Origin of the sequence: Leucobacter sp. 7(1) (genome assembly GCF_900163635.1) — a bacterium.
Lineage (GTDB): Bacteria > Actinomycetota > Actinomycetes > Actinomycetales > Microbacteriaceae > Leucobacter.
The window spans coordinates 1-57671 of the sequence record NZ_FUID01000066.1; the positions used below are offsets into that span (position 1 = coordinate 1).

At 65.3% G+C, this 57671-nt stretch carries 42 protein-coding genes (1 of these 42 running past the window's edge); 15 read left to right on the plus strand and 27 right to left on the minus strand.

All coding sequences use genetic code 11. The features are described 5' to 3' along the window. The coding region (locus tag FM113_RS12195) for an HNH endonuclease signature motif containing protein (RefSeq protein ID WP_254908996.1) at positions 1-1181 on the plus strand (1181 nt) is incomplete at its 5' end. A gap of 212 nt (positions 1182-1393) precedes the next feature. Here the strand turns inward: FM113_RS12195 and FM113_RS18195 are convergent. Next, a complete protein-coding gene (locus FM113_RS18195) occupies positions 1394-1564 on the minus strand; it encodes a hypothetical protein (RefSeq protein WP_176387205.1) in 171 nt (56 codons plus the stop codon). A 182-nt stretch (positions 1565-1746) separates the two neighbouring features. Between FM113_RS18195 and tagD the strand changes: the two genes are divergently transcribed. Beyond that, positions 1747-2145 carry a glycerol-3-phosphate cytidylyltransferase gene (tagD, locus tag FM113_RS12200; RefSeq protein WP_087015087.1) on the plus strand — a complete coding sequence of 133 codons (399 nt, stop codon included), beginning with the start codon at positions 1747-1749 and terminating at the stop codon, positions 2143-2145. Between the two features lie 71 nt (positions 2146-2216). On the opposite strand, the gene FM113_RS12205 is transcribed toward tagD, so the two are convergent. The 11 genes from FM113_RS12205 to FM113_RS12255 all read right to left on the minus strand — a co-directional run bounded on the left by FM113_RS12205 (position 2217) and on the right by FM113_RS12255 (position 26952). Further along, positions 2217-2969 carry an amino acid ABC transporter ATP-binding protein gene (locus FM113_RS12205; protein WP_176387219.1) on the minus strand — a complete coding sequence of 251 codons (753 nt, stop codon included), beginning with the start codon at positions 2967-2969 and terminating at the stop codon, positions 2217-2219. 35 nt (positions 2970-3004) lie between these two features. Continuing rightward, positions 3005-4006, minus strand: a complete 1002-nt coding sequence (locus tag FM113_RS12210) for an amino acid ABC transporter permease (RefSeq protein WP_087015092.1) — start codon at positions 4004-4006, stop codon at positions 3005-3007. 48 nt (positions 4007-4054) lie between these two features. Then, complete coding sequence (locus FM113_RS12215) at positions 4055-4939, minus strand: ABC transporter substrate-binding protein (protein ID WP_087015095.1); 885 nt, start codon at positions 4937-4939, stop codon at positions 4055-4057. Positions 4940-5119: 180 nt separating this feature from the next. Beyond that, the gene (locus tag FM113_RS12220) at positions 5120-5851 is read right to left on the minus strand and encodes a response regulator transcription factor (protein WP_087015096.1); all 732 of its coding nucleotides are present in this window, start codon (positions 5849-5851) and stop codon (positions 5120-5122) included. After that, entirely contained in the window at positions 5848-8349 is a 2502-nt protein-coding gene (locus FM113_RS12225) for a DUF4118 domain-containing protein (protein ID WP_087015097.1), read from the minus strand. Before FM113_RS12225 ends, FM113_RS12220 begins: the two co-directional genes overlap by 4 nt. Next, a complete protein-coding gene (kdpC, locus tag FM113_RS12230) occupies positions 8346-8966 on the minus strand; it encodes a potassium-transporting ATPase subunit KdpC (RefSeq protein WP_087015098.1) in 621 nt (206 codons plus the stop codon). The genes FM113_RS12225 and kdpC overlap by 4 nt, the downstream gene beginning before the upstream one ends. Positions 8967-9012: 46 nt before the next feature. Beyond that, positions 9013-11193 carry a potassium-transporting ATPase subunit KdpB gene (gene kdpB / locus FM113_RS12235; protein ID WP_087015099.1) on the minus strand — a complete coding sequence of 727 codons (2181 nt, stop codon included), beginning with the start codon at positions 11191-11193 and terminating at the stop codon, positions 9013-9015. A 3-nt stretch (positions 11194-11196) separates the two neighbouring features. Beyond that, the gene (gene kdpA / locus FM113_RS12240) at positions 11197-12870 is read right to left on the minus strand and encodes a potassium-transporting ATPase subunit KdpA (protein ID WP_087015100.1); all 1674 of its coding nucleotides are present in this window, start codon (positions 12868-12870) and stop codon (positions 11197-11199) included. Then, positions 12870-12959 (minus strand): potassium-transporting ATPase subunit F, encoded by a 90-nt coding sequence (locus FM113_RS17950; protein WP_140393359.1) that lies wholly within the window; start codon positions 12957-12959, stop codon positions 12870-12872. The genes kdpA and FM113_RS17950 overlap by 1 nt, the downstream gene beginning before the upstream one ends. A 314-nt stretch (positions 12960-13273) precedes the next feature. Further along, the gene (locus tag FM113_RS12250; protein ID WP_087015102.1) at positions 13274-20761 is read right to left on the minus strand and encodes a DUF5979 domain-containing protein; all 7488 of its coding nucleotides are present in this window, start codon (positions 20759-20761) and stop codon (positions 13274-13276) included. Between the two features lie 224 nt (positions 20762-20985). After that, positions 20986-26952, minus strand: coding sequence for an SdrD B-like domain-containing protein (locus FM113_RS12255; protein ID WP_176387206.1), 5967 nt, complete (start codon positions 26950-26952; stop codon positions 20986-20988). Positions 26953-27418: 466 nt separating this feature from the next. On the opposite strand from FM113_RS12255, the gene FM113_RS12260 reads away from it, so the two are divergent. Beyond that, positions 27419-28375 (plus strand): isoprenylcysteine carboxylmethyltransferase family protein, encoded by a 957-nt coding sequence (locus FM113_RS12260; protein WP_087015104.1) that lies wholly within the window; start codon positions 27419-27421, stop codon positions 28373-28375. A gap of 3 nt (positions 28376-28378) precedes the next feature. Here the strand turns inward: FM113_RS12260 and FM113_RS12265 are convergent, their stop codons facing one another. From FM113_RS12265 to FM113_RS12290, 6 genes are all read right to left on the minus strand, one after another. Further along, on the minus strand, positions 28379-29911 hold the full coding sequence (locus FM113_RS12265; protein ID WP_087015105.1) for an SDR family NAD(P)-dependent oxidoreductase: 1533 nt from the start codon (positions 29909-29911) through the stop codon (positions 28379-28381). Between the two features lie 55 nt (positions 29912-29966). Beyond that, positions 29967-30491: a hypothetical protein gene (locus FM113_RS12270; protein WP_087015106.1), complete on the minus strand. Its 525-nt coding sequence runs from the start codon at positions 30489-30491 to the stop codon at positions 29967-29969. 119 nt (positions 30492-30610) lie between these two features. After that, the gene (locus tag FM113_RS12275) at positions 30611-31318 is read right to left on the minus strand and encodes a PIG-L deacetylase family protein (RefSeq protein WP_254908997.1); all 708 of its coding nucleotides are present in this window, start codon (positions 31316-31318) and stop codon (positions 30611-30613) included. Positions 31319-31452: 134 nt separating this feature from the next. Next, positions 31453-32421 carry a DUF6578 domain-containing protein gene (locus FM113_RS12280; protein WP_140393360.1) on the minus strand — a complete coding sequence of 323 codons (969 nt, stop codon included), beginning with the start codon at positions 32419-32421 and terminating at the stop codon, positions 31453-31455. Positions 32422-32494: 73 nt separating this feature from the next. Then, entirely contained in the window at positions 32495-33922 is a 1428-nt protein-coding gene (locus FM113_RS12285; RefSeq protein WP_087015108.1) for an NAD(P)/FAD-dependent oxidoreductase, read from the minus strand. Between the two features lie 81 nt (positions 33923-34003). Beyond that, positions 34004-35068, minus strand: a complete 1065-nt coding sequence (locus tag FM113_RS12290) for an alcohol dehydrogenase catalytic domain-containing protein (RefSeq protein WP_087015109.1) — start codon at positions 35066-35068, stop codon at positions 34004-34006. Positions 35069-35221: 153 nt separating this feature from the next. Here FM113_RS12290 and FM113_RS12295 point away from each other — a divergent pair, with 153 nt between their 5' ends. Then, entirely contained in the window at positions 35222-36094 is an 873-nt protein-coding gene (locus FM113_RS12295) for a LysR family transcriptional regulator (protein WP_176387207.1), read from the plus strand. 31 nt (positions 36095-36125) lie between these two features. On the opposite strand, the gene FM113_RS12300 is transcribed toward FM113_RS12295, so the two are convergent. From FM113_RS12300 to mdlC, 6 genes are all read right to left on the minus strand, one after another. Next, positions 36126-37055: a ketopantoate reductase family protein gene (locus FM113_RS12300; RefSeq protein WP_087015111.1), complete on the minus strand. Its 930-nt coding sequence runs from the start codon at positions 37053-37055 to the stop codon at positions 36126-36128. Continuing rightward, positions 37052-38554 (minus strand): aldehyde dehydrogenase family protein, encoded by a 1503-nt coding sequence (locus tag FM113_RS12305; protein WP_087015112.1) that lies wholly within the window; start codon positions 38552-38554, stop codon positions 37052-37054. Before FM113_RS12305 ends, FM113_RS12300 begins: the two co-directional genes overlap by 4 nt. Positions 38555-38632: 78 nt before the next feature. Further along, entirely contained in the window at positions 38633-39982 is a 1350-nt protein-coding gene (locus FM113_RS12310; RefSeq protein WP_087015113.1) for a TRAP transporter large permease, read from the minus strand. Next, the gene (locus FM113_RS12315; protein WP_087015114.1) at positions 39979-40530 is read right to left on the minus strand and encodes a TRAP transporter small permease; all 552 of its coding nucleotides are present in this window, start codon (positions 40528-40530) and stop codon (positions 39979-39981) included. The genes FM113_RS12310 and FM113_RS12315 overlap by 4 nt, the downstream gene beginning before the upstream one ends. A gap of 11 nt (positions 40531-40541) precedes the next feature. After that, entirely contained in the window at positions 40542-41666 is a 1125-nt protein-coding gene (gene dctP, locus FM113_RS12320; protein ID WP_176387208.1) for a TRAP transporter substrate-binding protein DctP, read from the minus strand. 40 nt (positions 41667-41706) lie between these two features. Further along, positions 41707-43305 carry a benzoylformate decarboxylase gene (gene mdlC / locus FM113_RS12325; RefSeq protein WP_254908998.1) on the minus strand — a complete coding sequence of 533 codons (1599 nt, stop codon included), beginning with the start codon at positions 43303-43305 and terminating at the stop codon, positions 41707-41709. Positions 43306-43473: 168 nt separating this feature from the next. Between mdlC and FM113_RS12330 the strand changes: the two genes are divergently transcribed. After that, complete coding sequence (locus tag FM113_RS12330; RefSeq protein WP_176387209.1) at positions 43474-44382, plus strand: LysR family transcriptional regulator; 909 nt, start codon at positions 43474-43476, stop codon at positions 44380-44382. A gap of 100 nt (positions 44383-44482) precedes the next feature. Here the strand turns inward: FM113_RS12330 and FM113_RS12335 are convergent, their stop codons facing one another. Beyond that, the gene (locus tag FM113_RS12335) at positions 44483-44881 is read right to left on the minus strand and encodes a RidA family protein (RefSeq protein WP_087015118.1); all 399 of its coding nucleotides are present in this window, start codon (positions 44879-44881) and stop codon (positions 44483-44485) included. 47 nt (positions 44882-44928) lie between these two features. Beyond that, the gene (locus FM113_RS12340) at positions 44929-46377 is read right to left on the minus strand and encodes an FAD-binding oxidoreductase (protein ID WP_176387210.1); all 1449 of its coding nucleotides are present in this window, start codon (positions 46375-46377) and stop codon (positions 44929-44931) included. 122 nt (positions 46378-46499) lie between these two features. On the opposite strand from FM113_RS12340, the gene FM113_RS12345 reads away from it, so the two are divergent. The 10 genes from FM113_RS12345 (at position 46500) to FM113_RS12390 (ending at position 57445) form a co-directional block, all read left to right on the plus strand. Beyond that, complete coding sequence (locus tag FM113_RS12345; protein WP_140393362.1) at positions 46500-48203, plus strand: hypothetical protein; 1704 nt, start codon at positions 46500-46502, stop codon at positions 48201-48203. Beyond that, complete coding sequence (locus tag FM113_RS12350; RefSeq protein ID WP_087015121.1) at positions 48200-48949, plus strand: IclR family transcriptional regulator; 750 nt, start codon at positions 48200-48202, stop codon at positions 48947-48949. Before FM113_RS12345 ends, FM113_RS12350 begins: the two co-directional genes overlap by 4 nt. A gap of 5 nt (positions 48950-48954) precedes the next feature. Continuing rightward, positions 48955-49659, plus strand: a complete 705-nt coding sequence (locus tag FM113_RS12355; RefSeq protein ID WP_087015122.1) for a hypothetical protein — start codon at positions 48955-48957, stop codon at positions 49657-49659. A 27-nt stretch (positions 49660-49686) separates the two neighbouring features. Then, positions 49687-50682 carry a dipeptidase gene (locus FM113_RS12360; RefSeq protein ID WP_087015123.1) on the plus strand — a complete coding sequence of 332 codons (996 nt, stop codon included), beginning with the start codon at positions 49687-49689 and terminating at the stop codon, positions 50680-50682. 5 nt (positions 50683-50687) lie between these two features. Next, positions 50688-51500, plus strand: coding sequence for an ABC transporter ATP-binding protein (locus tag FM113_RS12365; protein WP_087015124.1), 813 nt, complete (start codon positions 50688-50690; stop codon positions 51498-51500). A gap of 15 nt (positions 51501-51515) precedes the next feature. Continuing rightward, positions 51516-52367 carry an ABC transporter permease gene (locus FM113_RS12370; RefSeq protein ID WP_087015125.1) on the plus strand — a complete coding sequence of 284 codons (852 nt, stop codon included), beginning with the start codon at positions 51516-51518 and terminating at the stop codon, positions 52365-52367. Between the two features lie 53 nt (positions 52368-52420). Beyond that, on the plus strand, positions 52421-53524 hold the full coding sequence (locus tag FM113_RS12375; protein ID WP_087015126.1) for an ABC transporter substrate-binding protein: 1104 nt from the start codon (positions 52421-52423) through the stop codon (positions 53522-53524). Between the two features lie 69 nt (positions 53525-53593). Next, positions 53594-55261, plus strand: coding sequence for a thiamine pyrophosphate-dependent enzyme (locus tag FM113_RS12380; protein ID WP_087015127.1), 1668 nt, complete (start codon positions 53594-53596; stop codon positions 55259-55261). Next, a complete protein-coding gene (locus tag FM113_RS12385; protein ID WP_087015128.1) occupies positions 55258-56682 on the plus strand; it encodes an aldehyde dehydrogenase family protein in 1425 nt (474 codons plus the stop codon). The genes FM113_RS12380 and FM113_RS12385 overlap by 4 nt, the downstream gene beginning before the upstream one ends. A gap of 4 nt (positions 56683-56686) precedes the next feature. Beyond that, positions 56687-57445: an SDR family oxidoreductase gene (locus tag FM113_RS12390; protein WP_087015129.1), complete on the plus strand. Its 759-nt coding sequence runs from the start codon at positions 56687-56689 to the stop codon at positions 57443-57445. Positions 57446-57457: 12 nt separating this feature from the next. Here the strand turns inward: FM113_RS12390 and FM113_RS12395 are convergent, their stop codons facing one another. Beyond that, positions 57458-57671: the final stretch of a hypothetical protein gene (locus FM113_RS12395; RefSeq protein ID WP_087015130.1), read on the minus strand. Its footprint extends 221 nt past the window's final position; only the last 214 of its 435 coding nucleotides appear in the window; the start codon falls outside the window, past its right edge; its stop codon occupies positions 57458-57460.

Genomic DNA, 57671 nt, shown 5'->3' on the forward strand with positions numbered 1-57671 from the left:
TTGTCGCGTTCCTCCCCGCGATCGAGGCACACGCGATCTATGACCGGGTGACACGCATCGCGCGGGCCACCATCCAGGAAGAAGCCGCCACCCGCACCGCGAACGCCGCGGGCACCGCGGGCACCGCGGGCAAAGTAGGCACCGGGGGCAAACTAGGCACCGGGCCCGGGACCGGCACCGGGACCGAGACCGAGACCGAGCCTGCCCGCCCGCATCGATCTCGTGACGCGGTCCGCGCGGACGTGCTCCGCGATCTCCTCCTCACCGGCACCACCAACGATGTTCCCGCCGCAGGCCCTAACATCCACGCGAAGGTGCAGGTCATCGTGCCGCTGAGTATGCTCCGCCCCGACACGGATGCCAGGACCACGGCCACAGGCACAGGCACGGCCACAGGCACAGGCACAGCAGCCGCCATGACCCCCGGCACCGGCGCAAACACCACAGGAATGCCACCCCCGACAGACCAGACAGACCAGACAGACCAGACAGAGCGAGCGGGCCCGGCGGAACCCGAAAACTCTGCCAATCCGCCACCCCATGTTGGCAGGCTCGACCCGACAAACCCCTTCGCGGACCTCGGCCGCCGCCCCACCACCCGCCACACCGGGCAGCAAGAGCCCGCCACGCCCATCGGACGCACCGAGCGCACCACCCCCACCGAGCGCACCACACCGCGCCCCGGCCCGGTCGCGGAACTCATCGGCCACGGCCCCATCCCCGGCACCGAAGCCGCCCGCATCGCCCACACCACACCCGTCTGGGAAGGCATCACCACAAGCCCGGACGGAGACGTGCTCTCCGTAGACCGCTATATCCCTACCCCGGAAATGCAGCGCCGCATCACCGCCCGCGACCTCCACTGCAGAGCCCCCGCCTGCAGAGCCCCAGCGCACCGCTGCGACATCGACCACACAATCGCCGCCAGCGACGGCGGACCCACCACGACCACGAACCTCGCACTCCTGTGCCGGGCACACCACACTCTGAAGCACCACAGTGACTGGGCACTCACCCAACTCCCCGGCGGGGTGCTGCGCTGGACAAGCCCCACCGGACGCATCCACATCGACCGACCACCCAGCCGAGTCAGATTCAGCACCGACCCAGCACCACCCCGGCCCCGAAGCGAACGCCCGACACCACCGGTTGAAGACCTCAACGCACCACAACCGTTCTGAGCGGGAAAGACCGAAAGAGCAACGCCGCCGGCCAAAACTTCGGCCCTCAAATCCTCAGCCCCCATCGCCCAGCCCCCGCAGTCTGGGCGGGCGCGCGCGTCACGCGCCGGGACTGGCAGCCTCAGGAAGCACGCACCCTGAAACGCTCAGAGCCACAACGCGTGCGCCGCCTGCCCCGACACCGCGGGCGCGCAGGCTCTACGTCGCCGGTTTCACTCAGCTTCAGCGTCCTCGTGTGCGTGGTCCGGATGGCCTGACTCGGTGTGCGTCGCGGGTCCGAGGTGGGATGCCCCGCCCTCGTCGACCCATTCGTGGCCGTCCTCGGTATTGTGTGCGGGATCGGACTCGTGGTCGCGCACATTTCCCCGTGGTTCGTGATGCATGGCAGCCTCCCCTCCTGGCCACACCGGCACCGGTGCAACCCGTGTGGGCCCACACTACGCCTCCCGCTCGCGCCGCAACACCCCTCCCGCTGTGCATTGCGGCAACTGTGCATTGCGGCAACTGTGCATTGCGGCAACTGTGCATTCCGGCAGCATCCATTGCGAACGCTTAGGATGGAAGGATGAAGCGGATCCTGACCTACGGCACGTTTGATCTCCTCCACTGGGGTCACATCCGGTTGCTCCGACGGGCGCGGGCGCTCGGCGACTACCTGGTTGTCGCCGCGTCCTCCGAGGAATTCAACGCGGGCAAGGGCAAGCAGACGTACCACGACTTTGAGACCCGCAAGAACATGCTCGAAGCCGTCCGCTACGTGGATCTCGTGATTCCAGAGCACACCTGGGATCAGAAGATCAGCGACGTGCAGAAATACGAAATCGACGCCGTGGTGATGGGCGGCGACTGGGAGGGCGACCCTCGGTTCGAGGTGCTACGCGACTACTGCGAGGTCATCTACCTCGATCGCACCGAGGGAGTGTCGACGACGAAGATCAAGAAGGATCTCGGCGTCAACGCCTAATCACCTGACAGACGACAAACGGCCCCGATCCACCCAGTGGATCGGGGCCGTTCGTGCACTCCAGCTTGGCGCTAGAGCACCTTCGAGAGGAACGCCTTCGTGCGTTCCCGCTGCGGGTTGTCGAGCACCTCGGCTGGATCGCCGGCCTCGACGACGACACCGCCGTCCATGAACACCAACTTGTCGGCGACCTTCCGCGCAAAGCCCATCTCGTGCGTGACGACGATCATCGTCATCCCGCTCTCCGCGAGCCCCTGCATCACGTCGAGAACTTCCCCCACGAGTTCCGGATCGAGCGCCGAGGTCGGCTCATCAAACAGCATGAGCTTCGGGTCCATGGCGAGCGCCCGCGCGATCGCGACCCGCTGCTGCTGGCCGCCCGACAGGTGCGCCGGGTAGTAGTCGTGCCTGTCGGCAAGACCCACCCGCGCGAGCAGTTCCATCGCACGCGACTTGAGCGCCGCCTTGCCACCCTTACGCAGCAGCGTGGGGGCGAGCATGACGTTCTCAAGCGCGGTCATGTGCGGGAACAGGTTGAAGCGCTGGAACACCATGCCGATGTCCCGGCGCTGCTTCGCGGCCTCACGCGGATGCATCTCGTAGAGCTTCTCACCCTGCTCGCGGTAGCCCACGATCTCGCCGTCCACGAACAGGCGACCAGCGTTCACAGTCTCCAGGTGGTTGATGCAGCGCAGGAACGTTGACTTCCCCGACCCGGAGGGGCCAACGAGGCAGAGCACCTCGCCCCGCTGCACCTCGAGCGAGATCGACTTCAGCACGAGGTTCGAGCCGAAGGACTTCGAAACGCCCTCGGCGCGCACCATCGGTGTCGCTGTGGCCGTGGCGGTTGCGTTCGCGGTCATGCTGCTCCCCCAGGTCGCTGTGCCCCTGCGGCACCATCGGTGCCCGGATCTTCGACGCCCACCACGCCAATCACGCCGGTGGGAATACTCGGTTTCATGACGTCGGGGCGAGCTCCCACGCCCTTCGCGAAGTGGCGCTCCAGGAAGTACTGTCCCACCATCAGGACGGACGTCACCACCAGGTACCAGATCGATGCCACGATGAGCATCGGCACCGGGTTGTAGGTCACCGCGGCGATGTCCTTCTGCTTCATGAACAGCTCAAGCGTGAACGGCACCGCGTTCACCAGCGAGGTTGTCTTCAGCATCGAGATCACCTCGTTGCCCGTGGGCGGAATGATCACGCGCATCGCCTGCGGCAGCACGACGCGGGTCATTGTGTGCCACCACCCCAGGCCCAGCGCCTCCGCGGCCTCGTCCTGCCCCTTGTCCACGGACAGAAGCCCGGCGCGCACGATCTCCGCCATATAGGCGGCCTCGTTCAGCGCGAGGCCGATGATCGCGAGCGTGAACGCCGTCATGATCGTCTTCGTCTCGAAGGCGAAGATCGGGTCCATGAACGGCAGACCGATGGTGAGCTGCGGGTAGATTACCGCGAACAGGCCCCAGAATGTCAGCTGCACGTAGACCGGGGTGCCTCGGAAGATCCAGAGGTAGACCCAGGCAACAGCTTTCACAACGGGGTTGGGCGAGAGTCGCATCACCGCGAGCGCAACGCCGAGCACGATGGCAATCACCATCGAGTAGACGGTGAGCTGCAGCGTGTAGCCGACTGCCGCGACGATGCGGGTGTCGAACAGGTACTTGCCGACCTCGGGCCAGTTGAAGGCCTCGCGGTTTGCGGCGTCGAAGATAAACAGCGCCGCGAGGGCCAGCAGCACGACCGCGAGGACAATGCGTCCCGGGTGCCTCAGCTTGATGGCCTCGATCGGCTCGGACTCGTAGAACGGCTGGGGCTTCGGGTTCGCGCCCGAAGCCCCGCTCGTGTGTTCAGTCATGGGGAGTGACGTTTCCCTCGGTACTCGGTGGCTTCAGTACTCGGTGTCTTAGGAGCCGGCGTTGATCGTGGCTTCTTCGATTGCCCCGTCCTCGACCCCGGCCTTCGTCAGGATCTCAAGGTAGGTGCCATCGTCCATCAGCGACTGCAGTGCGGCCTGCACAGCCTTCGTGAGGTCCGAGTCCTTCGGCAGTGCGTAGCCGTAGGGTGCCACGTCGAACGTCTCACCGGCGGCCTCGATCTTCTCGCTCTGCGCAGCAATCGCGTCGAGGGTGACGGGTGAGTCGGCGCTGAACGCTTCAGCCTGGCCCAGGACGACGGCGTTCGTGGCCTCAGCCTGACCCTCGAACGGCATGATCTCGATCGCGGGCTTGCCAGCGTCCTCGCAGGCCTGCGACTTTGCCGGGAGCTCGTCGGTGTGCTCGAAGGTGCCCGCCTGCACGGCGACCTTCAGGCCGCACGCGTTGTTCGGGTCGACGGTCTCACCGATGGGGGCAGCCCACAGCACGCCAGCCTCGTAGAAGTTGACGAAGTCGACAGTCTTCTGACGCTCGGCATTGTCTGTGAAGGAGGAGGAGCCCATGTCCATGGCCCCGCCCTGGATGCTCGGGATGATCGTGTCGAACCCGGCTTCTTCCCACTTGGGCTCGAGGCCCAGGCGTGCGCTGACGGCGTTGGCGAGGTCGACGCCCCAACCCACGATGTCACCGGAGGAGTTCTTGTACTCGTTTGGCGGGTACGAGGCGTCGGTGCCGAGCACCAACTCGCCCTTGTCCTTGATCTCGGCGGGGAGCAGCGCCACTGCTGCCTCGTCGACGGTGATCTTCGAGGTGTCGGTGGACTCCTTCTGCGGGCCTTCCTCGTTGGTGACGCACCCCGTAAGGGTGAGGACGGTTGCTGCGGCGAGCGCGGGAAGCGCGTAACGAATCTTCATTGATTTCTCCAATGTGAAGCCGACGGGGCTCCGGGTGGTGCATGTCGCTCTGAGTGTAGTGCCCCGGGGGCAGGGTAGGCCTACAGAGTCTCTACCCCGCTCCATACAGGGGCTGTTACCGGTAACAAAGCGCGCGGAATTGCGCGCCGGATCTCCCCAAACGCGCACATAACATTCCGGTTAAGCGCGCGACGCCACGCCGTCACCGGCGGCCAACTCAAGCCGATACCCCATCCCTGGCTCGGTCAGCAGGAAGCGTGGGGCACCCGCGTCTCGCTCAAGTTTCTTGCGCAGTTGCGACATGTACAGCCGCAAATACCCCGTATCAGTGACGTGCTCCGTCCCCCAGATATGGGTCAGCAGAGTCTGCCGGGTGACGAGCCGCCCGGCGTTGCGGGCGAGCAGGTCGATCATCTGCCACTCGGTCGGGGTGAGCCGAATCTGCCGCCGCCCGCCACCCGCGGTGTCGACAACGCTGCGGGCTGCGAGGTCAACCGTGACCTCGCCGAGCCGCACCACGAGCTCTGCCGGCGCATCCTGCACGGGACCGCGCCGGGGCACTCGCCGGGTCAGGGCGCGGACCCGGGCAAGCAGCTCCTCCACGGAAAACGGCTTCGTCAGATAGTCGTCGGCCCCCGCGTCGAGCGCCTCGACCTTGTCCGCGGTCCCAGCCCGGCCCGAGACGACAAGGATTGGGGCCTCAGACCAGCCCCGCACCGCGTGAATCACCTCAACGCCGTTGAGGTTCGGCATCCCCAGATCGAGGATGAGGAGGTCTGGGTGGTGCGCGATCGCGGCCGTAATCGCTTCGGAGCCGTCGACGGCCGTGATGATCTCGTAGCCCTGCGAGGTCAACGTGATGCGCAAGGCCCGCAGCAGCTGCGGGTCGTCGTCTGCAAGTAGGAGCTTCACGATCCGGTCACCTCCGTGGGGCCGGGTGCCACGCGCAACGAGACCACCATTGTCAGGCCCCCTCCCGGCGTATCCTCGGGTTCCAGTGTGCCACCCATCGCCTCGACGAACCCTTTCGAGAGCGCCAGCCCGAGGCCCAGACCGGTGCTGTTGTCCGTATCGCCCAGCCGCTGGAAGGGCTGGAACACCTCCCCGCGACGATCCGGCGCGATCCCCGGACCGTGATCCACAACCCGCACTTCCACGCGCCCCGCGAAGGTGCTGCTCGCAATCAGCACCGCCGTGCCCGCTGGGGCGAAGCGGCGTGCGTTCGCGAGCAGGTTCACAAGGACACGCTGCAACAGGACCGGATCGGCGAGTGCTTGCCGGTCCTCGTGGGCGAGCGCGAGCGCGACTTCGGCCGGACCGAGCCCCAGCTCATCGAGCGCCGGGCCAACAACGTCGGCGGGATCGAGCGCGACCGGGGCGATCGTCAGCGCATCCGCTTGAAGCCGGGTCACGTCGAGCAGATCGGTCACGAGCGCCGTCAGTGCGCCGAGGCTCTCCTCCGCGGTCTCGAGGAGCGCCCCCCGATCCTCCGCCGACAGGCGGGGGCCCGCGGTGCGCAGTCCCCCAACCGCCGCGGTCGCCGCCGCCAGTGGCCGCCGGAGGTCGTGGCTGAGGGCAGAGAGCAGCGCCCCCCGCACACGATCCGACGCGGCGATCGGCTCGATCTCACTGGCGGTGTCCGCGAGGTGCTGGTGTTCGAGTGCCACGTCGAGCTGGGCGATCAGCACCGCGAGAAGGCGCTGTGCCGCGGCGGGCAGATCTGTGCCGTAGAGTGCCAGCTCCGCGTGCGTACCGACCGGGTGCCTGGCTGCGGCCGCCCCACTGCACTCCCCTGAAACCGCCACCTCCGTGCCGTTTTCGGTGAGCCTGGCCCCGCGCAGCCCGAACGCCTCGCGGACCCGGTCGACGAGCGCCTGCACCGCGTTGTCGCCGCGCAGCACACTTCCTGCCGCGGTCTGGATCAGTTCCGATTCCGCGGCCGCGCGGCGGGCGGCGCGGGCCGTGCGCGCGGCCCGATCCACAACGTAGCTCACGAGCGCCGCGATTGTCATATAGAGCAGCAGGGCGACAACGTGCAGTGGGTCCGTGATCGTGACGGTAAACAACGGGGCAATGAACAAGAAGTCGAGCGTGATTCCCGAGAGCACGGCCGCAAACAGGGCGGGCCACAACCCGCCGACGAGCGCGACCACGACAACGAGCAGCTGATAGCTGAGCACGTCACCCGTGATCGACTCCGGACTGCGCAGGGCGTAGAGCAGCCAGGTGAGCAACGGACCACCCACGAGCGCGATCGCGAGCCCCGCAAGGCGACGCCGGATCGTGAGCCCGCCGCCCAGGCGCGGCAGCGCCCGCGTCCCCCCGGCAGCCGCGGCGTGCGGCACAATGTGCACGTCAATATCCCCGGACTCCCGGATCACGCTCGCACCGATCCCCGGCCCCGTGACCGCGGCGGCGAGGCGACCCCGGCGACTCGCACCGAGCACGAGCTGAGTCGCGTTGTGCGAGCGGGCGAACTCCACGAGCGAGGCCGGTACGTCGCTCCCCAACACCTGGTGGTAGCTGCCGCCCAGTTGCTCGGTGAGGGCGCGCTGCTGGGCGAGCGCGGCCGGGTTGTCGCTGCGCAACCCATCCGGGCTCGTCACGTGCACCGCAACAAGTGCTCCCCCGGCGGCGCGCGCCGCGATCCGGGCCCCGCGCCGCAGCAGCGTTTCGCCTTCGAGCCCCCCGGTAAGCGCGACAACCACGCGCTCCCGCGCCTCCCAGGTGCGGTCGATGCCGTGCTCGCTGCGGTAGCTCGTCAGCGCCTGATCGACCTCGTCCGCGAGCCACAACAGCGCGAGCTCGCGGAGCGCGGTGAGGTTACCGAGGCGGAAATAGTTCGAGAGCGCGGCGTCAATGCGCTCGGCCGGATAGACCACCCCGCCCGCCAGCCGATCGCGCAGCGCCTGCGGGGCAAGATCAATTACCTCGATCTGGTCAGCCTCACGCAGGAAACGATCCGGCACAGTTTCGCGCTGCGGCACCCCCGTGATCTGCTCCACCACGTCGTTCACCGAGGCGATGTGCTGGATATTCAGGGTCGAGAGCACGTCGATTCCGGCGTCGAGGAGCTCGGCCACGTCTTGCCACCGCTTTTCGTTGCGGGACCCGGCCGCGTTGGTGTGCGCCAGCTCGTCGACGAGCGCGAGCTCCGGGTGCCTGGCGAGCACGGCATCGAGGTCCATCTCGTCAAGCGTGACGCCCCGGTGCACGAGGCTGTGGCGCGGGATCTCGGGCAACCCCCGGGCGACCTCCGCGGTCGCTGCCCGCCCGTGGGTCTCCACAATCGCGATCACCACGTCGCCGCCCGCATCCCGCAGCCGGTGCCCCTCCTCGAGCATCGCGTAGGTCTTGCCCACGCCGGGGGCGGCACCGAGCAGCACCCGCAGTCGCCCCCGTGTTGTCATGCCGTGGCCTCCCGTTCGTCAAGATCTAGATTAAGCCGGAGCACATTGATTCGTTCGGAACCGAGGAAGCCGAGGTCGGGCGCCTCGAGGTGCGCAGCGATGATATCGCGCAGTTCCGCCTCCGGGATCCCGCGCTCCGCCGCGATCCGCGGCACCTGCAGCGCCGCATACTCCGGGCTGATGTGCGGATCCAAGCCCGAAGCTGACGCCGTCACCGCGTCGGCCGGGATTGCGTGCTCGGGAACCCCGTCGCGTTCGGCGATCGCTGCGCGCCGCTCGGTCACCGCGGCCACGAGTTCCGGGTGCTCCGGCCCCCAGTTTGTGCCGGAGGATGCGGCGGCGTCGTATCCGTCCCCCGCTGCAGATGGGCGCGGCTGGAAGTATTGCGGCAGCGGCGCACCGGCAGCATCGGTGAACGACTGACCGATCAGGGCCGATCCAACGACGACACCGTCCGGACCGGTGAGCGTGGAGCCGTTCGCCTGCGCCGGGAGGAGGAACTGGCCGAGCCCCGTAATCACGGCGGTATACCCCACCCCCAGCAGCAGCGTGCAGGCGAGCAGTGCGCGAACCGCGACCCCGAGGGTTTTCCCCGCGGTGCGTGAGCGTGCGTTCATGGTGTTCTCTCTTTTCCGTGTGGTGAGGTGCGGGATACGGCGAGCGCTAGAACCCGGGAATGAGGCGGACCAGCATGTCGATGAGCCAGATCCCGATGAACGGGGTCACGATCCCACCCAGCCCGTAGATGGCGAGGTTGCGGCCCAGGAGCTTCGCCGCGGTCGCGGGACGGTACTTGACGCCGCGGAGCGCAAGCGGGACCAGGAACACGATCACGATTGCGTTGAAGATCACGGCCGAGAGGACCGCGGAGGCCGGCGAGTGCAGCCCCATGATGTTCAGGGCGCCCAGCCCCGGGAACACCCCCATGAACAGCGCGGGGATGATCGCGAAGTACTTCGCGATGTCGTTGGCGATCGAGAACGTGGTGAGCGCTCCCCGGGTGATCAGTAGCTGCTTGCCGATCGCCACGATGTCGATGAGTTTTGTCGGGTCGGAGTCGAGGTCGACCATATTGCCGGCTTCCTTCGCGGCGGAGGTACCCGTGTTCATCGCGACTCCCACGTCAGCCTGCGCAAGCGCCGGGGCGTCGTTTGTGCCGTCGCCCGTCATTGCGACGAGTCGCCCACCGTCCTGCTCACGCCGGATGTAGGCGAGCTTGTCCTCGGGGGTGGCCTCCGCCAGGAAATCGTCCACTCCCGCCTCCTTCGCGATGGCCGCAGCGGTAAGCGGGTTGTCGCCGGTCACCATCACGGTCCGAATTCCCATCGCCCGCAGCTCCCGGAAACGCTCGGTGAGCCCCTCCTTCACCACGTCTTTGAGGTGGATCACGCCGAGCAGCCGGGCCGAGCCGTCCGGTCGCTTCTCCGCCACCACGAGCGGCGTCCCGCCGGACTGCGAGATCCGCTCGACGGCGGCGCGCATTTCAGCCGCTTCTCCGGCAGGGATCGGCTCGCTGTCTTCCTCGAGCCACGCGATCACGGCGGATCCGGCACCCTTGCGCAGCTGCGAACCGTCCGGGCAGTCCAGGCCGGACATGCGAGTCTGCGCGGTGAACGGCACCACAACGGCGTCGGGATCCGCCTCAACCTGCACACCCTGCAGCTGTGCCAGATCCACGATCGAGGTGCCCTCGGGCGTGGGATCCGCGAGCGAGGAGCGGGCCGCGGCCGCCACGAATTCCTGTTCGGTGACACCCCCGATGCGCACAAACTCGCTCGCCCGCCGGTTGCCGTAGGTGATCGTGCCGGTCTTATCGAGCAACAGCGTCGTGACGTCACCCGCGGCCTCCACGGCGCGGCCGGACATCGCCAGCACGTTGCGCTGAACCAACCTGTCCATGCCCGCGATCCCGATGGCCGAGAGCAACGCGCCGATCGTGGTCGGGATCAAGCACACAAGCAGGGCCACGAGCACGGTAATGCTGAGCGGTGCGGCCGCGAAGGACGCGATCGGGCCGAGCGTCAATGTGACGGTGACGAACACGATCGACAGTGCCGCGAGCAGGATATTGAGTGCGATCTCGTTCGGTGTGCGCTGTCGCGCGGCACCCTCCACGAGGGCGATCATGCGGTCGACAAAGGTCTCCCCCGGTTTCGCCGTGATCTGCACCACGATACGATCCGACAGCACCCGCGTGCCGCCCGTCACGGCGGAGCGGTCACCTCCGGATTCGCGCACCACGGGCGCGGATTCACCGGTGATCGCCGACTCGTCCACAGAGGCGATACCCCACACGATGTCCCCGTCACCCGGGATCGGCTCCCCGGCGACAACGACGACCACGTCACCAAGCCGCAGCTCCGCCGAGGACACCTCGCCGGTCTCGGCTCGCTCCGCCGCGGGATCCCCCACCGCGTCGTAGTCGAGCACCCGACGGGCCGTGGTGCTTGTACGCGTTTGCCGCAGCGAGTTTGCCTGCGCCTTCCCGCGCCCCTCCGCGATGGATTCCGCGAGGTTCGCGAACAGCACCGTGAGCCACAACCACACCGCAATGATTGCCGTGAATGACCACGGGATCGGAGATCCCCCGGAGACCTGGGGCCCAGCGAGGAACGGCTCCACCACGGCGAGCACGGTCGTGAGCATCGCGCCGACCCAGACGATCAGCATGACCGGGTTGCGCCACTGCGCGCGCGGGTGCAGCTTGCGCAGCGCGTCGGGAAGCGCGGCGCGCACCTGCGCCCAGGTGAGCGTTTTCGGTGGCTTCGCTGCGGCGCGAACGGCTGCCGCCTGGTCCGCGGCCTCCCGCCGGGCCTGCTCCGGAGTGTGTGTGAGCGTTGACATGAGTTACCTCAGCCCTTCCGCCAGGGGACCCAGCGTCAAGATCGGGAAGAATACGAGTGCGGTGACGAGCACGGCAGTGCCGGCCATGAGGCCCACGAAGAGCGGCCGGTGCGTCTGCAGCGTGCCAGCCGTGGCGGGAACGGTGTCCTGCGCGGCGAGCGAGCCGGCGAGCGCCAGCACGAGCGCGATGGGGATGAAGCGACCGAGCAGCATTGCGACGCCGATCGCGGCCGTGAACCACGGGGTGCTCGCGGTGAGACCGGCGAAGGCGGAGCCGTTGTTGTTTGCCCCCGAGGCAAACGCGTAGATCACCTCGGAGAGCCCGTGCACGCCGGGGTTCGCAATCGACTCGCCTACCACGCTCTCGCGCACGCCCGGGAGCGCGAAGCTCAGGGCGACGCCCACGAGCACAAGCACCGGCATCACCAGGATGTACAGGCTCGCGAGTTTCATCTCCCGCGGACCGATCTTCTTCCCGAGGTACTCGGGAGTGCGCCCCACGAGCAGCCCGGCGATGAACACCGCGATGATCGCGACGATCAGCATGCCGTATAGGCCGGATCCGACACCGCCCGGGGCGATCTCGCCGAGCATCATGTTCAGCATCGGCATCATGCCACCGAGCGCGGTGAAGGAGTCGTGCATGGCGTTGACGGCCCCCGTGGAGGTGAGCGTCGAGGCGGAACCGAAGACCGTCGATCCGACGATCCCGAAGCGCAGCTCCTTCCCCTCCATCGCCCCGCCCGCGAGGTGCGGGCCGGCGCCGTTTCCGGCGAGTTCGAACGCGGTCAGCGCCGTCACCGAGATCAGGGCGAGCGTCGCCATCACGGCGAGGATCGCGAGGCCCTGACGGCGGTCCCCCACAATCCGACCGAGCGTGCGCGGCAGCGCGAACGGGATCAGCAGGATGAGCAGGATCTGCACCAGGTTGGTCCAACCCGCAGGGTTCTCGAAGGGGTGCGCCGAGTTCGCGTTGAAGAACCCGCCGCCATTCGTTCCGAGCAGCTTGATTGCCTCCTGCGAGGCAACCGGGCCGCCCGGGAGTTGTTGGGTGCCGCCCGCGAGTGTGGACACGTCGGTGAAGCCAGCCAAATTCTGGATCACGCCCCCCGCGAGCAGCACAAGGGCGCCGAGCACCGAGATCGGCAGTAGGATACGCACCGAGCCGCGAATCAGGTCGACCCAAAAGTTGCCAATGGTGCCGGATCGGCGGGACGCGAAGCCGCGCACAAGCGCGATCGCGACCGCGATGCCGGTGGCCGCCGACACGAAGTTCTGCACCGCAAGCCCCGCGAACTGCACGGTGTAGCCCACGGTCACCTCCGGTGAGTACGCCTGCCAGTTCGTGTTGGCAACAAACGAAATCGCGGTATTGAACGCGATCCCCTCGGGAACTGGCGGTAGCCCGAGCGAGTACGGGAGCCACTGCTGGGTGCGCTGCAGGAGATAGAGGAAGAGGACACCCACGAGAGAGAACATGAGCACCGCGCGCAGATATGCCTGCCACGACTGCTCACGCTTCGGGTCCACCCCGATCACACGGTAGAGCCCACGCTCCACCGCCCAGTCGCGGCCGCTTGTGTACACCCACGCCATATAGTCGCCCAGGGGACGGTACGTGATCGCGAGGATCAGGATCAGGGTCCCGACCGTGGCGAAAAATCCGAGCCAGACCATCAGAACTTCTCGGGCTTCACGAGGGCGAATACAAGATAGGCGATGGCCCCGAGGCCCAGCAGCACGGCGAGAGCTTCAAGAATGATCACAGCTTCTCCACCGCCTTCCCCACGAGCGCCACGATGGCGAAGAGGGCGAGGGCGCCGAGGATATACACGACGTCGAGCACAAGAAGCTCCGATCGAAGAACCGCCGCGGACCAGGCCCGCGGAGCGCCCGATCCGGGCGCTGAAGCCAGTGCATCACCCCTGAGGAGACCCCGGGAGGCCCCCTCACGGGATCCATACGGGCGCGGGCCGTGGGTACCCGGATCCTTACGGTTTGCTCACACCCAGCACTCCGAAAACGCCTGTGGGCGGTGCCCCCGTTGGGAGGCACCGCCCACAGGCGTCACAGACTTGGACTACTCCGAGTCGTCCTTGCGGCGTCGAGCGCGCAGTGCGAGGAGCCCAGCTCCCAGAACCAGGAGCACGCCGCCACCGATCAGCCACGGCGTCATCGCGCCGCCACCGGTCGTGACGAGGCCAGGCGTCTTGCCGGGCTTCGGCGGATCCACCGGGGGATCAACCGGTGGTACCGGGGTGGCCGGGAACTCATTCACCACGGTGAGCTGCGCAGCGGCCCCTGCGGCGACGGTCACGGTGCCCACAGCGGGGTCTCCGAGGTTCGGCGTGATGCTCACCTTGGCGGCACCCCCGGTCTCGGTTTCCCGCAGCTCACAGGCAGCGCCCACGGGCAGCTCTTCGTAGCTCGCGGTCAGCCCGCCGGCCTTCGACAGCTCGCGCTCGGCCCCGTCCGGAACGTCGATCTCGACGGTCTTGCCATCGCGATCGATGGTGCAGGCCAGCGCCACCGTGAACACCTTGTCGGTGACTTCCGCAGCACCCGGGCCGGTGACCTTCTTCTCGACCTCGATCGCGCCGATGTCGAAGGTGTTGATCACGCGGAGCGCGAGGTCGTCGCCGGCACCGATCACGACCGGCTCGGTGACCGGATCGCCCGCAGCGTTCACGATCTCCGAGGAGGTCGCACCGCCGGTCACGGTCTCCGTGAGCTCACACGCCGCGCCGATGGGCAGCCCGGCGTACTCGGCCTGGTACTCGGTCTCCGCGGTGAGCGGGCGGGTCGCCCCCTCAGGCACGGTCACCGGCTTGCCGGCGATCTCACACGCGAGTGAAACCTCGAAGGGTCCGGCACCCCAGCGCTCAGCACCCGCACCCGTGATCTCCTTCGTCACGTGCAGCTTGCCCGCGTCGAAGGTGTTCACCGCGGTGAAGACGACCGGGAACTCGGTCGGCCCGACCTCGACAGGACCCTCGGAGGTGTCCGGGGTGATCGAGGTACTGGTCGCCCCTCCCGTTCCTGTCTCCTCGACCGTGCAGGCACCGCCATACGGCAGGTTCTCGATCAGCTTCGAGCCATTGCCGGCAGCAATCTCAGCCTTCGTGAACTCCACGGTGCCGTCCCAGACGGTGTTGCCCTCGTACGTGCAGAGCACCGAGAAGGTGAACGTGGTGTCGCCGGCGATCGCCGCCGCACCCTCACCCGTGATCTGCTTCTCGATCGAAATCGCGCCGAGCGGGAAGACGTTGGTCAGCACGAGCTCGATGTCGGGCTGCTCCTTCGTGATCTCGAACGTCCACGTTCCGTCCTCGTTCGGCTCGACAAACTGGTTGCCGATCGTGAGGTTGGCGCGGGCACCCTTGGGGTCAAGCTCCGTCAGCGTGCACTTGGCACCGACGGGGAGCTGATCCACGAGCCACTTCGTGCCGTCCGCGGTGAGCTCAGTCTCCGCGGGATCGAGCGCGATCTCGGCACCCAGGAAGGTGCACGATGCCGCGACCGGGAACGAACCATAGTCGATGGGGTCACCATCCTGGTTGCTCGCGCCCGTCACGTCCTTATCGACGGTGAACGATCCCAGCTCGTAGGTGTTCGTGAGCTTGGCGACGGGCACCGGATCGGTGTCTCGGCCGATCGTGACCGGGTCACCAACGGTCGAGGAGGTCTCGCCGTTGACACCTGGGACATCCTCGACGATGCACTCGGCACCCCACGGGAACTGCTCCGGGAGCGTCACGGTTTCGCCGTTCTTGACGGTCACCGTGACCGGGTCGAGCGTGACCTTGCCACCGATCGAGCCCTCACGTTCGGGGACCGTGCAGACGACCTGCACGTCGAAGGTCTCCGGCGCAAACTCTGCGCCGGGGCCGGTTACCGTCTTCTGCACGGCAATCGGGCCCGTCGCGAGCGCGACGCCGACGCGCAGCCCCTCGGTGGGGAGGACGCTTGCCTTCGTCGTCCCGTCCGACGCGATCGTCCGTGCACCCACCGCGATCGAGTTCCAGGCGACAGTGTCCGCGGTCATCTTCGGGGCCTGCGCCGGGGTGCGGGTCTCAAAGGTGTAGGCGAGACGCTCACCCGGCTGCAGCGGATTCGCCGAGAAGTCAAACTCCGTCTTTACGTGACGGATGTTCAACGCAGCGAGTTCCGCCTCCGTGGCGCCTGCCGGGATCGGTGTCCAGTAGTCCACGCACTGATCCTCGGTGGGCTTGAGGTCGGCGATACACGCCGCGTTCTCAGAGCTGGAGTAGTACTGGGTGGGGGCTGCGTCCGTGCGGTAGCCGTCGGCCATCACGATCGCGGTGTTGCCGACCCACGTGGGCTGCCACTCCGACTTACGCGGCATCAACACGAGCGAGCCCTGGTCACCCGGCCTCGGAAGGGAGTCGATTGTTACGACCTTGTCCATCACGAGCGTGCCCGTGTTTTGAAGTTCCTCGCGCCAAGTCTCGACGCCGAGCGGCTTCGTGATCGGCACGCAGTTGTTGAAGGAGTAGCCCGTGTCGACGTCACCAAACTGCGGTACGCACGCCTTGCCCGCGTTCGGGTTCGGCACGTCTGCAATACCAAGTTCGTTGTCGTGCGCCCGCACGTACTTCTTGCCGCGCAGCGCACCCGCCTCGGTCGGATAGACCTCGGTGTTCGCGCCACAGGTGTTGACCTGCTGAGACGAATCGAAGTTGCAGCCGTCGAAGGGCTGATCGGCCTCGATGGTGAACTCGTTCAGGAGCGAGTTCTCCGATCCTGCAAGCACTCCAGGGCGGAACATCATGTTCACCGTGATCGTGTAGACCTCTTGCGGGTACAGCACCGACCCGTCGGGGAAGGTGAAGCGCAGGTGTGCGGGCTCGCCACCTGGGGCGACAGGATCGAAGTTGGCGTCGAGGTACTCGACGTCCACACCGGCAGGGTTGACGGGCATCGCCGAGGACGCCGGCGCGATTCGGTTCTCGAGCGTGAACTTGAATCGCTCCGAGACCTCTGCGTCGGGATCGAAGATCAACTGCGGCTTTCCGTCCGCCATCGGCAGCACGTCCACGATGATGGGATCCGCGATCCCGAGCTCTTCGTTCTCACGCATGTCATCGGAGCGCGGGGCGGTGTTTGTGGTCTTGAGCTTGAACGGAATCACCTCGCCGGGCTTCTGCGCGCCCAGCGGGGTCTTTTCAACCGCAACCTCAATCCCCTCCGCGAGGTACGTCACGTTGTCCGTAGCCTCGTCGGAGGCTACGAGCGGCAGTGGCACCGGCGATCCGGCAATCGGCAGCTTCACATGGCTCTCCGCATCCGCATCCACTGTGTTCGTGAACAGGCCGCCGGGAGCGGTCGGCGCCTCACCCGGGGCGCTGATCGCTGAGTTGGAGTCGGGGACGGGCTCGCTGGGATCCGACACGAGATAGGCACGCCGCTTCACATCGAGGGCAATATCCGCCTTCGGGTTCGCAGGGTTCTCGAACGCGCGCGGGTTCCCGGCATCGTCAAGGTTCTGGTAGGTCAGGCGAATACCGCGCACCTTGTCGTAGTCAGCAGGTGCGATGTTTGCGAGCAGGGCGGCGGCGGCACCGGTGATCTTGCCGTCAACAACCGCGACCGGTGCTGCGCTGCCGGGAACCCAACCGTCACCGTTCGGTGTGCTCGAGTCTGGGGTGAAATCGAGCTTGTTGCCGGGGAGGCCGGAAGTGAAATCACCGAAGAGCACCTCCGCATGCACACTGTTGACCGGAGTCGGCACAGCGAGCGTGTCGTCGGTGAACCCGACAAAGCGATACGCGTTCCAGAAGCTCTTCGCGGAGGGCTCGCCGGGCGTCCGGTTCTCCCCGGAATCCGTTACGACGAGCTTGTCCGCGCGCGCAGTTCCCGTGGGTCGCGCGGTGAGGTCCATGCGGATCGCCGCCCACTCCTCGGACGTGTGCTTCGGGTCGCCGGGCAGCCACTCCACGCGCTGCTGGTCTGGCGTGAATGCTTTAGTAGTCTGGACGTCGAGCTCGAAGGTGTCGAGCGCGATCTGTGCTTCATCGTCGGCTTCTGCGTGCGAGCCTGTCGGGGCCCCGGAGATGTCACAGAGATCGCAGGCGAGTGCCTCTGCCTCGTTCTTGATCGGGGAGTCCACTCGGGTCACCGGCTCACCGCTTTCACGGTGCGTCTTGCGCAGCTGCAGGTCCATGACCAGCGTCGCCTTCGCGTTGCTCTCGATCGAGTTCGTATTGCCGTCGGCGTCCGCCCGGCCCTCGTTGTGGAGCTGGATCTTCACGGTGTCCGCAAGGATCGCTTGCCCGGCAGGCGTATCCGCGAGCGCCACCGCAGCGCCGGGCGCGTGCCGGGTCTCGGTGCCGTCGGAGGCGGTGAGGATCACCACGGTCTTGTTCCAGTCCGCGCCCGCAACGTTGTTCGGGGCGAACACGATGCGCTGGATGTTGAACACGTCGAAGGGGCTCGCGCCGCCCGCACCGGGGTCGATGATGTCGAGCTGTTCCAGGCGGGTGACCGACGTGTTGGTAGCCACGAGCGTCACGCGGCTCGTCGGATACTGCGACTGGTCCGCGTCCGTCGGCGGCACGCCGAGCACACCGCCCGTCCAACCCTTCTGGAGCTTGACCCCCACGGGTCGATCGATGATCGAGATGATGTCGCCGTCATCGTCGTGCCCCATCACCTTCCCGTCGCTATCGACGGAGGTGCCGCTCGCGATGTTATTCACATCGCCCTTAGTGAGGGTGTTGTAGTCGGCGGTGCCGAGCACCGGCTCGCCCGCCGGGACGCGCTTGGAGTCGCGCAGCTCCCACTCAAGGTCGAGGGCGCGCACGCCCTCCGAGCTGGGGCTCGCGCTATTTGTCTTCGCGACGCCGGATCCGACGGCCGGAGCGAGCGGATCGGTCGATCCGGCGCGGGCCGCGGAGTCCTCCGCGTAGAGGAGCCGGACACCCGTCGTGCTGAGCTGTTCGGCCTCCGTCAGGGCGAGCTCGGGAACGGCGCCGCGGTAGGGCAGGTTCCCGACGGCGGCAGCGATCGTCGACCAGGTACCGGTAGCGGCGTTCCACAGCTGCACGTCGGTGACCTGGTCCCACTGCAGGGACGGATCGAGCTCGGGCGTGATCGCCTTGATCTTGAACAGGTTGAAGGCGTTGTAGACGGTGCTCTGTACGGGGTCCGACGGGCCCGCAGCCGGATCGAAGCTCTCGCCCGGCGCGAGGCGCGTGTCGGCGATCGCCATCTGATCCACTCCGGTGCGTCCACCCGTCGACCAGTACAGCCGGGAGGTCGCGTGCGCGCCGCTGCGGGACGGCACGACGCCGTCCTCAGGAGTGATCCAAACCTTCTCGAGCAGGTCGTGCACCCCGATGATCGGGTTGTTGATCTGGAGTTCCTGGCAGCTCTCAGCGGAGACGCCCGGTTCAACGCCCGGTGCGCCGGTGGCACCAGAGGCGGCACAGTTCTCAACGATCTGGTGCTCGCCGCCCGGAGCCTCGACAGGGGGAAGGCCCTCCTTCAGCTCTGAAGTGAAGTTCGGCTGCACAGTGTTGCCCGGTTCAAAACCGGGGTTCTCGTTGGCGAAGTCAAACTGCAGTCCGCCCATGCGATCGCGCAGCTCTTCCGGGATCACCATCGTGAAGCTCGTCGCACCCACCACGTTCTCAGCGCCCGGCAGGTCCTTCCAGACCCCGTCAATCGTGTCGTAGTAGCGCACGGTGAGGGTCGCGCCCGCGGGCACGTCCGTCTTCGTGATCTGCTTGGGGCGGAACGAGTCCCAGAACGACGACGCCTTCGGCGCGCTGTTCGGGTCGTTCGGATCGCTGAGCGCGGGGTCCGTCACCACAATGTGCTGGGCGTTCGCGTTCGAGGCGGGCTTCGGCTTCAGCTGGGTGGGGAGCTGTACCGTGGCGGTCTCGCCCTTGTAGCCCCACATTTCGCCAGGATTGACCTTCTTTGTCGTTTCCAGCTCGAGGTGCTGCTCGGCGAACCCGAGATCGTCTTCGGCCGGTGCCGTCGCCTCGCCGTTCGGGTTCTTCCCGGTGACGAGAATCTCGTTGTTCAGGGTGGCGCCTGGGAGCGCCTCCGCCGTCGCCTCAGCCTCGAACTCGATCTTGCTGGATCCGCCCGGCTCAATCGCTCCGGGAGCATCCGAGGTGAAGGTGACCTCGAAGAAGTTCAGGGTTCCGAAATCGGCCGGCAGGGTGGGGAACGGCTGCCCGTCGAAGAGCTGCGTCACGATCTCGACGAGATCGCCGTTCGTGTCCAGGTAGTTCAGCGTGACCGTGCCGCCGGTGGCGGTGGTCGGGTACTGCACCGTCCCCGTGAAGCCGGTGAATTCAAGCATCTGGACGCCGTCGACCTCGCCGAACTTGCCGGTCGCGGGCTCGCGAATCGTGAGTGTCTCGAGGTTGGTCAGGCTCGTGTTCGTGCCGGTAAGGGTGACGCCGGTGGTCTCCCCGGCGATCAGCTCGCTCTCCGCGAAGTCCTTCGTTGCGCCGACGGTGAGCGGATCGGTGATGATCGTGTAGTCGGCCTCGTTTTCAGCTTCGGCCTGTTGATCGTCGAGGTTCACCTCGCTTGTCACGGTGTTCTCAACGGTCGTGGTGTTGGGAAGATCTGCCACGTCAGGGCCCTGCTCGAGGTCGAGCTCGAAGCCGCCGCCCGCCGAAGAGGGGATCTTGCCACCATCGGCTGCGGTGAAGGTGACGCGAATACCCTTCGCTCCCGCGGGGGGTGCGTTTGGCATGTCATCGGCTGAGAGGACTCGGGACACCCACGCGCCGTCCACGTAGTACTCAACCGTGGCGGTTGGCGCCGCGCCCTCAGGGAACGTCAGAGCCTCGAGAGCGGTCATGTCCAGGTGATCAAACGGATTCGGGCTAGCGTCCGGATCCTTCGGGTCGGTCAGCACCAGGGAGTCCACACCCGCGTTTGAGGTGTTCGTGCCCTTCACGGTGAGCGTCGTCGGCGTGCCTGGCACGGCCTGCCCACGATTGGGGCTGTACGCCTTCTCGACCTCGGTGCTGAGCTTGAGCTCAATCTCCGGGGTGACCGTCACCACGTCCGACACCTCGGCTGCGTTTTCCGCGTCGGCGACGGCGGTGTTCACAATCGGCACGCCGTTGGCTTCGTAGGGGAGGTTGTCGCGGAGCTTCACCTGGATCGTGATGACCGCGTCCGCGTTCTCCAGCAGGCCGACGGTACCGTCGCCGAGGGGGTCGATGAACTCGACCGTGACCTGGTTGCCGTCTACGACGGGCGGCTTCGCGGTCGCGTTCGCGACGGAGACGCTGCCCGGAATAATCTCGAACTCCGCGGGGATCAGGTCGGAGAGCGTCGCCCCCCGGCATCCGAGATCTGTGATCGTGGAGCAGCCGAGCTCAATGTGGTACTCCATCGTCTCACCAGGCTTCAGCGACGTCGCCGAGGCTGACTTAGTGATCTCGAGCACCGCCGTGTCTTCAGCCGCTTGCGCGATCTGCGGCGTGGTGATTGCCATGCCGAGCGCGAGGGCCGCGCCAAGGGCCCAGGCAACTCCACGCCGACCGGACTTCTGTGTGTGTCGTAAGCGTCGCACGCCTATCCCCATTTCCAACCCCCCGGCGGAGTTCCCCGAGTTCGTCCTCGGGAAACAATTTGCTTTCACACTAACCGATGAGGGAGCCATGCGCATCTTCTGATGTCGTTCAGTGTCCCCAGGGACTTCGAGATGGGGCCAAAACGCACAGAGGGGCCCGCGCCAACTGGCGCGAGCCCCTCTCGAGCGACCGTGATTCAGGTGAGAATCACAATCTCGTCACGCTAGGCGTGCCGACCCGTCCGGCGACGAGCGAGCAGCAGTGCGCCCCCGCCCAGCACCAGCAGTGCCGCGCCACCCAGGCCATACGCCCAGGGAGCGATGCCACCGGTGACGGCCAGGCCGCCTACGGTCACGGCACCCTTGGGCTGATCCGGCGTGCCTTCGGGGCCCTTCGGACCCGGCTTCACCGGCTCCTCGGGATCCGTCGTGGGCACCTCGGGGCCGGGGCCCTTCGGCTCGGTCACGATCACGCCAGCGTCCCAGGTGGGATCGATGCCCTGCGTCGCCTTGATGGCACCGGTCAGGTGTGCGTATTCGTAGTCGAGGGTCAGATTCGCGTTGGAGTCATCGAGGATGATCCAGGTGCTGAACCCGTCCTTGCCTGCGTTCGAGTCGAGCGCGGCATCGCCGCCACCCGTCTTCGTGAACTGGTAGACCTTCGCCTGAGCCGGCGTCAGCTCGAACTGCACCCGGTACTTGCCCGCGCGAAGCTCGTCAAAGACGTACAGCCCGTTCTTGTCGGTCTTGGTCTCGGCGACAAGGTTGCCCTGTGCGTCGAAGAGGCGCACGATGACGTCCTTCAGGGTGTACTCGGTGTCACCCTGCAGGCCATCCTTGTTCGTGTCGATCCAGACCACGTCACCGACCGCGTAGGTCTTGTGCTTGAACCCGAAGTCGAGCGAGGGATCACGATCACCGTTGTTCACGAGATCGTCACGCGAGATCGCGGTCCACTCCGAAGAGTCGAGTTCGCGGTCGTCGGTGCCACCGGTCTTCGTCGGGATCAGGCCCTCGAGCGCCTTCTGCGTGCCTGCGTCCTCCTGGTCGATCGAAACCGTGTAGGTTTCGCCGTCCTTCAGCGCGGGCAGGTTCGGGAACTCATAGAAACCCTGCTCGTTTGTCACAACGGGCTCAACGGGGTTGCCGAAGACATCCGTCACGGGGTTCCCATCGGGGCCCGTCAGAACGAGCTTGACGCCCGGGATCGGGGTCTCGTCCTTGTGCGTGCCCTGCACACCATCGCCGTCCACGTCGAGCCACACGTAGTCGCCCACCGAGACCGACTTCAGCACCACGCCCGCGTCCCACGTCGGGTCGATGCCCTGCGTGGCCAGCACGTTCGTGCCCGCTGCGGTCGTGTAGTCGTGCGTGAGGAAGGTGTTCGTATCGTCGAGCACGATCTTGCCACTGCGGCCCGTGACCGGGTCCGCGTTGGAATCGGTCTCGGCCGGATCAACGGTCAGCGTGGTGAAGACGTACTTCGCCTGCTGCTCGTCGGTCAGCACGAACTCGACCTCGTAGGTGCCGGCTGCCAGCTCATCGAAGAGGTAGCGGCCGTTCGCGTCGGTCTTCGTCTCGGTGACCACGTTTCCGTCGGCGTCGAGCAGGCGGACGGTGACGCCCTCGAGGAACTCGTCCTCGCCCTGCTGTCCGTCACGGTTGGTGTCCACCCAGACGATGTCGCCGATGGCGTAGCTCTTCACCTGGAACCCGAAGTCCAGCGACGGATCACGATCACCATCGCTCACGAGATCGTCACGCGACACAGCAGTCCACGTCGAGGAATCCTTCTCAGAATCCTTCGTCCCGTTCTCCTTGGTCGGGATCAGACCCTCAAGCGCCTTCACAGTCTTCTCGTCGTCCTGCACGATCGAAACCGTGTAGGTCTCGCCCTGCTTCAGCGCCGGAAGATCGGTGAACTCGTAGAAGCCCTTCTCATCCGTCACAGTCGCCTCAACAGGGTTACCGAAGACATCCGTCACCGGGTTGCCATCGGGGCCCGTCACGACGAGCTTGACGCCCGCGATCGGCTTCTCGTCAGCATCCTGTACGCCGTCACGGTTGGCATCGAGCCACACGTAGTCGCCAACGGAGACCGACTTCGAGTGGAACCCGAAGTCCAGCGACGGGTCACGATCGCCATCGTTGACGAGATCGTCACGCGACACCGCAGTCCACTTCGAGGAATCGAGCTCGCGATCCTTCGTGCCGTTTTCCTTCGTGGGAACCAGGCCCACAAGCGCGGCCTTTGTGCCCTCGTCCTCCTGGTCGATCGAGACCGTGTAGGTCTGACCATCCTTGAGCGCCGGCAGGTTCACGAACGTGTAGAACCCGTTCTCATCGGTCACGACAGCTTCGACAGGCTTCCCGAAGACGTCAGTCACTGGCTTGCCTTCAGGGCCCGTCAGCACTAGCTTGACGCCGGCGATCGGGAGTTCCTTCTCGTCCGTGCCCTGCACGCCGTCACGGTCAACGTCGAGCCACACGTAGTCACCCACGGAAACCGACTTGGTCCGGAACCCGAAGTCAAGCGACGGATCACGATCACCATCGTTCACGAGGTCGTCACGCGACACCGCAGTCCACTCCGAAGAGTCGAGCTCGCGGTCGTCAGTGCCACCGGTCTTCGTCGGGATCAGGCCGTCGAGCGCCTTCTGCGTACCCTTGTCATCCTGGTCGATCGAGACCGTGTAGGTCTCGCCGGCCTTCAGCGCGGGCAGATTCGGGAACTCGTAGAAACCCTTGTCGTTCGTCACGGTCGGCTCGACAGGCTTGCCGAAGACATCCGTCACCGGGTTGCCATCAGGACCGGTCAGCACGAGCTTGACACCCTCGATGGGGGTCTCACCCTCGTGCGTTCCCTGCACACCGTCGCCATCAATATCGAACCAGACGTAGTCGCCCACCGACACCGACTTCGAGTGGAATCCGAAGTCCAGCGACGGGTCACGGTCACCATCGTTCACGAGATCGTCACGCGACACAGCAGTCCACGTCGACGAATCCTTCTCGCGATCGTCAGTGCCCTTCTCCTTGGTCGGGATCAGGCCCTCAAGCGCCTTCACAGTGCCCTCGTCGTCCTGCACGATCGACACCGTGTAGGTCTCGCCCGGCTGCAGAGCCGGAAGATCCGTGAACTCGTAGAAGCCCTTCTCATCCGTCACCGTCGGAACCACCGGGTTACCGTCGATGTCGGTGACAGGCTGACCGTTCGGTCCGGTCAGCGCGAGCTTGACACCCTTGATGGGGGCCTCGCCCTTGTCCTGGATGCCGTCGCGGTTCGCGTCGAGCCAGACGTAATCGCCAACCGAGACCTTCTTCACCGCGCTGCGCGGGGTGTTGAAGAACTTGGTCTCCTGCGAAGTACCGTCCTCGTTCACGATGAGCACGACAGGCTCGGTCTTCTTAACGAAGCCCTTCGGCGCCTTGATCTCGTGCACGGTGTAGGTGCCGGCCTGCTTCACGGTCGGAACTGCGTCGCCGTTCTTGCCGGCGATACGGAGCTTGCCACCGACGATATACATGTCGGAGATAACAACGTCACCCGCCGCGTCACGCAGCTCGAAGCGTGCGTCCGTATCGGTGATCGGCTCGCCCGTGGGGTCGATCTCGTTCAGCTTCGAGATATCGAGAGGCATGTCATTCGTCGGCGTGATCGTGACCTTCTCGGGTCCGATCGCGTTCTCTACGCCCTTGCCGTTCTCAAAGTCCTTGATCTTCACCTTGAAGAACAGCTCGGTGACCTTGCCGCCCGCGATCTCCTGGCCCTTTGCGACCGTGATCTTGTTGCTGGCCTGGTCAAACTGCGCCGTGAGCTTCGTCCCGGGGATCGTGTAATTCCCCTTGCCCGCGTTGCCGCCACCCTTGACCTGATCCGGTTTCACGAACCCGACAAACTCGAGATCCTCGACGAGCTGATCGGTGATGTCGAACAGCATGCTCTTGTATTCCAGGGTCGGCATGAACTGCACCCGGTAGATGAACTCGTCCTGCACGAGCGTGCCGTCCTCGTTCAGCGCAGCGCGGAGGTTCGTAGTGAACTCATCCTTCGCCGCGTTGTACACCGTCTTCTTCACGTCGATCTCGCGACCGGCGACACCTGCGGAGGAGTTCGTGTGCGAGTTGTAGACGATCTCCCGGTCAGTTCCGGCGTAGTCCGCGTTGTTCGTGACCGTGATCGCGCTCTTGCCTTCAATCGGCTTGGTCGGGATCGTAACCGTGAACTCGAAGCTCTTCGTCAGCGGCTTCTCAGCGGGGCCCCAGTTCGCGTCCTTGGGGAACACGCCGTTGGGCCGGAACTCGAGGTTTCCATCGGCGTTGAGCGACACGTCGAACGTGTCCTGATCAATCGGGAAACTCCAGTCGTACTTGCCCGTGATGCTCTTCTGAATCTCGGGAAGCGTCTTCGCGGAGACGTCGAGCAGCGAGTGATCGATGTAGTCGGTGATGACCGACTTCTGCGGGTCGCCCGTGTTCGCGCCAACTGTGAAGGTGAAGGGGATCTTCGCGATCGTCTCACCCTTGCCGAGCACGATCGGCTTGGAGTCAGCCCGCTTCTTGAACTTCTCCTTGTCGTCGATGCCGGTGCTCGGGTCCTTCGTGGTGACCACGTGGCCGTCGGTCGTAACCGTGCGGCCGTTTCCCTCGTCATACGCAAAGTGCCCGGAGTTCTTCACACCGTTGTACTGCACCGCAACGTACGGCTTGTTGTCCGGGTTCTCCGTGACCGACAGCCCCTCAACGCTCACGAGCTCGGCCTTCGCCTTGATCGTGTGCTTCTGGGTGACGTCCTTGCCGACGTTGATGCGCAGCACCTGGCCGTCGATCATGTAGGAGCCGACGTAGTCGTCCCCGGCGAAGTCCTCAGCCGAAACGCCGCTGACGAGCTTGTATGCGGGGCTCAGGAGATCTTCGCCGAGCACCCACTTCTGGTTCGCGGGCAGCGTGTCGGTGATGACCACGTTGCGCTGCAGCTCGTACTTCTTCCCGACAAACTTCTCGAACTGCTTCAGATCCGCCGTCAGCGTGTAGGTGATCGGGAGGGTCGGATCGATCTCAGGGCCCTTGCCCTTGAGGGTGATCGGGGTATCGCCCTTCAAGTCCGAGGACTTCTTGAACGCAGCTCCGTAGTCGGGTGACGGCGCCTTCGGTGTGGAAGCCCCGATCGTGTACGTCTTCGAGCCCGGCACACCCGCGATATCGGCGTTGTTGGTGAGCTTAATCTCGAACCGCTGGCCTTCCTTGTCCTTCACCAGGTCATACTTCGCCTGGAGCTGGCCGCGCAGGACCTCGAGCGCGTTAGCGTCGGTGATCTTTGCGGTGTAGAAGAGCTGGTAGATCGAGTTCTGCTCTGCCGGGAACGTGTGGGTGAAGGAGGTGCCCGTGTACTGTGCCGCGGACATGTCCACGGTGATCGGGCCCTGCTTGTTCATGCCCTGGGCATCCCAGAAGGTTTTCTGCATCTGGAACTTGCCCGGCACGAGGCTCATCCCCTCGGGCAGCGTGTCCGTGATCGTCACGTCGCGCGCGTCTTTGCTGTTGACCGAGATCGCGTAAACGATCTCCTTGTCCAGGAAATCGGGGCTGAGGACCACCTGGCCATTCGCATCGACCGTGACCGCGGGGAACTTCGGGTCGTACCCGTCCTTCCAGCCGCCGTCGGTGATCGTCGTCAGCTGATCGTCTTTGTCCTTGAAGATAACGGTCTGACTGGTCTCCTGACCGTTGACGTTCCAGACGACGTCCTGCACGGAGGATTCCTGCACAGTGTCGACCGTGAAGTTCAGGTCAAAGCCACCATTGTCAACCGAGATCGGGTCCTTGAACTTGATCGTCAGAACTCCGTCGGCGAGCGTGAAGGTCTCGATGGATTCGACACCCTGCGGGCCCTCAGCAATGGTGAAGCCCTTCGGCACCGAGATCACCGCGGTGTGACCACCGGGAATCTCGTTGCGGCTGAAGGTCACGCCAAGTACGTAGGACTCGCCCTCGACATATACCGGCTGGCCGTTGTGCGTGGCCAGGTTGTTCGGCAGCTGCAGGTGCACCGTGCCCTCTGCCGCCATGGCGGGAGCGGCGTTGAAACCGGTCACCACCAATAGCGCTGTCAGGACGCCGGCGAGCAGGGCTGACAGCCCGCTCCAGCGTCGTTTGGGCGCGGCTATTGCGCCCGGATATGCCGAAGGCATAGATCCCCCAATATTTGTATCGGCGCGCCAAAAAACGCTCCGAGTACCCCGTTGTGTGTGCGGGTGGCTCGACTCGAATCCCCTCGAGTAGTGTCTGCGCGATCCCCATCGCGCCATGACACGCACCTGCACGGGCCAAAATGCCCCACTCGACACTACCAGCGCGCGGCGTTCACTACCACGGAATCACGGCCGCACTCCAGTTCCCGACGCGCCGCCGCTTGGGTAGAAGTTCCGCATGAATACGCCAATTTTTCCCGGGCGGCAGCGATCACGGCCTCCCAGCGTCCGCAAAGATCACCCGCCTTGTCACCCTCCCCAGAGGCCTTCGCACACGCTCCCAGCGAAGGAACGCGCGCCCGCAGCGAACGGGCTCCACACCCAGGCGCGCGGCGGCGGCTTGGTGGGCAGCGGGCTTCGCACCCGGTCGTGGCTCGGGAACCCGGCGTCCGGCTACGCTGAGGACATGGGACGGGACCTCCAGAACCTGCCGGACACGGGCGCACCGGGGCCCTGGTTTCTCCGCGACGTGCGCCTCGCACGAGCCTACTTTGGCGTGCAAGCCGTGGCGGGTGCGCTCTGGTGGATCACCGTGTTCGCCAGCGATCAGGTCCGCTTCGCCACGCTCGGCGCACTGAATCCGGTCGCGGTGTTCTGGCTCGACCTGCCCTTGTTTGTGCTCGCCTCGGGGGTGGCCGCAGCCGGGTGGCGGCCCGCCGCTGCCGTAAGTGCGCTGTGGACGGCACTTGTTGCGACCGGCATGGCGACCTACGCAACCATCACCACTCTGGGCGGCTGGGGAGCCATTCTCATGGTCGCGGCAGCCATCGGGAGCGTCGGGTCAGCCCTCGTGTTCCGGCTCGGTCGGGTTCCCAGCGAACTCCTCCTGCGTGGTCCGCTCGCGGGGCGCACCGATACTTCCCGGACAACGGGTACGCGTCTGCGGCGCACGGCCGCGCAAACCAGCGTGTTTTGGGTGCTGTTCCTCGCCGCGTTCCCGCTCCTAATCGCCTGGCTCGAGTCCCGGTGGGGCCTCGCCATCGAGATTGGGGGCGCATGGCGATGGACGGGCGCCGCACTCTTCCTCGCCGCAGGCGCGCTCGGAATCTGGGCCGCCGTGTCCCTCGCCACAACCGGGAAGGGCACTCCCCTGCCCTCTGCCGCAACCACGACGCTCGTCATCCGCGGACCCTACCGTTTTGTACGCAACCCGATGGCGCTCGGCAGCATTGCCCAGGGCGTCGCCGTTGGCGTGATGCTGTCGTCGTGGTTCGTAGTGCTGTACGCGATCGCGGGCGCGCTCGTGTGGGACTGGCTTGTGCGCCCACACGAGGAACAAGATCTCGCTGAGCGATTCGGCGAACCGTTCCGGGCGTACCAAGAGCGGGTGCGGTGCTGGATTCCCACGTTCCCGCGGGGGTGAGTGCTACCAGGGGTGCGGCGCGTAATCCTTCAGGAAACAGCCGTAGAGATCTTCCTGCTCCTCCTCGCCGCGGACGATCGGGTCGTAGACCCGGGCCGCGCCGTCGACAAGATCGAGTGGGGCGTGGAAGCCTTCTTCAGCAAGGCGCACCTTCGTGAAGTGCGGGCGCTCGTCAGTGATCCAGCCCGTGTCCACCGCGGTCATGAGGATCTTGTCCGTCTCAAACATCTCGCCCGCGCTCGTGCGGGTCAACATGTTGAGCGCGGCCTTTGCCATGTTTGTGTGGGGGTGCCCCGGACCCTTGTAGCGGCGCGAGAACTGCCCCTCCATCGCCGAGACGTTGACAACGTAGGTGCGGCGCGCAGGCGAGGCCGCCATTGACGCGCGCAGCCGACTGATCAGGATGAAGGGTGCGGTCGCGTTGCACAGCTGCACCTCGAGCATTTCGAGTGGATCCACCTCCTGCACGTGCTGGACCCAGCTGTTCACGTGGGCCACGTCGGGGACCAGACCGCCCGCGTCGATCGCGCTCCCGTCTGCGTGCTTCTCCAGCGACGACGAGCCAGGTGCCATCGCGAGCGCACTGAGATCCGCACCAGTCAGTGTGTGCGCAAATCCTGCCGCGACCGTGCCCGCGAGGGCGGAGGCGTCCAACGGGTCGAGGGCGACGGTGCCGTCCGCGCCCACCGAGGACTGCAGGGCCCTCGGATGAAGCTCGGCGGGGCTGCCCAGCGTCATCGTGTCGGGGAAGCTGCCTGCGGGCAGCGGCTGCGACTCGGCGTCCGCGAGCAACGAGTATGAACCTGGCGAGCGGCGCACGGTTTGCGCGGCGTTGTTGATGAGGATGTCGAGCGGCCCCCCGGCCGCGACCGAGTCTGCGAGCGCCACTACCTGTGAAGGATCTCGCAAATCGATTCCGACGACGTGCAACCGGTCAAGCCAATCCGCGGAATCAGGGAGGGAGGCAAAGCGCCGAGCGGCGTCGCGCGGGAATCGCGTGGTGATTGTCAAGTCCGCGCCGTCCCGCAGGAGACGGAGTGCGATGTGCATTCCGATCTTCGCGCGACCCCCGGTCAGCAGCGCGCGCTTCCCCGTCAGGTCGGTGCGCGCGTTGCGCTTGGCGTGGCTTGACTCCGCGCAGCTCGGGCACAGCTGGTGGTAGAAGGCGTCCACCTGCGTATACGGCTGCTTGCATATATAGCAGTTCTGGGCCTTCCGCAGCTCCCCCGCGATGGGCGCGGTCGCACTCGTCGTGAGTGGCAGGCCACGGGTCTCGTCATCGATCCGGTCCGCAGCACCCGTCGCGGTTGCGGCGATCACCGCACGGTTCGCCGAGGATATCTCGTTGCGCGTCGAGCGCCGCCGCACCCGCTTGGCCGCCTTGTACATTCCGGAGGTTGCTCGACGAACGGACACCACGTCAGGGTGGTCCGAGGGCAGGTCACCCGCCGCTTCCAGCACCCGAAGGGCAATAGCGAGGTCGGCGGGATCGATAGAGCCCGGGGCCAGCTCGGGGCCAGAGGGTGTTTCGGTCATTGGGCCTATTTTACGCGAGATCCCTGACAGCCCCGGCTCCCGTCATTCCGGGTAGCTATGCGCAGTTTCCGCAGACACCGGAGAGCGCCATCAGCATGAAGCAGTTGGGACACACCGGCTGCACGCGCTCGGGTGCCGCCGCGGGCTTCACCTTCGGCTCGGCCTTGGGCTTCGCAACGCGGCGAGTTCCGGGACGCTTGGCCTTCGAGCTGCCCAGTTCTTCCGTCACGAGGTCGATCTCGGCAGCCTTTCCGCGACCGTGGTCGGGATGGTCCACCGCCCAGGTGCCGGGATAGCGGAGACTCTCCCACCGCGGCGCCGCGGCCCCGACGACGGCGATGATCTCTTCTTCGCTCTGGAACCCGACGGAGTACCCGCGGTGCACATAGATATTGGGGGCCTCGTCTGAGCGGACCACGGTGATGCCGTCGGACGAACGCACGAGTCGGTCGATGGGCATCCGGTTGAGCAGGCGCTTCAAGAAGACCCGATTCGCGACTGAGGCCCGGCGGTGCACCAGCGCCTCGTCCAGCGAACCGTATCGATTCAGGATGGATTCGGGTGCTGCGTGCTGCTCCATGTGTGTGCCTCTCAAAGAATCGTGCGGACCCGAAAACGGGCCACCCACCAGTATCCCCCACCCCACATGCACTCACGTACGCCGTCGACCCGACCGCGCACCGAGTCAGCAATATGCGCCTATCGGTATACGCGGAAACTCACACGCTGCACGCCTTCCTTGACCACCACGCCACTCTCCACCTGAGCCCGCGCGTGCGCTTCGACATCATCAACGCCGAGACCCTCAAGATACCTCCGGTGCTCGGCGAGCGCGGCGGTGGCCGCCACGAGATCTTCATCGCTGACGACGACCGCGTGTGTCGGATCGGGATCGGCGAACACCGCGATGTGCTGCACCCCTGACCAAGGCTCACCCTCGAGGTCCGGGAAGATCCAGGAGTTCCCCGCGTCCGAAACCGCATCGAGCGTCGCGAGACCCACGGCCCGGTGATCGGCCTGATTCCGATATACGCCCCCGAAGGACAGCCCGAAATTCAAGGTGATGACAACCTCGGGGCGGTACCGCCGGATCGCACCGGCAAGCGCACGGCGCAGCTCGAGACCGAACTCGGTCCGCCCATCGGAGAACCCCAAGAACTCGAGCTCGCTCACCCCGACGTGAGCGATCGCGTTGCGCTGCTCAACCTCTCGCGCCGGCCCCGCCTGCTCCGGCGGCATGCCCTCGATCCCGGCCTCGCCCGAAGTCGCGAGCACGTAGGCGATTTCCTTGCCGTCGCGCGTCCACCGATTCACCGCGATTGCCGTCCCGTACTCAGGATCGTCCGGGTGCGCCATGAGCACCAGTCCGCGGTCCCAGTCCTCGGGAAATTCTTCCAGTGCGCTCATTTGCGTGCCTCCGATCGCTCCGTTACCCGGACGGCGGCCCGAGTAGGACAGTGGTGCTCCCAGTCTCGCAGTTTCCATCGGCCGGGACTAGACCCCTGGGAAGGCGTTGCATCTGCCCTCGCGAGCCGTAGCGCTCAGCCCGCCACTCGCTCCTGCTGCCACGGTACGTATGGCGCAGTGCCGTGGCCGAGACGGTCAATCGTACGTCCTCCCAGGAGCGCGACTCCGATGCCCGAAGCGGGTCCCGGGAGATCTTCACTGTCAACCCACACGCGACCATCCCGCGCCTCTACGCGGGTTTCGAGTCGTTTCCCGTCTGCGCCGCGATCCCGCACGTGTTCCGACACCCGCCCGTGTGCAGCGGCCTCGAGGAAGTCCGCGGGCAGCGCCGCGTTTTCGGGCGTCGCGGGGAACCACCAGGACCCGTAGCCCACGTGCATGCCGATCCGTCCGGTGAGATCAGGGTCCTGGTCGGCCGCCCCGTTGTCGGGCGGAACCCGCACCCACCAGATTGCCGTGGCTCGGTCCTGTTCGGGATCGACCGTGAGCGCCGAACGCTCCGTCGCGCGCTGGACGGTGCACCACCCGCCAAACTGCGCCTCGGCGAGATCCGCGGCCGCCTCGAGGATCCGGCCGACCGGATCGCGCATGAGATCCAGCTGTACCCGAGCGGCGTCCTCGGTCGCCCGCCGCGCAACGGCCGCCTCCGCGTCCTCGACGTAGCCAGGAAGTTCGTCGGCATCCGACACTTCGAGTTCCACGTGAAACACCGCGATATCGCTGGCCGAGGGCCCCGCCTCGACCCGCTCCATCGGGCTGCGTGTGGGGCGCGAGGGATCGGAGGTGAAGCGGCGCGGTTCTCCCGGGATCGGCACGAGCGGATACGTGACCGCGTAAATCGCGCGAACCGTGCCCGTCACCGGCAAGTGGGGTACCGGCTCCGGGGTTTCTCCGTGATGCTCTTCTTGGAACCTCGGCAGCTCAGTTGCTGCGCTCAGCTCCGGGTCCACCGCCCGGAGCTTCCAGGTGGCAGCATCCCCCACCTGGAAGTCCATGCCGCAACACGCATGTTCCCACTCGTTGATCTCAACAAGGATCCTCATGCTCAGATCGTACGTCCCGCGAGCCGCGCGGCACCAGGTCCGGGCGAGGCGGATCCGGTCCAGGGAACGCGGATCACACACCCGTAGCTGCGGCGAGCGCTCGCTCCCGGCTCCTGCGCGGAACGTGCGCGTAGAACTCGGTGTCGTTGTAGCCCTGCGGCAGCGGCAGGCCGAAGCGCTCGGTGATCTCTCGTGGGATCGTCACGCTGATCATGGCGCCGTCCGACTGATTCACGTTGCGCGAGACGTCCAGGAACGGGAAGCCGTTCGTCACATCGGGGTCGTAGTCCTCCTTGAGGCTGCGCAGGGTCTCCGCGCGCTCCCCGGTCATCGTGGCCCGGGCGTCGTAGGCGGCCAGGAGCGCGTAGGTCTCAAACATGGTCCACCCCTGCCCGATGGCCGCGTGCAGGGTTCCGCCGCTGTAGAACCCGTCGAGCCCCTTCACGAAGGTCTCCAGGTGCTGCCGGGGGTGTCCCCGGTCGTACTCGACGAGGCCTTCGGGGAGGAAGTCGTAGACGCGGGCGTACCCGGTGGCGAAGACGATGACGTCGACTCCGAGCGTGCGCCCGTCGGCAAAGGTGACCGTCTCCCCGTCAATGTGGGCGATGTCGGGGCGGTGCTGGATCAGGCCGTGCGAGAAGGCGTGCAGGATCGTGTTGCTCACGATCGGGTGTGTCTGCCCGACCATGATCCCCTCGGCGGAGGGCAGGCCGTACACGGACAGATCCCCCACGGACGCGACGATGAGCTCGAGCAGCTGCTCCGGCTCGATTCCCGAGGTGGCCTTGGCAGCGGGCAGCTGAGCGCGGCCGTCCATCACGTCGGGGAGCGCGGCACCGAAGATCTGCTTCGGCAGCACCGGGTACGCGCGGCGCGTGGAGAGCGTGGCTTCCTCGGCGTGGAACGCCGCATCGGAGGCGATGTCCACGCCGCTGTTCCCAGCACCGACCACGAGCACACGCTTGCCGCGCAGCTCCCGGGGGGAAGCGTACTCCGCCGAGTGCAGCGCACGCCCGGTAAAGGTGTCCAACCCCGGGACCTCGGGGAGCTGCGGCTGCCACTGGGAGCCGACCGCGGCGAACACGCCGCGGTACGCACGGACCTCACCGTTCGAGAGCTCGACCTCCCAGTACTGCCCAGCGTCAGTGACGATCGGCTCGGCGCGCACCACGGAGAGGCCGAACTCGCAGCGCTCTTCGAGGTAGTGCTCGTGCGCGAAGTCGCGGACGTAGTCGCGCATGTCTGACCATTTCGGGTACATCGGCAGGTGGTCCGCCATCGGGAAGCCCACAAATCCGCCCGCGATGCGGGACGTAATGAGGCTGCACGACTCGTACATCGGGGTGCCGGGGTTCTCGAGGTCCCAGATGCCGCCGATGGCGCGGTGCCGCTCGATGATATCGACTTCGAGGCCCTGGCTCAGAAATGCGCGGGCAGCCATCATGCCGACGGGGCCGGCACCAATGATGCAGTAGCTGGTGGGAAGGGTGGTGGGGGTCATGATGTTGTCCTGTTCTCGATCGAAAGTCTGTGGGATGGGTGGTGCAGCGTGCGAACAGATGCGGGTTCGCGCACACTCGCCTCACCTCATCGACACGAGGATCTTGAGCTCGGCATGGTCCGGACTCGCAAGTCGCTCGAAGCCCTGAGCCACGATGTCGGTCACGGAGATCCGGCTCGTGATGAATGCCGCGAGATCGAGCTTTCCGCTCTGTGCCAGCGCGATCGCGGCGGGGTGCTGATCCGCGTAGCCAAAGGCGCTGCCGATCTCGCGATCCTGCATCGTGAGCTCAGCAGCGATGTTCAGCTCGATCGGATTCGGGTGCATGGCCACCACCTGCAGGCGACCGCCCGGCGCGAGCAGGCCCAGGAGTTGATGCACGACCGCGGGAGCCCCCGCAACGTCGAACGCCAGATCCGCGCCCATGCCGTCGGTGCGGGAGCGCACAAGTTCGGCGAGATCCTCGGCTCCTGGGTCAACCACCGTCCAGGACTCACCGACCCGGGCCGCCATCGCGCGCCGCGCCGCGGACACCTCACTCACGATCACGGTGATCCCGCGAGCGGCCAAGACCGCGGCGACAAAGAGCCCTACAGGACCCGCCCCGCCAACGACCGCGGTCTGCCCGGCGCGTGCCCGCGAGTGCTCCACGGCGTGGAGGGCAACCGCGAGCGGCTCGATGAGCGCTGCCTGATCCAGCGGAAGATCGCCCACCGGATGCACCCAGCGCTGATCCACCACGACGTGTTCGCTCAGCCCGCCACCCCCACCCGAGACGCCCAGGGCACCCAGCTGCTGGCACGCATTGTAGCTCCCGCGACGGCAGGCGGGGCAGGTCCCGTCAACCAGCATCGGCTCCACTACGACGGGGTCGCCGACGTCGATGCCGGTCACGCCCTCGCCAATCTCCTCGACAACTCCGGAGAACTCATGGCCGAGCACCACGGGAAGCGTTTCACCGGTGAGCGGGTGGGGGATCGTCGCAGACGGCATGGGTGGCATTGGCCCGTGGAAGAAAAGGTGGATGTCGCTGCCGCAGAGCCCCGTGTAGGCGGGGGCGATCTTGACCGTCCCAGGCCGGAGCTGCGGCTCGGGGACCTCCTCGAGGCGAACGTTTGTCGCCCCGTAATACATGAGTGCCTGCACGGTGTCTCCTTCGAACCGTCGAACTGCTCCCGCACCTTCGCGGGGCTGTCCCTAATATCTCGGATCCCGCCCGCTGTGACTATTGAGTTTCCCGTCACGCTGTTAAGCTCCGGCTTAACCTCCGTCCGCACGCACTCCTGGAAAGTCGTCACCGTGGCCGAATTCCTTCCGCTGTCCCTCGTGCACTCCCTCGACGTGCTGCTCGCCGAGGGTTCGTTCCGCCGCGCGGCCGAACGCCTGCACGTCTCCCCGCCCGCCATGACCCAGCAGATTAAGCGGCTCGAGGAGACGGTGGGCTATGCGCTCGTGGTGCGCGGGCCCCAGCCCGTGGCGCTCACCGACCGCGGTGCGCAGTTCATGCTGCACGCGCGCGAAGCACTCGACGCTTCTCGCCGCGCGCTCGGCACCGACGGGACTCCGCGGCTCCGGATCGGATTCATCAGCGGCTATCCGCGGAGCCTCGACGAGGAGTTTCTGGTGCGCTTCCGGACGACCCAGCCCGACACCCAGCTGGAGTTTGTGCAGCTCGGCTGGGGTGAGCAGGCCAGCCGCCTGCTGGCGGGCGACATCGACGCGGTGCTCGCCCGCCGCCCTTTCGATCACGAGGACGAACTCGACACGGTCGTGGTGCACCGCGAGGCGCGGATCGTCGCTCTCGCGGCGGGCTCCCCGCTCGCGGACCGCGCTACGCTCCGGCTGGCCGATATTGCGGAGCTCCCGGTGCTCCGCGCTAGCGCCACATCCGCCGAGTGGAACGACTACTGGAGCGTGGATCCTCGTCCCGACGGCACCCCCGTCACCTATGGCGGCTGGGCGCACACCATGGAGGAGGCGCTGACCGCGGTCGCCGTGTCCGGGAACATCATCATCACCGCGGAGTCCATCGGGGTGCGATTCACGCACCCCGGCGTGCGCTACGTCCCGGTGACCGACGCGCCCCGCTGCGCGGTCGAGCTGTGCACGCGCCGGATCGACCGGCGACCCCTCATCCAGGTGCTTCGTGAAGCGGCGGCCTCGGTGCCTTAACTCCGCAGGGACTTCCTCACCACGGCCTTTGTCACCCTCGACCGTCCTGCGCAGCGACGGTCCGCAGCCGCACCACGTTGCTGAGAGTAGTCAGCACCGGCGTTGGAATCCCACGCTCGGCGCCGGCGCGCACGATCGCGCCACCGATGCCCTCGATTTCGGTGGCACGGCCCGCCTCCACATCCTGCAGCATCGAGGTCTTGTGCTCGCCGTGTTCACGGAAGGCGACAGCGAGTTTGTCTTGCACGCGCCCCTCGTGGAAACGCACCCGGTGTGCCTCTGCCACGGCAAAGCACTCGGAGAGAACTCCTTCTCCCAGCACCTGAGCGGGAGCTTCCGCTCCCATCGCACCGACTGTGAGTCCGGTCGTCGCACTGACCGTGTTCATCACAGCGTTGAATATCACCTTCTCCCAGATCGGCACCATGATGTCCGCAGCTGACTCTGCGGTGAACCCGGCCGCGCTCAGCACCCCTGCGAGCCGCTCAGCGCGCCCCGCGGATGCGGGCGTGAGGCCGCCCAGGATCACGGAGCCAGCACCGGCGCTCGTAATCACTCCGTCGGCACCCCGGTCCGCCGGATAGTCCGTCACCCCGATGACCGTCCGGTCGGGGCCGAAATACGCGAGCAATGGCCGCTCGTTTCCCAACCCGTTCTGCACGGAAAGTCCCACAGTCTGCTCCCCGACAAGATGCGTGACCGAGGCGAGCGCCGCCTCCGAGTGCATCGTCTTGGTGAACAACAGCACCAGCTCGACCGGATCGTGAACGTCGGCTGCGTGTTCCGCCCGGGAGTCGACGTGCGTCACGGTTTCGCCCAAGCAAAGCGTCATCCCGTCACGTCGGATCGCGTGGAGTCGCTGGGGTGACGCATCGATCATCACGACATCGTGCCCCGCGTCAATGAGCAGAATACCGAACAACTGGCCCATCGTTCCGGCCCCGACAACCGCGATCCTCATCGCGCATCTCCCGCGAACGGGGAGGGCGCGATCGAGGGTCGTACTGTGAGCCACTGAGTCTCCGTGAAGGCCTCAATGTTGGCGGTGTACCCGCCGAACCGCGCGCCCGTTCCGGAGTTCCCCACTCCCCCAAACGGTGCGTTCGATTCGTCAGCGACAGTCTGTTCGTTGATGTGGATCTTGCCGGAACGAAGCCGATCGGCGACTGTCATCGCTGCCCCCACGTCTCCGAGGATCCCGACGGCAAGACCGTAGGCGCTCTCGTGAACGAGTTCGACAGCCTCGTCGAGGGTGGAAAACGCGCGCACCGGTGCCACAGGCCCGAAGATCTCCTCCGTCCAGGCGGGGTTTCCGGCCCCCACGCCCGCGAGCACGGTGGGCTGAACGAGCAGTCCTTCGGCACCGCCCCCGGCAACGACTTCTGCTCCGGCGTCTTCCGCCGCGCGGATGAGTGCGACAATTCGGTCGCGCTGGACCCGATCAATCACGGGTCCCAGCTGGGCCGTGGTGGTCCACGGATCGCCAACTCGGAGCGAGTGTGCTTTTGCCGCCAGGCGTCGCACGTACTCCTCATATATTGATTCGTGGACCAGGTGCCGTCCGGTTGTCATGCAGATCTGTCCCTGATGCAGGAAGGAACCGAACGCCCCCGCGGAGGCCGCCAGTTCGAGGTCGGCGCCGGGAAGCACGATGAGGGCGTTGTTCCCACCCAGTTCCAAATGTGCTCGCTTGAGGTTCCGGCCACACGCCTCGCCGACCTTGCGACCTGCGGCGGTCGAGCCTGTGAACGACACCACACGCACCTCGGGGGCCTCGGTCAGTGCGCTCCCTGCCGCGACACGGCCAGGAAGCAGTTGCAGCACTCCCGGCGTCAAGCCCGCCTCCTCAAACGCACGCATGATCATGTAGCCACCGGAGACCGGGGTGCGCGGGTCGGGCTTGAGAATCACACTGTTGCCCAGCGCAAGGGCGGGCGCGACCGAGCGGATGGAGAGGATCAGCGGAAAGTTGAACGGGGAGATCACGCCGACGACACCCGCCGGTTGGCGCCGCGCAAAAGACCAGTGCGGCTCATTGGAGGTCAGGACTTCCCCGTGCGGGTGGTGCGGCAGCGCCGCGGCATCGAAGCACTCGTTCGCCGCGATCGAGACCTCGAGTTCCGCCTTTGCGCGAATCGCCCCGGTCTCCCGCTGGACCCACTCGATGAGCTCTTCCGCGTGGCGCAGAAAGAAGTCGCCTGCTCCCCGGGCTATGGTTGCGCGCACGGCGGGTGCCGCAGCCGCCCAATCTGTCTGCACCCGGGCGGCTCGCGTGGCGGCGAAGGTCATCTCCTGTGCGGTGGCCAATCCCGCGGAGGCGATCACTGCGCCGGTGCCGGGCTCGTGCACGTCGATCACCTCCCCACCGCCCTCGGTCCATCCATCGAGGTACAGCAAACCGTCCCAGCGCTGCTGGTCGAGCGCTCCAGGGGACACCGCGGTGTGCGCGTGGGGTGACATGTTCGTTCTCCTTCTGTGAGTCGTACGTTGACGGTTCGATCAACGCCTTCTCCCCCACCCCAGATATTCCGGTGCCCGTCACTGCATCATCGTCGGCAGCCACAGCACAATGTCTGGTGCAACGAAGAAGAGCACCAGGAGCCCGATCTCGATCACCACAAACGGCCACACCCCGCGGAAGACCTCGATCGTGGGGATTTTCGCCGTGCCAGCGACGACAAAGCAGTTGATCCCGACAGGCGGGGTGACCATGCCAATCTCGATGAGCTTGACGATCATGATCCCGAGCCAGATGCCGTCGAACCCCAGCTCCGTCGCCACCGGAGTGATCAGCGGCACCGTGATCACCATGATGGAGATCGATTCCAGGGCCATCCCGAGAGGAATGAGCAGTGCGAGCAAGAGCGCGACGATGAGCCAGGAGGGGAGCGCCAAGGATGTCACGGAACCGCTCACCAGTTGCGGGACTCTGGCCACCACGAAAAAGAGCGAGAGCATTGCTGACCCGATCATGATGGCAAAGACCATGCTCGTGGTCTTCGCGGTCTCCTTCAATGCCTCGACAATCTCACCCAGCACCTCTCGGACTGGCTGTGTGCGGAACTCGATGATGAGCATGATGAAGGCTGCGAGCGCGCCGATGGCCGCGGACTCCGTGGGGGTGAACAGCCCCGAGTAGATCCCGCCCATGATGATGACAAAGATGATCGCAAGCCGCACAAGGCCACGCCACGGCAACCGCTTGGCGGTGCCCTCACCGACTCGCGCCTCAGCGATCGCAGAGTCGAGGGCGTCTCCCAGCTCCGCTCCGCGCTCCCGGGGGCGCTTTCGCATCCGTAGAAATACGTAGACGGCGTATGCGACAGCGGACAGCACGCCGGGCACGATCCCCGCGATCAGCATCTTCCCGATCGACTCCGAAGCGAGGATCGCGTAGAGCACCAAGAACAGACTCGGCGGGATCATGGCACCCAGGGTTCCCGACACCGCGACGAGCGCCCCCGCGAGGCTCGTCGGGTAGCCAGCCCGGCGCATCTCGGTGACCGAGAGCTTCGACATCGTCGCGGCCGTCCCGATGCTGGATCCCGACACGGCGGCGAAGCCCGCACACGCGGCAACCGTGGAAATTCCGAGCCCGCCGGGAACGTTGCGGAACACTCGTCGCGCGATCGTGAACACCTGTTCGGCGGTTTTCGCTCGCACTGCGAACACGCCAAGCAGAATGAACATCGGGATGATGGTCAGCGTGAATGCGGAGGCCTGCTCAAAGGCCGCCGTCGCCAGTGAGCTTGTCACGAAACTCGCGTCACGCAGCACCAGGAGACCGACCGTGCCTGAGATGCCCAGGGCGAGCCAGACCGGCATGCGCAGGAGCAACAGTACCGCCATCACTACGCCGACGAGGAGGACAGCGAATCCGACGCTCATGCGCGCTGCTCCGTCTCGGTAGCAGCCGGTTCCGCCAGGGGATCCGCGTCGTCATCCTCCCCCAGGAGCGGCTCACCGCGCAGCCCAAGAAAGCCGTTCACAAGCGCAATCAGCAGGAACGCGGCGAAGCCGATCACCACCACCCAGCGAGCCGGCCAGAGCGGCCAGTCGACGAGCCCGGTGGAGATCTCCCCCATCCGGAGGCTCGCACTCGCTCGCTGCGCGGTCGCCATAATGAACCACACGGTCATCGCGGCGCCGAGTACCCACATGGCCCCGGTCACTTGGCGGGCAAGTCTCTTCGGAAATCGGCTTGTCAGAAGATCAACAGAGACGTGAGCGTTCGTGGCCCCCGCGTAAGAGAGGCCCAGGAACACCGTCACGACAAGGAGCGTCTCGGTGAGTTCGAGTAGCCCGGGCACCGAGCGCCCCACAAAGTTTCGGGAGAGCACGTCAAGCGTGGTCGCCACCATCATGGCGACGGTGGCGATCGAGCCGAGCGCACCCAGTGGGCCCGCGAGCTTGCGTGCGGCTGCGCGGAGCGTCATTGATGCGGGCCCTAGTTCCGATCCGCGCACACGAGCGTCGGATCCGGTGCGTCGGGATCGTCATATTCGGCGAGCTTCTCCTTATAGCTCGCGAGATACCCCGCCGCGTCTTCGAGCCCATCACTCTCCGCTTCCTCAACCCAGAGCGCCTCCAGGTCCTCGTCAATCGCGCTCACCCAGCGCTCAGTTTCACTGTCCGCCCACTGTCCGAGATCGCCCACGGTGTCTAGGAGTTCATCACACTGCGTCTCGGACACCTCCGTGAAGAACTCGTGCGATTTCGTCTCATTGAATTCCTCGGTCACCTCGTCGATGATTCGGCGCAATTCAGGATCAAGCCCTGTATATACCTCGTGGTTCATCCACATTCCGATGGTCGTATACATGCCGACACCGGGATCGGTCCAGTGCGGGAGCACGTCGCGCAGCTGATAGGCGGCGGTCCCCTCCAGCGGGAATCCCGCAACATCCGCGACGCCGCGCTCCATCGCCTCGTAGGTTTCAGGCGCGGGAATTGCGACACTACTGGCATTGATCGCCTCGACCGCGTACTGCGCGAAGCGCCCGGCCATGCGCATCCGCAGGCCCTCGAGATCATCGATTGTGGTGATCGCTTCGTTACTCCCAATCAGAAGTCGACCCGGCGGCAGATGCGAGAGCGGCTTCAGGTTGTTTCGCTCCCAGAGCTCGGCGGCACCCGCGTGTTCCTCGCTCAGGTCCCGGATCGCCTTCGATACCGCCTCGCCGCCGGGGCTCAGGAACGGGATGCTCGCGATCGTCGCCATCGGGAACAGCTGCGAGGAATAGTCCGTGATCGTCTGTCCGATGTCTGCGCGGCCGTCCCGCACACACTCCGGGATCTCGGACGAGCTGCAGAGTGAGTCGGCAGCGGCAACAGCAAAGGTGATTCGGCCGTCGCTGCGCGCTTCAACTTCGTCGTACCACCAGTTGCCCATCACCTCACTCAGGCTCTTTGGAGTGGCCCAGGAGACCACGTTGAGTTCGATCGAGGGTCCAGCCGCTCCTCCCGGGTCGGGGTCGCCGGGGGTCGCGCACGCAACCAGGCCCAGGCTGAGAGCACCGCCGAGCGCCACACTGCGCACGATCGACGTTCGAATACGAGAGGCGAGTTTCATCAGTGAAGCTTCCTTCCTAGAGGGAAATGCGTACGCGGCGTTAGACAACGCGCGCATCGATCAGAACGGGGCCATCTGCGAGGAGCGCCTCACGGTAGGCCTGGGAAAAGTCCGCCGCGGTGGCAACCCGCACCGCCGGCACCCCGTACCCCTGGGAGATCGACACGAAGTCGATTTCCCGAAGGGTGAGGCCGGGGACGTTTTCAGCCCCCATCCGCGCAGCGAATCCGGCGAGAGCCCCATATCCCGAGTTATTGACGATGATGAACACGGTGCGGGTCTGGTGTTCTGCGGCCGTGTAGAGGGCGCTGATTCCGAAGTTCGCTGATCCGTCACCGACAGTGGCGACAATCGTTTTCGCCGGGTCTCCCAGCCCGAGCCCCACCGCAACCGGCAGTCCGAATCCGAGGCCTCCCGACGCGGGGAAGTGGTACTGCCCGGGGTGTTCGATCGCGACTCGTTCGAGATACTCGAGATCCAACGTTGTCGTCTCGTTCACGTACACGACCGCATCGCTCATCTGCTCGTTCAGGAGCGCAAGGAGCTCTGTCCCGGTGAAGCCGGCCTCGGAGTGCTCCGGCTCGGGAAAACTCCGGCTCCCCGGGGCTCCACGCCGTGTTTCGCGGTCAGTGACGGCCGCGGCGAGCTGCGCCGTTGCGACTCCGACGTCAGCAATCAGGGCGTTCCCGAACGGGGCCCGTGCCGCCTCGCGCGGGTCCTCAGTGATCTGTGTCAGCTGCACTCCCGGTGCGAGATACGAACTCGGCTCCCAGCGGTGATAGCGGAAGACCGCGGACCCGAGCGCGAGTACCGTGTCGAACCCCGTAAGCCGGTCTCGGACGGATCGAATGCCGGGGACCAACACCCCCTCGAAATTTGGGTGCGTGGTCGGGAACGGACAGCGATCTGGCGAGGGTGCGACGAAAACGGCAGCGTTCACGCGCTCGGCTAGGGTTACGACCGCGTCGTACACGCCGGAATCCCGCACCGCCGCCGCATCAAGCTGCGGCCCGAGTACGAGCGCCACCCGAGTGACGGCGTCGAGATCCGCAGCCAGCTCCGTGAGCGTGTCGGGGCTCAGCCCCCCATGATTTGTGACCGTTCGGCGGCCGAGCAACGCATCGCTGTCGAGCGCAGCCTCCCCCCAGTCATCGAGCGGAACGGACACATACACCGGCCCGCGGGGGTGCGTACCCGCCTCCAAAAGCGCCTGAGACAGGGTGCGCGGTACATCGCTCGCGGCGAGCGGCTCGTGCGCGAACTTCACGAGTGGACGTGGGAGCAGCGCAGCATCGCTATTGCCCAGCATGACTTCCTGCCCCACAGTGCGGCGCACTTGCTGGCCTGCCAGCACGACAAGCGGCGTGTGCCCGTAGTGCGCGTTTGTGAGCGCACCCATCGCGTTTCCGCTGCCCGATCCCGCGTGGAGGTTCACGAGCGCCACGTCTCCCGTCGCTCGGGAATAGCCCTCGGCGAGTCCCACGACAACCTGTTCGTGCAAACCCAGCACGAACTCGACATCGGCTCCGAGCCCGGCAAGGAACGGGATCTCGTTCGATCCGGGATTTCCAAAGACCTTCGTGATTCCCCGCTCCTGCAAGAGGGCGAGGGTGGATTCGAGTACTGACGGCACTGTCACGCTCCGAAACGATCGGGTGCGTGGCGGAGTCCGAGCAGCCCGCAGGAACCTTCCTGATGCCACGCTGTGGGTACCGAAACTAATGGCCCACAAACGGGCGCACCAATATAGATTGAGGCCCGAACACATAGGCCATAACTATGGATGGGGAGAAGGGCTGATCGCCCCGTGGATCTCAACCTGCTCCGGGTATTCGTCGCCGTGTATGAGGCACCCACCGTAACCGAGGCCGCCGTGCGGCTCCACATGGCGCAACCCTCGGTCACCCAGGCACTCAACCGGCTCCGGGCCGAAGCTCAGGATCCGTTGTTCGTCCGATCCGGCCGCGGACTTGTCCCCACCCGCGCCGCGACGCAGCTGTACGCCACGGTCGGTGACATGCCCGCGGCCGCCGAGGCGGCGCTCCACAGCCTCAGCGAGTTTGTGCCCGGAAGCACTCGCGAGACGTTTCGACTCGCGCTTACCGACGTGGGTCAGACCCTGTTCCTGCCCACGCTCGGTCCTGAGCTCATGCGGGTTGCGCCGCAGAGCCGCCTCGACGTCGTGAACCTCGACGCGGATCGCGCGCCGGCCGCGCTCAGGGTCGGTGAAGTGGACCTTGCAGTGTCCTCCACGCTGCTCGCGGCAGACCTCCGGAGCTCGATGATTCGAGAGGACCTCTACTGTTGTATTGCCCGGCGCGGTCGATTTCCTGGGCACACACCCACACTCGCTGAGGTCGCCGTGCTCCCCCGCATCGTGATGAAAGGGTCCATCGGCCACACCCTCGTTGAGTCCGGCTTCCCGCCGCCCATCGCAGGATCAATCTCGCTCCCCGCCTTCTCCGCGATCCCCGCCGTGCTCGCGAGTTCCGAGCTGATCGCGTTCGTGCCGCACGGCGTCGTCCCGTACTGGGCGGCGGCGTGGGACCTCGAGGCGTGGCCGCTCCCGGCAACCCAGTTCACGAGCCGAGTCCGGGCACACACGGCCCCACGAGCGCTCTCGGCGGCGAGCGCGTGGTTCACCGAATGGACCATCGCGACGCTGCGGGGTGTGCCGGATCCGCCTCCCACTGGAAAGCCGATGCTGCCGGGGTGAACTGGGCCCTACCCCAATCACCTCAAAGTGCGGACCTCGCGCAAACTCGTCGCATCAACATCACTGACGTCTATGCGACGGTGTGCGACCGGCCGGGGAGCTATCCCTCGGTATCGGGAACCTCAGCGACAGCACTCACCTCCACAAGCATGTCGGGCCGAGCGAGGGCCGCAACCCCGACCGCACACCGGATCGGCATCCGGCCCTGCGGCATCCGCCGCGCGTACACCTCGTTGAAGGCAGCTCGCGTCTCGCCGATGTCAACCAGGTAGATCGTCATCTGAGCGATGCTCGCAAGCTCTGCGCCGATCTTTGCGAGTTTTCGCTCCAGGTTGTCAAACACCGCTTCAGACTGGGCAAGTATTCCCCCGTCACTGAGCCCTCCGCCCGGGGCGCTGGGAATGACTGTGAAATAAGCCGTGCCGTCTAGGACGGTGAACTCAGCGGACAGGGCTGCGCCGGTGTCAACCGGATAACGATGGATTCGGGAGGCGGTCATGCGTGAGGTTCCTTTCGGGCGAGTGAGTCCTGCAGTCGTTCGTGTTTTTAGAATGCTTTGTGAGGATTCAAGAGATTGTGTGGATCGAGCGAGCGCTTGATCTGCCTATGAACTCCGATGATTTCGGGGCCGAGATCCCGCTTCGCCCAGCGCCGTTTTGCAGCTCCGATCCCGTGCTCACCAGAGACTGTTCCGCCCGCCTCGAGCACTCGATCAATCACCTGCCCCATAGCCGTACGAAGCAGGGTGAGCGTCCGTTCTCCATCCATTGGCTCCGGCTCGCTCGCGAGTAAGAGCAGATGCAGGTTCCCGTCGCCCGCGTGGGCCGCGATCCGGCTCTCAACCCCAAATTGCGCTGAGATCTCTCTGATGCTCCGCACGATCGGTACCACGTGCTCAAGCGGGACTGAAACGTCTTGGGGAAGCGTTGACACTCCCGCAACCGGAGCCACGAGCGTCTCTTCAACCGCGTTGCTCGGGGCTCCCGTGCGGACAGCCGAACCGCCCCGCCGCATCTCGAGCACTGCAGCTTCGACTGAGGGTGCCACGACCTGGATGGCATAGGAGCGCGCCGCCACTGCGTCACGGACCAGTGCGCTCTCTGCGTCTGTGTCGGCCCCATCGACCTGAACAAGCAGGAGAGTCGGATCAGGTCCCCACTGCGCGACCTCACCCAGGAGCGGGACAACTACGCTAGTATTGCGGCTTTCCAACGCCCCCCGATCGAGCAGCTCACACATACTCGGAACAACGCGATCCTGGATACTTCGGGTCGCTTCGAGCGCCTGTTCGACCGTGCTGAACGCGGCGACCAGCAGACAACTATTGGCGGGCCGTGGGCAAAAGGTGATTCCGACGCTCACCACGATTCCAAGCGTTCCCTCAGAACCGATCATCAGGCCGCGCAAGTCGTAGCCCGTAGCGTCTTTGACAACTGCGTGCCCAAGTTCCACAATTGAGCCATCCGCGAGGACAATCTCGAGCGTCCGAATCCAGCGGCCCGTGGTCCCGTACTTCACACATCTGAGCCCGCCAGCGTTCGTCGCGACTGTTCCTCCGATTGAAGCCCGGCGATAACTCGCGGGGTCCGGCGGATACATCATCCCGTGCGGAGCCAGGAGTTCCTCGATGCGACCGAGCGTCGTGCCAGCCCCCACGCGCAAGTACCGACCCGGCACATCAAATGTCACGACCTCTGTCAGTCGAGACAGGTCAATAACCAGGCTCGGTTCAAGAGGCACGGCACCCCCGACCACCCCGGTCCGGCCGCCGCGCGGCACCATAGGCACGTTGAACCGGTGGGCGAGGCGCACGAGGTAGGCAACCTCCTCTGGTGTCTCCGGAAACACCAGAAGCGAGCGCGCGACCTCCGCCACCGGCGACTCATCTCGCAACTGCGCGGGATCATCCGTGATCCCTGCACGGGCCGCGAGAGCCGCACGGCAGGTGCGAAGCTCGGCCAACACTTTCGTGAGCGGATCCTCTGACACAGACACGATTCCTCCTCGATGAAAATTCGCTGGAAGAAATGCTTTGTCTTCCGGATTCGTCGATGCTAGCATCACCGTACGGATTAACAAGACACCGTCTAACATAGCCAGACGGAAGAATCTTCCCGATGAGCAAGGAATCAATGTTGACTACCGATTTGCTACCCGCCCCGATGCGGGAACCCAGCGTCGTCATGGACCCCAGACGTCTTGGCGCCCTCCAGCCGACACGACTGAGCGCTGCACGCAGCATCTACGCGAAACTCGTCCGCGAAAACTGGTCAATCGACCTGGTCGAGGCGCGCGTGGAGGCCACCGGCGCTGGCCGAATGCTGTACCGCATCGATGCGGCTGGCCACATCATGCACCTCGTGGCTTTCTCCTACGAGCCACAACTCGTAGACCGCAGCCCTCGCATCATCGGCTCGAGCTGGGACATCGAGGGGGCCCTCATCGACGGCGAAGTCACCGAGGCCGAGCTTCTCGCCACGCAGGAGGCAATTCCACGCCTGTACGCTGGTCGCGCGACACCGGAAACGCTTATCTGGTTCCGGGCCAACCGAAGCATCCGGCTCTTCGACCATGTCATTGAGGCGCTCGTCGCGGGCACCCAGCCAGACGTTCAACGTATCCGAGACGTCGGCTATCTCCTACGCAACACGGGCCTTGACGGCAACGGCACCTTCGGCACAAAAGACTTCCAGGAGTACGGAGCTCAGCATCCCCTCGGAATCCCCTTTCACGCGCAGCTCTTCACTGCCTACATGATGCGAGAAATCTCGGTAGACCTCGTGAATGCCACAGCACGCGTGCGAAACGTGGAGGCCGCCTCGGTCGACGCAGCGACGCGAAACACGATTGCCGTGGGGAACGGCTCAGCCCTCGGTCTCGTTCTCCTCACGATGAACCGCCCACAGATCGTACACGCCTGGCTGTCGGCGTACGAGCGGATCGCTGCGAACGTCGGGCGCCGCACGATTGACGATGCACACTTCCTCGCCGTGACGACCATGCTGGATCAGGCGATCGGGCAGAAGAATGACGATCACACTGACTACGGCGTCTTCCCCTCCGGCGAGGCACTCGCCATCGACCTTCGCGTGCTCCGCCGGGTTCTCCGGCGCCTCGCCGACGCGAACAGACACGAGGGAGGATCCTTCACGCTCACCGACGTAACGGATCGTGCCCCATCGTCAATCCTGCCGGAGGCCATTGAACTCTTCCGGTCCCTCCTCCTCGAGCTCGCACCCGAGTCAGAGGTTGACGAACAACTCAGGTCCCTGCGTGTTTCGGAACGGAAACAGTTGGATCCCCTCACGACGGTCGCGGAACTCCGCGCACAGATTGATCACGGCTTCGCCTGGGTGCGGGAACTCCCCGTCGTGTCAACGGAAGAGCAGACACGGGTGTGGTACAAGTCTCGCAACTCTGAGGAGCCTCGCAGCGGCCCCTCCTGGGAGGTCCCGGAGGGAACGAACGACCTCGCAGTGGATCTGCTAGCTGGAGTCACGGAGCTCGAGGCTCTCCTGCGGAACGAATCGCCGAACACTCGGGTGGGAACCCTCGCCATCGCTCACCCGCATCTTGAGCAAGTCATGGCCTACGTGCAGTGCCTTGCAGCACTCCCCTACGCGGTACCCCGTTTCGACGTGCGCGACACCAACTTCGTTCCGGCGCATATTATTCGCCTCTTCAACGCGTTCTGCTTCGGCCTCGAGAAGACACACGACGTACACCAGCGAAATCTTCGCGGTCTCATCTTCGAGGGCGCACATTTTAGAGCTGACCGAGATGAACCTGCCCGCGACTGGCGTTGGGAGGTACAGCGATGAGCGAGGAACCGAAGACCGGGGCCACCCCAAAGAGCGGCACGCCCGTCCTGCAAACCGGGATCAAGATGCTGGCGACCATCGATGCGCTCGCGCGCGCCGGCCAGCCAATTTCAGTCTCGGCCGTTGCAGAGACGATGGAGTGGAGCCGGGCAACCGCACACCAGTATCTCCAGACCGCGGTCGCTGCGGGTTGGGCATTCCAAGATCAGAACTCCGCATACTCGCTCAGTTTTCATGCGGCGGAAGTGGGGTCCAAGGTCAATCCTGCTGAGGAGATCCGACCAGTGTTGCTGCCAACGATGCAGGATGCTGTCGATAAGCTCGGCGCTCCAGTCTCCTTCGCGGTACTCGAGCAGACTTCGCCCATCATTGTCGAGCGCGTCGAACCCATGCGGGCGATGTTTATTCGGCGTGGATTTGAGGCGCGCGTCTCCCCCAAATCTTCCGCGTCCGGCAGAATCCTCGTGGCCTATTCCACTCCGGAAGCGCGTCGCGCGATCAGCCGCGTGGAAGAGGTGCTTGCAGAGCCTGACTACCAGGAGATCCGCGAGCTCGGCTATTCGATCGTGCACTCGCAGTGGCTGGGCGACTTGATCACGGCTGTCGCGGCCCCCATCTTCCACCGAAGAGTCTGCATCGGCGCGCTGAGTGTGATCGCCGAGCGAGGGGCTCATCCCGATGAGGTCCTGATCCGGTCAATGCTTGACGCATCGGCCGCCATCAACCGCGAACTGGAAGTTGGTTAGTCAGCATGTCACAGCATTCCTCCACGGCCACGGCCCCCGCGCTGATCGGCGCTTTTCCAGGCACCGATCCGACAACGCTGCCTGTCACGGACCATGTTCCCGAACTCATACGTCTGACACGGCGAGAGTTCTCACTCATTACCGAGCGCCTGCTGATGGCCGCGGGATGCGGTGCTGGAGCTTGGCCAGGCGCGCGGGACTACGTGCTCGAAACACTGAGCCAGGTGGGTCCAGGCACCATTGACCTCCTCGAAGCGGCACTCGTCAACCGCGACCGCGCCCCTTGGCCGCGGGTCGCGCTCTCGCAACCCGCAGCGATGGACGCTGATGGGGCCCCGTTGATACTGGTTGGCAACTCGATCGCAAACGCGCTCATCGCCTTTCTCGGCGACTCCCCCGACAGTGTCTTCACGGTCACCGGCCTCTCCGATGTGCGCGGCTTCGAGGGCCTCGCAGTCCGAGCTACGTATCACGGGTTCACCCTGAGCTTCACGCCAGACCACGACTTGGGCCAACTCAAGATCCGGGCAGCGCGAACAACCCCGGATGCGTCGGCCGACGTGGTCACGCTCCTGCGTGCCGGCGTCGAGTGCAGCGGCACCCAGTGGTGGCGCGTGTACCAACCCTCCAATTTCGCACTCAGCGAGGAGACAGAAGTTTCTCGTTCACACACCGGAGTGAGCGAGACCCTCCTGCACTACTCGGTGTGAGTGACCCATCAGAAAACAGGTGAATACATGATCGTCGACAGTCTGATCTGTTCCCGGCTTGACCGGGACGGGATCGAAGAGATCCGCGCCGGAGGCGTGGACTCGGTAACCGTGACGTGCGGTTTCTGGGAAGATGCGACCGAGTCGCTCGACTCGGTAGTGCGGTGGCGTGAACTCGTCACGCAGAATCAAGATATCGCCGCAATCGCTACCACCGCCGCGGAGATGGAGGAGGCGCAACGCGACGGCCGGCTCGCGATTGTCCTGGGTTTCCAGAACAGTTCCTTCCTCCAGGGTCGGCTTGGCTACGTTGAGGCGTTCGCGGATCTCGGTGTCCGGGTCGCCCAGCTGACCTACAACATTCAAAACGATGTGGGCGGCAGTTGCTACGACCCCACCGACTCTGGCCTCACACGCTTTGGTGAGGAAGTCGTGGCGGAAATGAATCGACACGGCATGGTGATTGATCTCTCCCACGTCGGGAACCGTACTTCCCTCGACGCCGTGCACGCGTCGTCCCTACCCGTGGCCGCAACACACGCGAACATTTTTGAGTTGGTTGAGCACCCGAGAAACGCACCACTCGAGGTACTCAAACCTCTCGCCGAGCGCGGCGGAATGATCGGCTTGACGACGTATCACAACCTCACACGTGGGTTCATTGCGACGCCGTCAGACTGGGCTGAAATGGTCGCACGGTCCGTCGATTTGCTCGGCATCGACTGCATCGGCATTGGGACGGATTCGAACCAGCGCGGCACGGACGAGTACCGGGAATGGATGCGGAAGGGGCGTTGGAGCCGCCGACCGCAGATCGGAGCATCACCACCTCCGGGCGTCGCACCGTCGCAGCGCCCCGACTGGTTCACCGGGCCCCAGGACTTTAGCGCGCTTGGCGAGGCACTCGCTGGGCGCGGATTCTCGGCCACGGAACGAGATCAGATCCTCGGCGGGAACTGGATGCGCTTCTACACCGAGGTCATCGATACGCAGCGTGAAAGCGCTCCTGAGTGGAAGGTGTGAACCACATGAGCACCACAGTTTCGCACGGCACCGGAGCGGTTGAGGTTGATTCGGTGGTGAAGACCTTCCGCCGCAATCGACTCGAAATCCAGGCACTCAGTGAGACAAGCGTCGACTTCCGTGAGGGTGAGTTTATTTCACTGATCGGTCCGAGTGGGTGCGGCAAATCGACGCTCCTCAAACTGATCGCCGGTCTCGACTCACCCACTCGCGGCGAAGTCCGGGTCGACGGCACGGTCGTCACGAAGCCGCTCCGCTCCGCGAGTGTGTCGTTCCAAAAACCGACACTGCTCCCCTGGCGCAACGTGATCGACAATATTCTGCTTCCCATTGAGGTCCGGGACGGCCGTCCCGCTGCGCAGGATCGCGCATACGCCGCACAACTCATCGAGATGATTGGCCTGCAGGACTTCACCAATCACTACCCGAAGGAGCTCTCCGGCGGAATGGAACAGCGGGCCGCAATCGCTCGCTCGCTTGTCACCCGACCCGAGCTTCTCCTGATGGATGAGCCATTCGGAGCACTCGACGAGTTCACTCGTGAGGATCTCAACGAGGAGCTCCTGAACCTGTGGGAGGCCGAACCCAAGACTGTCGTCTTTGTGACCCACAGCATCTCCGAAGCAGTGTTTCTCTCTGATCGGATCATGGTGATGTCCGCCCGTCCCGGTCGTATCGTCGATGTCATCGACGTCGACCTCCCCCGTCCGCGCACCGCGGACCTTCGAACCTCCCCCGCATTCAACGAGCTCGTACGCCAAGGAAGGCTCAGTCTCGAAGCGGCCAAAGCCGGAGCGCGTGTCGACGCCGTTGCGTGAGAAAGCGATTGAATTATGAGCGCGAACACTACTGAACTCCTCCCCGTTGGGACACGAGAACACCCCCGCCCTGCTCCGCGATTCGGCTCGTCCGATCTCCGGCGCCTACTCACGTCGACGACGACTCGGGCAGTGCTCATCGCGCTCGCTCTGGTTGCGGGCACCTTTTGGTTCTGGAACTACAGCGCGAAGTCTGGCCTGATCTCCCCATTGCTGGTGGCGCCACCGGATGCGACCTTCCAGGTGCTTGGACAGATGATCGAGAGCGGCACCATCTGGGTGAACCTCAGGGCTACCGCCTTGATCACACTACTGGGGCTCGCGATCGCAATCGTCGCAGCCCTGGCGATTAGTTTCGTCTTCGTGTTCTCTGAGTCGCTCCGAAAGGCCGTCTATCCCTTTCTTCTCATCATTCAGACGTTCCCGAAAGTCGCCATCGCGCCACTCATCATCGCAGGCTTCGGCTACGGGACCACCCCAAAAGTAATTCTCGCGGCGCTGATGGCCTTCTTCCCGATTCTGGTGAACGCCCTCGTTGGGCTCACAAACATCAATCAGGACCAGATCAACCTCTTCAAGTCTGTCGGGGCCTCGCCCTGGCAAGTGATCCGGAAACTCCGTATCCCCAACGCTATCTCCTACCTTCTTCCGGCGATGCAGAGCGCGGCTGTGCTCGCCCTCATTGGCACCATTGTCGCCGAGTTCGTCTCAGCGCGTGAGGGTATGGGGTTCGCGATCCAGGCCGCGGTCCAGACGGGCAGCGTCTCGACAACGTTCGCGCTCTTGATCGTGCTGGGTTGCTTCGGCGTCATCATTTGGCTTGTCATGGCTGGCCTCAATTTCTTGCTCCGCCGCTACCGCCGCTGAGCGCATCGCTCGCACTCTCCCTGAACAATGCCGTTCGAAAGGAACACCCCATCATGAACCGAACCGGAACCCTCGCTATCGCGCTACTCAGCACGGCCGCTCTCGCCGGCTGCTCCGCTGGCGGCGCTGACAACGCCACGGACACCACGGCGCCTGCGCTCGAGAAGGTCACCTTCGCCGTCACCGATCAGACTCTATCCGCGGCAACCGCAAGCTATGCGACCGTCCCTGTAGAGCTCGGCTATTTCGCGGAGGAAGGGCTCGATGTCACCATGCAACCCGTCGAGACCGCCCTCGCTGGCGTCCAGGCAGTCGCGGCCGGGAACGCCATGTGCACGTATGCCTCTGCTGCCACCGCGATTCCGACTGCAGCGTCCGATCCCACGATCTCGCTCGTCGGGTCGACTGAAGGCAATATGTTCCGCGTTGTAGCCCCCGAGTCAAAGGGATACACCTCAGTCGCCGACCTCGAGGGCAAAACCATCGGCAGCAACTCTGCCACCGCGACCGGGGTGAACTACGCGATCGGTGGGATGGAAGCCGCGGGCGTAACCGCCTCGAAGGACCAGTTCCTCCCCGTCGGGTTCGGCGCTCAGGCAGCTCTCGCGTTCCAGCAAGGTCAAATCGACGCGTACTCCGCGTGGGACAGCCCCAACCTGGTCATCGAGTCCCTCCTCGATGAGAAGCTCGTGAATCCCGACTCGGCCATGAACGACCTGAACGGGACGTCAATATTCGTATGTTCGACCGCGGCGTTCGAGAACGACCCCGAGATGATCGCGGGAATCTGGCGTGCGTTCTACAAGGGTGCCGTCTTCTCTTCGGAGAACCCGGAGGCAGCGATCAAGATGCACTGGGACGCTTATCCCTCCGCAAAGCCGACCGACGGTTCCGAAGAGGAACGTCTCGCACTCGCGGTGCGACAGCTCGAAACCCGTCTCGACCTGACAGGCGGCGAGGGCTCAGCTGGAAAGTACGGTGAACAGACCACTCAGGATCTCCAGCAGATGGTGGATCTACTGACGGAGTCAGGAGTTATTGAAGGTAACGCAGCCGACTACGATGTCTCGGCACTGTTCCACCACGACCTCATCGACCAGATCAACGACTTCGACCCGGCGCAGATCAGGGACGAAGCGAAGAACTACGCCGAGTAGCTTCCCTGGGGTGTGGACTCCGCGTCCACACCCCTCCCCGTTTTCCGATGTACGTTCCCAAGGACCCCCATGACCCACACAGTCGCTACCGAAATCGCTCGTCAGATCACCCATCGTGCAATTCCAAGGATCTACCACGTCCCCGGAGAGAGCTTTCTCGGCCTCCTCGATGCGCTGCGCGATGAATCCAGCCGGCTTATCGTGGCGCGTAATGAGGGCGGGGCCGGGTTCATGGCCCTCGCTGAATCGCGGGTGACCGGCAACACCGGTGTAGCCATGGTGACCCGAGGACCGGGTGCCGCCAACATCGCAATCGCGATTCACACGGCTTTCCAGGATGCGACCCCACTGGTAGTGTTTGTCGGCCTCATCCCGACGACGGATCGCGAGCGAGAATCCTTTCAGGAGTTCGATATTCACGCCTGGTTTGGCAGCACCGCGAAGGCAGTCATGGTGCTCGACCACCCGGGATCCTCCGCGGAACGAGTCTCACGCGCGTTTGACATTGCGCAGTCAGGTCGACCCGGTCCCGTCGTCATCGGTCTCCCCGAAAACCTCCTCGCAGTGCCCGTTGCGAAGGCGCCTGCGTTCCCTCCGAAACACACCCCCTCACGTATTCTCGGCCCTGAGGAAACCACGAGGTTCGCGGAACGGCTCGCGGCCGCGGAACGACCAGTCTTCGTGGTGGGCGGCGAGTGTTGGGACACCGGTTCGGCCGCGGACCTGCGGCGCCTCGCTGAGCAAGCCGCGATCCCAGTGGTCTCTGACTTCAGGTCGCATGACGCGTTCCCCCATTCCTCCTCCGCGTGGGTGGGTAGCCTTGGTTATGGCCGAAACGAGGGTGCGCGCCGCGCATATGATGAGGCAGACCTTGTGGTGTATCTCGGCACCGCACGGAAGGACGTTCTCTCCGACGGCTTCCTGCTTGGAAACGGCGCAGAATCCGTCGTGGTGGTGAATCCCGACCCCGATCTGCGCGAGCACACGGGGCAACTCGACACCCACCTCGTCTCCCGACCCGATGAGTGGTTACAGGGGTTCGCGGGGGTGGGAGCCGGCGCTGGTGCAGCAAGCGGCGCCGCTCACGCTCACCGAACAGCCAGGCTCGCTGAGCTCAGAGCCACCTACCTCGCGTGGAGCCAGCCGCGGCCGTCCGCCCCCGACGTGCTGTCCAGAGAGACAGTGTTCGGTGCCCTCCAGGAGGCCCTCCCGAACGATGCAATCATCACCGCGGGAGCCGGCAACTACGTGATCGGCGCGCTTCGCTATGTGCACCACGAGGTTCCGCGCAGTTTCATCGGGCCTCGCAACGGTGCGATGGGGCTCGGCGTTCCGGGGGCGGTGGCCGCGTCACTCGCCTTCCCCGAGCGCACAGTGGTCGCGCTCGCTGGCGATGGCTGTTTCGGCATGAACGGCCAAGAGCTCGCAACACTCACGATGTTCCAGGGACGGGCACTCGTGTTTCTGCTAGACAACGGCGGTTATGGCACGATCCACGCTCATCAGGAGCGTTCCTTCCCGGACCGACCGGCAGGAACCTATCTCCAGAACCCTGATTTCGCCGGCATCGCCCGTGCGCACGGAATAGTCGCGCACCGGATTGAACAGCTTGACGAACTGGCGCCGCGCATTGCAGCGGCTCTCGCGTCGCCGGGTTCAACGTTCTTCCACATTCTGTTGCCCAGGATCAACGAGGGACTGGGACTCCACGACGGTTCGGAGACTGAAACACGATGATCCCAACGGCAAACCTTCCTGAAGCGGTGATCCGCACGGCCGCCGAAGCAGCTGCCGTGTGGCGCCGTACCCCCGTGCACGACCGCACAGCGGTATTGCTGCGCGCGGCGCAGATCTATGGGACTCGATCCGAAGATCTGGCTCGGACCATGGCGCAAGAGATGGGCAAACCGATTTCTCAGGGCCGCGAGGAGATTCGCAGCTGTATCCGCATCCTCGAATACACCGCGAACGAGGCCGACGCACTCCTGCGCGGCGACACAATTGCGAGCGAGCCCGGGAGTTCAGCTCGGGTGGCACTCCTTCCCACCGGCGTAGTGCTCGGGATCATGCCGTGGAATTACCCGCACTACCAACTCATCCGGCTCATCGCCCCGAATCTGCTGCTCGGGAACGGAGTCCTGTTCAAGCACGCGCGACTCTGCGGTTCAAGTGCTCTCGCGGTTGCAGAGATCTTCGCCGCCGCCGGTGCGCCTGCCGGCCTCGTCGCCGACTCGCAGTTCACCCACGCCCAGACGGGATCAGCGATCTCGCATCCCGCGATTACCGGGGTCTCATTCACGGGGGGTGACACAGCTGGCGCGGCGATTGCACGCGCAGCGGGTGGGGCTGTGAAGAAGGTCGTCCTTGAGCTCGGCGGCAACGACCCCGTGATTGTGTTCGACGAGTCCCGTGTCGATGAGCTCGCCCGCACACTCGCGACTGCCCGTCTTTCAAACGCCGGCCAAACGTGCGTTTCCCCGAAGCGAATCATCGTGCGGGCCGACATCATGCCCCAATTCGTTACCCGGTTCAGCGCGCAGTTCCTCGCCGCGACCCCGGGTGATCCACTGCTCGAAGAGACTGTCCTCGGCCCGCTTGCGACCGCAGGCGCAGGGCAGTCGCTGCGTGAGATCCTGCGATCCGCGGTAGCCAACGGCATTGATGTGCGCGGCGACAGTGCCGAACTGGAGCGCACCGGCCGCAATTTCTCGCCGCAGCTTATTGTGAACCCGCCACGCAACCACGCGGTTTGGACCGAGGAACTCTTTGGCCCCGTCGCGATCCTGCACTCGGCAGTTGACGTTTCTGAGGCAATCTCGCTCGCAAACGATTCGGTGTACGGACTCGGTGCGACCGTGTACACATCTAACGTGGTCGAAGGAGAACGATTCCTTGCGGAGCTCGAATGCGGAATGATCTCGCTCAACGGCCCCAAGGGGGGCAGCCCCGCATTCCCCTTCGGAGGCGTCAAACGCTCGGGCTTCGGACGCGAGCTAGGGTCGCTCGGCATCCGAGAGTTCGCGAACCAGCAGCTCATCGTGGAGCACCACAACGCGCGCACGGATGTCAGCTCGGGGTCGTCTGGCCGGAACTCGTATGGCCGGAGCTCGTCTGGCCGGAGCTCGTCTGCAGCTCCCCCGGATCACATGCCACACTAGCCACATGGCAGTGACCGCACTCATCACCGGGGCATCCGCGGGTCTGGGCCAGGAGTTTGCGCGACAGCTCGCGCGATCCGGCGTCCGCCTCGTCCTCGTGGCCCGTGACGAATCGCGCCTCCGGGCGCTCGCGGAAAAGCTCGGGGCCCCCGAATCGCCACACGAGGTGCTCGCCGCGGACCTCACCGTCGAAGCCGGACTCGAACGCGTCGCTGAGCGCCTGGCAGATCCCGATCGGCCCGTCGACATCCTCATCAATAACGCGGGGTTCGGGGTGTACGCAGGATTCGAGCACAGCGACATCGCGGATGAACGACGCCTGCACGAGCTCCTGTCCTGGGTCCCACTGCGGCTCGCACACGCCGCCGTACCCGGGATGCTCAACCGGGGGCGCGGCTGGATCCTGAACGTCGCAAGCGTCGCGGCGTTCACCCCCACCGGCACCTACGGTGCCGCGAAAGCGGCAGTCGTATCGCTCTCTCGCTCGCTGAACGCGCGATACCGGCGGCGCGGGGTCCGGGTCACCGCGCTGTGCCCCGGGCTCCTTGCCACCGAGTTCCACGAGCGCATGGGCGAGGACCACTTGCCACGGCTCCCGCCGCTCGCCTGGGCCGGCACGGAGCGCGTTGCCCGGGAGGGATTGCGCGCGGTCCGCGCCGGCAAGCCTGTGCTGGTGTCGGACTGGCGTTACCGTCTCGCGCAGCCACTCACCCGAATCCTGCCCGCCCGCGTGCTCGAACGGATCTCCACGACAACCGAGTAGCCGCGCCCACTCCTACAATGCCATCCAGCAGTACAGGCCGTGGCCGCGATCACGGGCGAGGTGCGCGAGATCGCGCCAATCCCGCAGCATCGGGAGGAGCTGGGCCGGATCCCCCGCACCCCAAAACTCTTCGGTCTCCGACCAAGGCCCCACCACGGCAGCCAGGCGTTCGCCACCAGAATCCGCCAACGCCGCGGTGAATGCCTCCGGCAGCGCAACCACCCAC

Bases quoted from the DNA above. Each gene is read 5' to 3' on its own strand.
- FM113_RS18195 (WP_176387205.1), bottom strand. From the start codon at position 1,564: ATGCATCACGAACCACGGGGAAATGTGCGCGACCACGAGTCCGATCCC.
- tagD (WP_087015087.1), top strand. From the start codon at position 1,747: ATGAAGCGGATCCTGACCTACGGCACGTTTGATCTCCTCCACTGGGGT.
- FM113_RS12205 (WP_176387219.1), bottom strand. From the start codon at position 2,969: ATGGTGCGCGCCGAGGGCGTTTCGAAGTCCTTCGGCTCGAACCTCGTG.
- FM113_RS12210 (WP_087015092.1), bottom strand. From the start codon at position 4,006: ATGACTGAACACACGAGCGGGGCTTCGGGCGCGAACCCGAAGCCCCAG.
- FM113_RS12215 (WP_087015095.1), bottom strand. From the start codon at position 4,939: ATGAAGATTCGTTACGCGCTTCCCGCGCTCGCCGCAGCAACCGTCCTC.
- FM113_RS12225 (WP_087015097.1), bottom strand. From the start codon at position 8,349: ATGACAACACGGGGGCGACTGCGGGTGCTGCTCGGTGCCGCCCCCGGC.
- kdpC (WP_087015098.1), bottom strand. From the start codon at position 8,966: ATGAACGCACGCTCACGCACCGCGGGGAAAACCCTCGGGGTCGCGGTT.
- kdpB (WP_087015099.1), bottom strand. From the start codon at position 11,193: ATGTCAACGCTCACACACACTCCGGAGCAGGCCCGGCGGGAGGCCGCG.
- kdpA (WP_087015100.1), bottom strand. From the start codon at position 12,870: ATGGTCTGGCTCGGATTTTTCGCCACGGTCGGGACCCTGATCCTGATC.
- FM113_RS12255 (WP_176387206.1), bottom strand. From the start codon at position 26,952: ATGCCTTCGGCATATCCGGGCGCAATAGCCGCGCCCAAACGACGCTGG.
- FM113_RS12260 (WP_087015104.1), top strand. From the start codon at position 27,419: ATGGGACGGGACCTCCAGAACCTGCCGGACACGGGCGCACCGGGGCCC.
- FM113_RS12265 (WP_087015105.1), bottom strand. From the start codon at position 29,911: ATGACCGAAACACCCTCTGGCCCCGAGCTGGCCCCGGGCTCTATCGAT.
- FM113_RS12270 (WP_087015106.1), bottom strand. From the start codon at position 30,491: ATGGAGCAGCACGCAGCACCCGAATCCATCCTGAATCGATACGGTTCG.
- FM113_RS12275 (WP_254908997.1), bottom strand. From the start codon at position 31,318: ATGAGCGCACTGGAAGAATTTCCCGAGGACTGGGACCGCGGACTGGTG.
- FM113_RS12280 (WP_140393360.1), bottom strand. From the start codon at position 32,421: ATGAGGATCCTTGTTGAGATCAACGAGTGGGAACATGCGTGTTGCGGC.
- FM113_RS12285 (WP_087015108.1), bottom strand. From the start codon at position 33,922: ATGACCCCCACCACCCTTCCCACCAGCTACTGCATCATTGGTGCCGGC.
- FM113_RS12300 (WP_087015111.1), bottom strand. From the start codon at position 37,055: ATGAGGATCGCGGTTGTCGGGGCCGGAACGATGGGCCAGTTGTTCGGT.
- FM113_RS12305 (WP_087015112.1), bottom strand. From the start codon at position 38,554: ATGTCACCCCACGCGCACACCGCGGTGTCCCCTGGAGCGCTCGACCAG.
- FM113_RS12310 (WP_087015113.1), bottom strand. From the start codon at position 39,982: ATGAGCGTCGGATTCGCTGTCCTCCTCGTCGGCGTAGTGATGGCGGTA.
- FM113_RS12315 (WP_087015114.1), bottom strand. From the start codon at position 40,530: ATGACGCTCCGCGCAGCCGCACGCAAGCTCGCGGGCCCACTGGGTGCG.
- dctP (WP_176387208.1), bottom strand. From the start codon at position 41,666: ATGAAACTCGCCTCTCGTATTCGAACGTCGATCGTGCGCAGTGTGGCG.
- FM113_RS12335 (WP_087015118.1), bottom strand. From the start codon at position 44,881: ATGACCGCCTCCCGAATCCATCGTTATCCGGTTGACACCGGCGCAGCC.
- FM113_RS12345 (WP_140393362.1), top strand. From the start codon at position 46,500: ATGAGCAAGGAATCAATGTTGACTACCGATTTGCTACCCGCCCCGATG.
- FM113_RS12350 (WP_087015121.1), top strand. From the start codon at position 48,200: ATGAGCGAGGAACCGAAGACCGGGGCCACCCCAAAGAGCGGCACGCCC.
- FM113_RS12355 (WP_087015122.1), top strand. From the start codon at position 48,955: ATGTCACAGCATTCCTCCACGGCCACGGCCCCCGCGCTGATCGGCGCT.
- FM113_RS12360 (WP_087015123.1), top strand. From the start codon at position 49,687: ATGATCGTCGACAGTCTGATCTGTTCCCGGCTTGACCGGGACGGGATC.
- FM113_RS12365 (WP_087015124.1), top strand. From the start codon at position 50,688: ATGAGCACCACAGTTTCGCACGGCACCGGAGCGGTTGAGGTTGATTCG.
- FM113_RS12370 (WP_087015125.1), top strand. From the start codon at position 51,516: ATGAGCGCGAACACTACTGAACTCCTCCCCGTTGGGACACGAGAACAC.
- FM113_RS12375 (WP_087015126.1), top strand. From the start codon at position 52,421: ATGAACCGAACCGGAACCCTCGCTATCGCGCTACTCAGCACGGCCGCT.
- FM113_RS12380 (WP_087015127.1), top strand. From the start codon at position 53,594: ATGACCCACACAGTCGCTACCGAAATCGCTCGTCAGATCACCCATCGT.
- FM113_RS12385 (WP_087015128.1), top strand. From the start codon at position 55,258: ATGATCCCAACGGCAAACCTTCCTGAAGCGGTGATCCGCACGGCCGCC.
- FM113_RS12390 (WP_087015129.1), top strand. From the start codon at position 56,687: ATGGCAGTGACCGCACTCATCACCGGGGCATCCGCGGGTCTGGGCCAG.